This is a genomic window from Candidatus Electronema sp. PJ, from assembly GCF_048287395.1.
Classification (GTDB): domain Bacteria; phylum Desulfobacterota; class Desulfobulbia; order Desulfobulbales; family Desulfobulbaceae; genus Electronema.
Genome location: NZ_JBLWEO010000005.1, coordinates 1 through 56,182, shown reverse-complemented (window position 1 = coordinate 56,182; position 56,182 = coordinate 1). Strand labels below are relative to the sequence as shown.

At 52.6% G+C, this 56,182-nt stretch carries 56 protein-coding genes, 2 tRNA genes and 1 other RNA gene (1 of these 59 cut by a window edge); 37 read left to right on the top strand and 22 right to left on the bottom strand.

Features of this window, described 5'->3' with window-relative positions; translation table 11 throughout:
- Positions 1–389, top strand: the end of a protein-coding gene (locus tag ACNKIB_RS00700; RefSeq protein ID WP_417908615.1) for a S41 family peptidase. 898 nt of this gene lie to the left of the window's left edge; only the last 389 of its 1,287 coding nucleotides appear in the window; its start codon lies beyond the left edge, outside the window; its stop codon occupies positions 387–389.
- Here ACNKIB_RS00700 and xerA read toward each other — a convergent pair.
- From xerA to ACNKIB_RS00675, 5 genes are all read right to left on the bottom strand, one after another.
- On the bottom strand, positions 364–1,317 hold the full coding sequence (gene xerA / locus ACNKIB_RS00695; protein WP_417908614.1) for a site-specific tyrosine recombinase/integron integrase: 954 nt from the start codon (positions 1,315–1,317) through the stop codon (positions 364–366). The genes ACNKIB_RS00700 and xerA overlap by 26 nt on opposite strands.
- Positions 1,318–1,494: 177 nt before the next feature.
- On the bottom strand, positions 1,495–1,662 hold the full coding sequence (locus ACNKIB_RS00690; RefSeq protein ID WP_417908613.1) for a hypothetical protein: 168 nt from the start codon (positions 1,660–1,662) through the stop codon (positions 1,495–1,497).
- Positions 1,659–2,072: a hypothetical protein gene (locus ACNKIB_RS00685; protein WP_417908612.1), complete on the bottom strand. Its 414-nt coding sequence runs from the start codon at positions 2,070–2,072 to the stop codon at positions 1,659–1,661. The genes ACNKIB_RS00690 and ACNKIB_RS00685 overlap by 4 nt, the downstream gene beginning before the upstream one ends.
- Before the next feature lie 193 nt (positions 2,073–2,265).
- A complete protein-coding gene (locus ACNKIB_RS00680) occupies positions 2,266–3,627 on the bottom strand; it encodes a vWA domain-containing protein (protein WP_417908611.1) in 1,362 nt (453 codons plus the stop codon).
- 263 nt (positions 3,628–3,890) lie between these two features.
- Positions 3,891–4,223: a hypothetical protein gene (locus ACNKIB_RS00675; protein ID WP_417908610.1), complete on the bottom strand. Its 333-nt coding sequence runs from the start codon at positions 4,221–4,223 to the stop codon at positions 3,891–3,893.
- A gap of 289 nt (positions 4,224–4,512) precedes the next feature.
- On the opposite strand from ACNKIB_RS00675, the gene xseB reads away from it, so the two are divergent.
- The 5 genes from xseB to ACNKIB_RS00650 are packed head-to-tail and all read left to right on the top strand — an operon-like array spanning position 4,513 to position 9,763.
- The gene (gene xseB, locus ACNKIB_RS00670) at positions 4,513–4,779 is read left to right on the top strand and encodes an exodeoxyribonuclease VII small subunit (RefSeq protein WP_417908609.1); all 267 of its coding nucleotides are present in this window, start codon (positions 4,513–4,515) and stop codon (positions 4,777–4,779) included.
- 27 nt (positions 4,780–4,806) lie between these two features.
- Positions 4,807–6,717, top strand: coding sequence for a 1-deoxy-D-xylulose-5-phosphate synthase (dxs, locus tag ACNKIB_RS00665; protein WP_417908608.1), 1,911 nt, complete (start codon positions 4,807–4,809; stop codon positions 6,715–6,717).
- On the top strand, positions 6,714–7,934 hold the full coding sequence (locus ACNKIB_RS00660; protein WP_417908607.1) for a serine hydrolase domain-containing protein: 1,221 nt from the start codon (positions 6,714–6,716) through the stop codon (positions 7,932–7,934). Before dxs ends, ACNKIB_RS00660 begins: the two co-directional genes overlap by 4 nt.
- A gap of 21 nt (positions 7,935–7,955) precedes the next feature.
- Positions 7,956–8,750 carry a hypothetical protein gene (locus ACNKIB_RS00655; protein ID WP_417908606.1) on the top strand — a complete coding sequence of 265 codons (795 nt, stop codon included), beginning with the start codon at positions 7,956–7,958 and terminating at the stop codon, positions 8,748–8,750.
- Positions 8,751–8,755: 5 nt separating this feature from the next.
- Positions 8,756–9,763 carry an NAD-dependent epimerase/dehydratase family protein gene (locus tag ACNKIB_RS00650; RefSeq protein ID WP_417908605.1) on the top strand — a complete coding sequence of 336 codons (1,008 nt, stop codon included), beginning with the start codon at positions 8,756–8,758 and terminating at the stop codon, positions 9,761–9,763.
- Positions 9,764–9,883: 120 nt separating this feature from the next.
- Here ACNKIB_RS00650 and ACNKIB_RS00645 read toward each other — a convergent pair whose 3' ends face one another.
- Positions 9,884–10,060 carry a hypothetical protein gene (locus tag ACNKIB_RS00645; protein WP_417908604.1) on the bottom strand — a complete coding sequence of 59 codons (177 nt, stop codon included), beginning with the start codon at positions 10,058–10,060 and terminating at the stop codon, positions 9,884–9,886.
- Between the two features lie 108 nt (positions 10,061–10,168).
- Here ACNKIB_RS00645 and ACNKIB_RS00640 point away from each other — a divergent pair, with 108 nt between their 5' ends.
- From ACNKIB_RS00640 to ACNKIB_RS00595, 10 genes are all read left to right on the top strand, one after another.
- A complete protein-coding gene (locus tag ACNKIB_RS00640; RefSeq protein ID WP_417908603.1) occupies positions 10,169–11,335 on the top strand; it encodes a polysaccharide pyruvyl transferase family protein in 1,167 nt (388 codons plus the stop codon).
- 6 nt (positions 11,336–11,341) lie between these two features.
- The gene (locus ACNKIB_RS00635) at positions 11,342–12,076 is read left to right on the top strand and encodes a class I SAM-dependent methyltransferase (RefSeq protein ID WP_417908602.1); all 735 of its coding nucleotides are present in this window, start codon (positions 11,342–11,344) and stop codon (positions 12,074–12,076) included.
- The gene (locus tag ACNKIB_RS00630; protein ID WP_417908601.1) at positions 12,073–13,236 is read left to right on the top strand and encodes a glycosyltransferase; all 1,164 of its coding nucleotides are present in this window, start codon (positions 12,073–12,075) and stop codon (positions 13,234–13,236) included. Before ACNKIB_RS00635 ends, ACNKIB_RS00630 begins: the two co-directional genes overlap by 4 nt.
- Entirely contained in the window at positions 13,233–14,837 is a 1,605-nt protein-coding gene (locus ACNKIB_RS00625; RefSeq protein WP_417908600.1) for a glycerol-3-phosphate dehydrogenase/oxidase, read from the top strand. The genes ACNKIB_RS00630 and ACNKIB_RS00625 overlap by 4 nt, the downstream gene beginning before the upstream one ends.
- 17 nt (positions 14,838–14,854) lie before the next feature.
- Positions 14,855–15,874, top strand: a complete 1,020-nt coding sequence (locus tag ACNKIB_RS00620; protein WP_417908599.1) for a lysylphosphatidylglycerol synthase transmembrane domain-containing protein — start codon at positions 14,855–14,857, stop codon at positions 15,872–15,874.
- Positions 15,871–16,614: an acyltransferase gene (locus ACNKIB_RS00615; RefSeq protein ID WP_417908598.1), complete on the top strand. Its 744-nt coding sequence runs from the start codon at positions 15,871–15,873 to the stop codon at positions 16,612–16,614. The genes ACNKIB_RS00620 and ACNKIB_RS00615 overlap by 4 nt, the downstream gene beginning before the upstream one ends.
- A 3-nt stretch (positions 16,615–16,617) precedes the next feature.
- Complete coding sequence (locus ACNKIB_RS00610) at positions 16,618–17,943, top strand: Coenzyme F420 hydrogenase/dehydrogenase, beta subunit C-terminal domain (RefSeq protein ID WP_417908597.1); 1,326 nt, start codon at positions 16,618–16,620, stop codon at positions 17,941–17,943.
- A 35-nt stretch (positions 17,944–17,978) separates the two neighbouring features.
- Positions 17,979–19,094, top strand: coding sequence for an SGNH/GDSL hydrolase family protein (locus ACNKIB_RS00605; protein WP_417908596.1), 1,116 nt, complete (start codon positions 17,979–17,981; stop codon positions 19,092–19,094).
- Between the two features lie 64 nt (positions 19,095–19,158).
- Entirely contained in the window at positions 19,159–19,401 is a 243-nt protein-coding gene (locus tag ACNKIB_RS00600) for a hypothetical protein (protein ID WP_417908595.1), read from the top strand.
- A 387-nt stretch (positions 19,402–19,788) separates the two neighbouring features.
- Entirely contained in the window at positions 19,789–20,451 is a 663-nt protein-coding gene (locus ACNKIB_RS00595) for a phosphoribosylanthranilate isomerase (protein ID WP_417908594.1), read from the top strand.
- Here ACNKIB_RS00595 and ACNKIB_RS00590 read toward each other — a convergent pair.
- The 4 genes from ACNKIB_RS00590 to ACNKIB_RS00575 are packed head-to-tail and all read right to left on the bottom strand — an operon-like array spanning position 20,443 to position 25,137.
- Positions 20,443–20,754, bottom strand: coding sequence for a YbaB/EbfC family nucleoid-associated protein (locus tag ACNKIB_RS00590; RefSeq protein ID WP_417908593.1), 312 nt, complete (start codon positions 20,752–20,754; stop codon positions 20,443–20,445). The genes ACNKIB_RS00595 and ACNKIB_RS00590 overlap by 9 nt on opposite strands.
- 19 nt (positions 20,755–20,773) lie before the next feature.
- On the bottom strand, positions 20,774–22,543 hold the full coding sequence (gene dnaX, locus ACNKIB_RS00585) for a DNA polymerase III subunit gamma/tau (RefSeq protein WP_417908592.1): 1,770 nt from the start codon (positions 22,541–22,543) through the stop codon (positions 20,774–20,776).
- 15 nt (positions 22,544–22,558) lie between these two features.
- Entirely contained in the window at positions 22,559–23,035 is a 477-nt protein-coding gene (locus tag ACNKIB_RS00580; protein WP_417908591.1) for a Uma2 family endonuclease, read from the bottom strand.
- Positions 23,036–23,085: 50 nt separating this feature from the next.
- Positions 23,086–25,137: a tetratricopeptide repeat protein gene (locus tag ACNKIB_RS00575; RefSeq protein ID WP_417908590.1), complete on the bottom strand. Its 2,052-nt coding sequence runs from the start codon at positions 25,135–25,137 to the stop codon at positions 23,086–23,088.
- A 15-nt stretch (positions 25,138–25,152) separates the two neighbouring features.
- Between ACNKIB_RS00575 and ACNKIB_RS00570 the strand changes: the two genes are divergently transcribed.
- Complete coding sequence (locus ACNKIB_RS00570) at positions 25,153–25,398, top strand: hypothetical protein (RefSeq protein ID WP_417908589.1); 246 nt, start codon at positions 25,153–25,155, stop codon at positions 25,396–25,398.
- Between the two features lie 86 nt (positions 25,399–25,484).
- Here ACNKIB_RS00570 and ACNKIB_RS00565 read toward each other — a convergent pair whose 3' ends face one another.
- From ACNKIB_RS00565 to tadA, 6 genes are all read right to left on the bottom strand, one after another.
- The gene (locus tag ACNKIB_RS00565; protein ID WP_417908588.1) at positions 25,485–25,739 is read right to left on the bottom strand and encodes a Txe/YoeB family addiction module toxin; all 255 of its coding nucleotides are present in this window, start codon (positions 25,737–25,739) and stop codon (positions 25,485–25,487) included.
- Positions 25,736–25,993 carry a type II toxin-antitoxin system Phd/YefM family antitoxin gene (locus tag ACNKIB_RS00560; RefSeq protein ID WP_417908587.1) on the bottom strand — a complete coding sequence of 86 codons (258 nt, stop codon included), beginning with the start codon at positions 25,991–25,993 and terminating at the stop codon, positions 25,736–25,738. The genes ACNKIB_RS00565 and ACNKIB_RS00560 overlap by 4 nt, the downstream gene beginning before the upstream one ends.
- 58 nt (positions 25,994–26,051) lie before the next feature.
- Positions 26,052–26,657, bottom strand: coding sequence for a hypothetical protein (locus ACNKIB_RS00555; RefSeq protein ID WP_417908586.1), 606 nt, complete (start codon positions 26,655–26,657; stop codon positions 26,052–26,054).
- 59 nt (positions 26,658–26,716) lie between these two features.
- Positions 26,717–26,815, bottom strand: an RNA gene (ffs, locus tag ACNKIB_RS00550) — signal recognition particle sRNA small type.
- 26 nt (positions 26,816–26,841) lie between these two features.
- Positions 26,842–26,927, bottom strand: a tRNA-Ser gene (locus ACNKIB_RS00545).
- A 63-nt stretch (positions 26,928–26,990) separates the two neighbouring features.
- A complete protein-coding gene (gene tadA, locus ACNKIB_RS00540) occupies positions 26,991–27,527 on the bottom strand; it encodes a tRNA adenosine(34) deaminase TadA (protein ID WP_417908585.1) in 537 nt (178 codons plus the stop codon).
- A 117-nt stretch (positions 27,528–27,644) separates the two neighbouring features.
- On the opposite strand from tadA, the gene ACNKIB_RS00535 reads away from it, so the two are divergent.
- The 14 genes from ACNKIB_RS00535 (at position 27,645) to ACNKIB_RS00470 (ending at position 43,697) form a co-directional block, all read left to right on the top strand.
- The gene (locus ACNKIB_RS00535) at positions 27,645–28,730 is read left to right on the top strand and encodes a permease (protein ID WP_417908584.1); all 1,086 of its coding nucleotides are present in this window, start codon (positions 27,645–27,647) and stop codon (positions 28,728–28,730) included.
- A 394-nt stretch (positions 28,731–29,124) separates the two neighbouring features.
- Positions 29,125–31,935: an isoleucine--tRNA ligase gene (gene ileS, locus ACNKIB_RS00530; RefSeq protein WP_417908583.1), complete on the top strand. Its 2,811-nt coding sequence runs from the start codon at positions 29,125–29,127 to the stop codon at positions 31,933–31,935.
- A gap of 2 nt (positions 31,936–31,937) precedes the next feature.
- A complete protein-coding gene (gene lspA, locus ACNKIB_RS00525) occupies positions 31,938–32,432 on the top strand; it encodes a signal peptidase II (protein WP_417908582.1) in 495 nt (164 codons plus the stop codon).
- A 45-nt stretch (positions 32,433–32,477) separates the two neighbouring features.
- On the top strand, positions 32,478–32,795 hold the full coding sequence (locus ACNKIB_RS00520) for a pyrimidine/purine nucleoside phosphorylase (RefSeq protein WP_417908581.1): 318 nt from the start codon (positions 32,478–32,480) through the stop codon (positions 32,793–32,795).
- A gap of 55 nt (positions 32,796–32,850) precedes the next feature.
- A complete protein-coding gene (locus ACNKIB_RS00515; protein ID WP_417908580.1) occupies positions 32,851–33,318 on the top strand; it encodes a hypothetical protein in 468 nt (155 codons plus the stop codon).
- Positions 33,319–33,395: 77 nt separating this feature from the next.
- On the top strand, positions 33,396–36,077 hold the full coding sequence (locus ACNKIB_RS00510) for a GNAT family N-acetyltransferase (RefSeq protein WP_417908579.1): 2,682 nt from the start codon (positions 33,396–33,398) through the stop codon (positions 36,075–36,077).
- A 27-nt stretch (positions 36,078–36,104) separates the two neighbouring features.
- Positions 36,105–37,811, top strand: coding sequence for a DUF262 domain-containing protein (locus tag ACNKIB_RS00505; protein WP_417908578.1), 1,707 nt, complete (start codon positions 36,105–36,107; stop codon positions 37,809–37,811).
- A 102-nt stretch (positions 37,812–37,913) separates the two neighbouring features.
- Positions 37,914–38,411, top strand: coding sequence for a cupin domain-containing protein (locus ACNKIB_RS00500; protein WP_417908577.1), 498 nt, complete (start codon positions 37,914–37,916; stop codon positions 38,409–38,411).
- A 438-nt stretch (positions 38,412–38,849) separates the two neighbouring features.
- Positions 38,850–39,086 (top strand): DUF2892 domain-containing protein, encoded by a 237-nt coding sequence (locus ACNKIB_RS00495; protein ID WP_417908576.1) that lies wholly within the window; start codon positions 38,850–38,852, stop codon positions 39,084–39,086.
- A 54-nt stretch (positions 39,087–39,140) separates the two neighbouring features.
- Entirely contained in the window at positions 39,141–40,184 is a 1,044-nt protein-coding gene (gene thiE / locus ACNKIB_RS00490) for a thiamine phosphate synthase (protein ID WP_417908575.1), read from the top strand.
- Position 40,185: 1 nt separating this feature from the next.
- Positions 40,186–41,469, top strand: coding sequence for a phosphomethylpyrimidine synthase ThiC (gene thiC / locus ACNKIB_RS00485; protein ID WP_417908574.1), 1,284 nt, complete (start codon positions 40,186–40,188; stop codon positions 41,467–41,469).
- A 24-nt stretch (positions 41,470–41,493) separates the two neighbouring features.
- Positions 41,494–41,769 (top strand): PqqD family protein, encoded by a 276-nt coding sequence (locus ACNKIB_RS00480; protein ID WP_417908573.1) that lies wholly within the window; start codon positions 41,494–41,496, stop codon positions 41,767–41,769.
- On the top strand, positions 41,766–43,481 hold the full coding sequence (locus ACNKIB_RS00475; protein ID WP_417908572.1) for a nucleotidyltransferase family protein: 1,716 nt from the start codon (positions 41,766–41,768) through the stop codon (positions 43,479–43,481). Before ACNKIB_RS00480 ends, ACNKIB_RS00475 begins: the two co-directional genes overlap by 4 nt.
- Positions 43,482–43,620: 139 nt before the next feature.
- Positions 43,621–43,697: transfer RNA gene (locus tag ACNKIB_RS00470), tRNA-Arg, on the top strand.
- Positions 43,698–43,943: 246 nt separating this feature from the next.
- On the opposite strand, the gene ACNKIB_RS00465 is transcribed toward ACNKIB_RS00470, so the two are convergent.
- Entirely contained in the window at positions 43,944–44,408 is a 465-nt protein-coding gene (locus ACNKIB_RS00465) for a methylated-DNA--[protein]-cysteine S-methyltransferase (RefSeq protein WP_417908571.1), read from the bottom strand.
- Positions 44,409–44,474: 66 nt separating this feature from the next.
- On the opposite strand from ACNKIB_RS00465, the gene rsmG reads away from it, so the two are divergent.
- A complete protein-coding gene (gene rsmG, locus ACNKIB_RS00460; protein WP_417908570.1) occupies positions 44,475–45,128 on the top strand; it encodes a 16S rRNA (guanine(527)-N(7))-methyltransferase RsmG in 654 nt (217 codons plus the stop codon).
- A gap of 306 nt (positions 45,129–45,434) precedes the next feature.
- Here rsmG and ACNKIB_RS00455 read toward each other — a convergent pair whose 3' ends face one another.
- Positions 45,435–45,587, bottom strand: coding sequence for a hypothetical protein (locus tag ACNKIB_RS00455; RefSeq protein WP_417908569.1), 153 nt, complete (start codon positions 45,585–45,587; stop codon positions 45,435–45,437).
- A gap of 78 nt (positions 45,588–45,665) precedes the next feature.
- Here ACNKIB_RS00455 and leuB point away from each other — a divergent pair, with 78 nt between their 5' ends.
- From leuB to plsY, 5 genes are all read left to right on the top strand, one after another.
- Positions 45,666–46,742 (top strand): 3-isopropylmalate dehydrogenase, encoded by a 1,077-nt coding sequence (gene leuB / locus ACNKIB_RS00450; RefSeq protein WP_417908568.1) that lies wholly within the window; start codon positions 45,666–45,668, stop codon positions 46,740–46,742.
- A gap of 78 nt (positions 46,743–46,820) precedes the next feature.
- On the top strand, positions 46,821–47,756 hold the full coding sequence (locus ACNKIB_RS00445; protein WP_417908567.1) for a magnesium transporter CorA family protein: 936 nt from the start codon (positions 46,821–46,823) through the stop codon (positions 47,754–47,756).
- Between the two features lie 40 nt (positions 47,757–47,796).
- Entirely contained in the window at positions 47,797–48,717 is a 921-nt protein-coding gene (locus ACNKIB_RS00440; protein ID WP_417908566.1) for a ribose-phosphate diphosphokinase, read from the top strand.
- A 46-nt stretch (positions 48,718–48,763) separates the two neighbouring features.
- Positions 48,764–49,882, top strand: coding sequence for an aspartate-semialdehyde dehydrogenase (gene asd / locus ACNKIB_RS00435; protein WP_417908565.1), 1,119 nt, complete (start codon positions 48,764–48,766; stop codon positions 49,880–49,882).
- An 18-nt stretch (positions 49,883–49,900) separates the two neighbouring features.
- Positions 49,901–50,539 carry a glycerol-3-phosphate 1-O-acyltransferase PlsY gene (gene plsY, locus ACNKIB_RS00430; protein ID WP_417908564.1) on the top strand — a complete coding sequence of 213 codons (639 nt, stop codon included), beginning with the start codon at positions 49,901–49,903 and terminating at the stop codon, positions 50,537–50,539.
- Positions 50,540–50,751: 212 nt separating this feature from the next.
- On the opposite strand, the gene ACNKIB_RS00425 is transcribed toward plsY, so the two are convergent.
- From ACNKIB_RS00425 to ACNKIB_RS00410, 4 genes are all read right to left on the bottom strand, one after another.
- Positions 50,752–50,880 carry a hypothetical protein gene (locus ACNKIB_RS00425; protein WP_417908563.1) on the bottom strand — a complete coding sequence of 43 codons (129 nt, stop codon included), beginning with the start codon at positions 50,878–50,880 and terminating at the stop codon, positions 50,752–50,754.
- Between the two features lie 120 nt (positions 50,881–51,000).
- Entirely contained in the window at positions 51,001–52,653 is a 1,653-nt protein-coding gene (locus tag ACNKIB_RS00420; protein ID WP_417908562.1) for an ArnT family glycosyltransferase, read from the bottom strand.
- Positions 52,650–53,822: a vitamin K epoxide reductase family protein gene (locus ACNKIB_RS00415; RefSeq protein WP_417908561.1), complete on the bottom strand. Its 1,173-nt coding sequence runs from the start codon at positions 53,820–53,822 to the stop codon at positions 52,650–52,652. The genes ACNKIB_RS00420 and ACNKIB_RS00415 overlap by 4 nt, the downstream gene beginning before the upstream one ends.
- Complete coding sequence (locus ACNKIB_RS00410; RefSeq protein ID WP_417908560.1) at positions 53,812–56,007, bottom strand: tetratricopeptide repeat protein; 2,196 nt, start codon at positions 56,005–56,007, stop codon at positions 53,812–53,814. The genes ACNKIB_RS00415 and ACNKIB_RS00410 overlap by 11 nt, the downstream gene beginning before the upstream one ends.
- Positions 56,008–56,182: the final 175 nt, after the last annotated feature.

The following is a 56,182-nucleotide window of genomic DNA, read 5'->3' as shown; positions in this document are numbered from 1 at the left end:
GAGCACTCCAGGATCATCAACGGGCAACTTTGCTTGGCACCAAGACCTTTGGCAAAGGCTCGGTACAAACAGTCGTGCCACTGCCTGGCGGAGCTGGTCTGCGCCTGACCACAGCCCGTTATTACACACCCAGCGGCAAATCAATCCAGGAAACTGGCATTAGCCCGGACATTGTGGTGCCGTTTGAGGACAGCGAAGAAGAGATGAGCAGCGGGATGTTCTCTGGCCAGATCCGCGAGAAAGATCTGCTCCATCATTTTGAGAACCTGGAGCAGCAGGCAAAGGAGAAAAAGGCCAAGCAGAGCCAAGCCCAGGAGCTTGAGCAGCAATTGGCAGAGGACAATCAGCTCCGGGCAGCTCTGTTCATTCTTCAGCATCTCCCGCAGTGATGCGCTTGCCTGCCTTGGGATGCGCCTGGTCATAGACCTTGTTCAGGTGGGCCATGTCAAGATGGGTATATCTCTGGGTAGTGGAAAGACTCACATGGCCAAGCAGCTCTTGCACCATGCGCAAATCCATGCCCATTTCCAGCAAATGGGTGGCAAAGGAATGGCGAAGGGCGTGCGGCGTGACCTGCACGTTGATTCCCGCCCGTAAACCGTAATGCGCCACCATCCGTTCCACGCTGCGTACAGTTAACCGGGAGCCTCGGCTGTTGAGAAAAAGCGCATCCCGCTCTGGCTTGTCACCCCGGGTGATGCGGCTGGCAATGAGCTGGCTCCGTCCAAGAAACCACTGCTGTAAAGCCTCTTCTGCGGCCTTACCAAAAGGCGCAAGCCGCTCCTTATTGCCTTTGCCTCGGATTTTGATCATGCCAGCCGCGAAATCCAGATCAGCTACGTTCCCAGCCACCGCTTCTGAGACCCGCATCCCGGTTGCATAGATCAATTCCATGACTGCTCGGTCGCGCTGACCAAAGCTATCAGTGTTCTTCGGCTCTGCCAGTAAGCTGAACACCTCGTCCACAGTCAAAAATACCGGGATATGCTTGGCCAACTTTGGTCCGGCTAACCCGGCTAGGGGATCAACGGTCAGTAACTTCTGGCGGCGGCAGTGGAGAAAAAATGCCCGCAGGGAGGATATCTTTCGGGCCACAGACGCAGCGGAGTTGGCCAAATAAAGGGAGGCTACATATTTCTGCACATGCAGTGCGTTGATCTCGGCAATGGCTATTTCTCCGCCGAGCTTGCGAAAAAATTCCTCGACATCGCGGCTATAGCTCTCCACGGTGTGTGGTGAGTAGCCGCGTTCGATGCGCAGCCAGTCGATGAAGCTGTCTCTGTAGTTTGGGTTCATAATGGTGAAGACACAAGGCAAACCAAGTCGCTCCAACTCCTTTGCTAGTCGGCAACACTGCTTTACGGCTTACCCGCAAAGGAGTTCGGCTTGGCAAAACTCCTTTCTTGCCGACTCCAACTCCTTTCCTACTCGGCAAGACTCCTTTGTGGCTAAACAGGAAAGGAGTTTGGCCAAGCAAAACTCCTCTTCTGCCGACTAGAACTCCTTTCTTGCCGAGCAAAACTCCTCTGTAAACGACTTCCACTCGGCCTGCAACAGGTCAATAACGATTGCAAATTCCTGGCAATCGAGGCGGCAGAATGGCTCAGGCAGAAAGGGAAGGGGAGCAAGCTGCGAACCGTACCAAGCAACGTTTGCGCTCAAGCTGTTTCGGTGGGATACCAAATAGTGATGGTCGCGCAGCCGTTCTTACAGGCGGTGGCGGAAATTTTACTCCAGGCAGCTTGCGTGTCAGATAAGGCGTTCAACATTTCCACAATGCTCTGGTACATTTCCTCTTTATAGCGTTCCGTGTCTGAGGAATCAGCGATGGTATTGGCATCTCCTTTTCTCCAGCCTGAGATTTTACGGGCCGTTGGCACGGAGAGGAGCGCATCTGGATAGTAAACAACTGCTCTTGCCATGCCACCAATCACGTTGGTCATCGCTGTTTTCGCGTGTTCCGCCCTTGCTCCTAAGGATTCCAGCTTTGCCATCACCTTGTGTTCCAATTCTGAAATCCCGTCTCTTCCTGAATTTGCCGAGGCAAACGCTTCGTAGCTCCAAGTCGCCATTGTTCTGCTCCAATTACTTGCTGATAGGGTGAGTTGCGCTGTTCTACACAGTGGCTTACAGCATTTACTATAGTGGGATCAGCAGGGCTGGTCAATTTGAAACCCGCCAGAGCAGGCAGGAGAGAAGGGGAAAGCGAAAAAACTGCCTGGCCCTGGGCTGCTGCCGCAGTTTAGGGCCAGGCGCAAGGTACAATCAGCAGCCCTCAACGGCTTGGACGCGGTGTTTGACCTGTTTTTGCTCCAAGGACTTGGTCTTCGCTTCCATTGGTTTGCTAACTTTCTCGGCGTAAGAGTCCATTGCTGCCAGCTCATCCTTTACTTTGGCACTGGCAGGCGGCGCAACCGCCTCAATTTTCTTCTTCGCCTCGTTGAGAATAACTGTAGCACGGTGTTGATCGCCTTTATCTACGGCCAAAGCGGCTTCTTTCTTGGCCTGATTGGCTTCAAACACCGCAGCCCGCTCCAAAACCTCCTTGTTCTGGCGGCTGGCCGCGATTTTTTCGTCATCCGTGTAGGTCATACCGAGTTTATCCAAGAGCGAAAGCGCGGCCTTGCTGCCTGGTTCCAAATAACTGACACTGACTTGGGCGGCATTGTCGAACCGACCGAGGCTGCGCTGCTTAGGCAGAACGCGAATCTGCATTCGTCGCCGTTCTCCTGCCGCCAAATCGCCAAAACGGACTGTGATGTTGTTGCCATTCACCTCGTAGCTGTTGGCAAAGACCTGATCAACGACCAAATCGCTGCCCAAACTGATGTTGACCTTGATGTCAGCCGCCGCCAGCTGCTCGACGGATTTGAACTCCTTGCCCAAAATGGTGTTCATGCTTTCCGGGTGGTCGATAAAGTAGTACATACCTCGTCCAGTTTCCGCTAAAGCGGCGAGCAGGTCTTCGTTAAACTCCAAGCCTACGCCAAAGCTGCTCAGGGAGATGCCTAACTCGCTCTGGGCCAGGGTCAGCTGGGCAAGCTCCTGGTTTGAGGTGATGCCGATGTTGGCCAAGCCGTCAGAAAGCAGCAATACCCGGCTGATCACCGAGGGACTGGCGTGCCGTTGTACCTGCCGCCAGCCTTCTTGTAAGCCGTCACCGAGATTAGTGCCGCCAAAGGCTTCGAGCGAGTTGATCAAACCCTGCATGTGCTGGCCCTCTTCCACAGGCTGCGAGGGATACAGCACGCGCGCCTTGTTGCTATAGCTGATCAGGGCGAAGCGATCTTCGGGCCGCAGGCGGTCGAGCATGGCAATGGCAGCCTGCTTGACATATTCCAGCTTGCCCTGTTCTCCCATTGAGCCAGAGGTGTCGAGAACCAAGGCCAAATTAAGTGGTACACGAGGCCGCTGGCTGACGCTTTCCGGCGCAGTGACCAGTACCTCCAAATAACGCGCACCAGGGTGGCTGGTAGAGACGTATTCGTTGTCAAAGGCGACTTGGAGTTGGAGCGGCGCGGCCTGAACCGTGCCTGCCAGCTTGAGGACAAGGCAGACAGCCAAAGCCAGGAGCGGCAAGACAGCGGGCAGCCTGGGTGGGACAAAGGGAATGCGGCGGGTTTTCATGCAAGACCTCCTGAGCAGAATTGAGGGAAGAAAAAACTGCGGTGCAGCATCCGCACATTTAGCGCGGCTGGAGGAAAGTGCAAGTGAAAACAGCTGCGGGAGCTGAAAACGGAGGAATAGGGCGGTCAAACAGAAAATTTGAACTGCTGGCCAAACCGAAAAGAAAAAAGGCAACCCCTTCAGCTGCCTGAGAAATACTGCTGAATGGATTGCCTCGATTTTATCGATAAGCTGTAACGCTTCTGGCTGGTTAGCTGGTTATATTACCACAGTGGCGGTGCTCCAGGATTGAATGGCGGCGGTTGAACGATACTATCTTGGATATTCTTAATGATGACAGGGCGGACAACCGGCAGCATCTTCGCGGTCATCTGCGGTAGCAGAGGCTTCTGTATCTTCATCTTAGGCATATAGGCTCTTGCTGTCATCATACCAGGTATAAATGTGGTATTCCGGTACTGGTTAAACTTGGCAATTTGAGTTTGAACGCTAGGAACACTCATCGGATCAGTAGCAGCAGTTGCATGATCAGCAGTGCCCATAAATACCGATACCGCTATCAGCAAGACCAACTTGACAGACATTCGTTGTACCATTTTTCCTCTCCTTTTTTGCGTGTTATCTACGGCGTGTTACCATGAAACAACCCTAACCAAAGGGTAGCTGATTCAGCGCAGGTTGTAAAATAATTTTTACCACCCCTTGAGTTTTTTTTGCCCGCAGGCTACCACTGTCCCTAGGCCTGGCTGAATCTATTGCCCGGGCAAAGCGGCGAAATGGCCGGAACGTCTGAATCAGGAGTTGAAACCCAGCAGCATTCAGTTTAAAATGCAAATTTTTGCACAGAAGCTCTCTTTGCTTTTTATGAACGGGCCGAACGAAAAAATGACCAAAAAAAACTTTGAGCAGGCTCTGGCAAAGCTAGAGCAGATTGTAGCGGAGCTGGAGCAGGGCAATTTAGCCTTAGATATGGGCCTGAAAAAGTTTAACGAGGGCATTCAATTAGTCAGCTTCTGCGATAAGAAGCTTGACGAGGCCCGCAACCAGGTTGATCTGCTCCTGAAAAAAGAAGACGGCGGCTTGACAACGGTTCCGTTCGTAACTATCCAGACTGATGGAGAGATCTGTGTGCAGCCAGAGCGAGCCGAATAGCCCGCATCCCTTTTCCAAGGAGAGCGTATGTCGATGAGCCACAGTCCGGCAGAATGCGCCGCCAAACTCAGCCTACTGGAAACGATTGATTCCCCTGTTGACTTGCGCGGCCTTGACCTTGCCGAGCTGTCTCAGCTCGCCGGAGAAATCCGGGGCAAGATCATCAACACCGTGGCCGAGAATGGCGGCCATCTTGCGCCGAGTCTCGGCGTAGTTGAACTCACCCTAGCCCTGCATTACGTCTTTAACACGCCTACAGACAAACTCATCTGGGATGTGGGGCACCAGTGCTACGCGCACAAGTTGATCACTGGCCGCCGCAACAAGTTCCACACCCTGCGCCAGTATCAAGGCATCAGTGGCTTTCCCAAGCGAGCGGAAAGTGAATACGATACCATCGAAACCGGCCACAGTTCCACCTCCATTTCCTTCGGTCTTGGCCTAGCAGCCGCGAAAGACCTCCAGGGCGACGAAAGCAAAGTCATTGCGGTGATTGGTGACGGCTCTATGACTGGAGGTATCGCCTTTGAGGGCCTCAATCACGCCGGTGATTTGCACAAGAATCTGATCGTGATCCTCAACGACAACGAGATGTCGATCTCGGCTAATGTCGGTGCGCTCTCCAGCTTCCTGAGCCGGAAGATGACCTCGAAGACCATGCGCAGGCTCAAGGATCAGATTGAGGAAGGGTTGAAGCTCTGCTCAGTGGGCGAAAATATCCTCAGCGTTCTGCGCAAATCTGAGGAAAGCCTCAAGGTCTTCTTCACGCCAGGAATGCTCTTTGAAGCCTTCAAATTCGAGTATATCGGCCCCATTCCTGGGCATGACTTAGAAGCCCTGATTGAAACCCTGCAAAATGTCCGCGACAACAGCCACGGCCCGGTTTTAGTGCATGTTCTGACCACTAAGGGCAAGGGTTACGAGCCTGCGGAACAACATCCTGGCGATTACCACGGCCTCGGCCCCTTTTCCATTGCCGATGGCAAACCCTTGCCTGCCTCTGGGTCGCCTTCCTATACTGCTGTGTTCGGCAAAACCCTCTGCGCCCTTGGGGAAAACGACCGGCGCATTGCTGCGGTCACAGCAGCAATGCCCGCAGGTACCGGCTTGACGGAGTTCAGTAAGCGTTTTCCCGGTCGCTTCTTTGATGTAGGCATTGCTGAACAACATGCCGTCACCTTTGCTGCGGGACTGGCCTTGGCTGGCTTACGGCCAGTGGTGGCGGTCTATTCCAGTTTCATGCAACGCGCCTTGGATCAGGTTATCCATGATGTTTGCCTGCCCAATCTGCCGGTAACCTTCGCCCTTGACCGGGCCGGTGTGGTTGGCGATGATGGCCCCACCCATCACGGGGTGTTTGATATTTCCTTTCTCCGCTTTGTTCCCGGCCTAACCCTGCTGGCCCCCAAAGATGAGAACGAACTCCAGCATATGCTCTACACGGCGGTCAATCATGACGGCCCTTGTGTTATCCGCTACCCGCGTGGCAGCGGCGAGGGAGTGCCGCTGGATAAGGAACTTCAGCTTCTTCCCTTTGGTCACGGCGAACTGCTGCGCGAGGGCAAGGATATTCTCCTCCTGCCAGTGGGCAACCGGGTTTATCCGGCTTTGCAAGCAGCAGAAGGCCTAGCCCGACTGGGCATCGAGGCCGCAGTGATCAATCCCCGTTTCATCAAACCGCTTGATATCGAGCTGATTAAGACTTGGGCAGAACGTTGCAGCAGAGTGCTCACCGTGGAAGATAATGTCAAGCAAGGCGGTTTCGGCAGCACTGTACTGCAAATGCTGCATGAGTTACATCTGCTTATGCCGGTACGTATCCTTGGTTATGGCGACAAGTTTGTTGAGCAGGCCTCGCAGCAGACGCTCTGGAAGGATGCGGGGCTAGATGCTGCTGGGATCATTAGGGGCGCGCTGGAGTTGATGAAGCAGAGATGATTCTCATGCGTCTGCTCCGTTTACCCCTGTCAATCGTTTTGGTTGTTGCTCTACTCCTGTTTCTTCTCTCGTGCCGCCAAGAAGCCTCGCAGCTAGAGTATTTCCCGCCCTCCCGTGACCAAGGTGACTGGCGCAAGAACACCTCTAAGGACTTTGTTGAGTCATTGGGCCTGAATTATGAAGCTCTGCAACAGCTGGGCAAGATGAGCCTATCAGCACCGAACAGCGCAATTCCCGGTTATGACGATCATAACCACGCCTCAACTTTGGTGATCAAAAACGGCTGGATCGTCGGGGAATGGTATCTGCGGCCCGAGTCCAAGAGCTTTCAGCAGTATCTCTCCTCTAACGGCAAATCGTTTGCCTATGTTCTTTTCGGGGTGCTGATGCGGAAAGCCCGCCAAGGCGAGCTGCCAGTGAAGGAACTGACAGAAAACAGCAGGCTGTACGATCCGCTCTGGTTGACACATGGCTACCCGCTCTCAGACCCACGTAAGGCGGAAATCACCTTTGAGCAGGTGTTTCAGCATACGGCAGGCTTCATGCCGGAAGAGACGGCAGACAAAACACCGGTGGAGAAAGGTCGTTATCAGTGGAGCCACTACGGTGACTGGGTAGTGGGCCATGATCACAAATTTCTTGAAACTGGCAAGTTGTTTTACGATCCAGGAAAACCCGAACAATGGCCTGGCAGCGAGACGTGGGGACAGCACCAAGGCGCGTACAGTAGCATCGGCTTTGCCCATCTCGGCATTGCCTTCCGCCACATCTCCGGCCACAGTGCAGACAACGTCCTCTGGCATTGGCTGTTGGAGCCAATCGGCTTTGACAGCGTGTCTTATCACGCGCCGCCGGGAGGCGGCTATCATCGCTGGTGCACCGCCGGAGGTCTGCGGATGACCGCCAGAGACTACGCCCGCTTCTGCTGGCTGCTGCTGAAAAAAGGTCGCTGGAAGAATGAGCAACTCGTTGACGCGGAATGGCTTGAGCGGGTTTGGCGCAGCCCGAATTACCAGAATCTGCGTTCCAACATCGATGGTTGGTTGGGAGACGAGCTACCGACAGATACGCTGCGGATATTCGGCTCTGGCAGCAACTTTGCCTACATCATTCCATCATTAGAAATAATTGCTTTGCACTGTGGACGCACCAGTAACGAGATCGCAGGAAAAATGGAGCAGAAATTCAAGCAGCAATTACTACGGATACTTTTCTAATTCTGTTACCCGTGCTTCAATATGAACCTCATCGCTGATGCCCATCTGCATCTTTACTCTTGCTATAATCTTGATTGGGCCTTTTCCTATCTGCTGCACAAATTGAAAGCAGCAAATATGCAGGCCATTTTTGCAGGATTTCTAGCAGAACGTGTTGGCTGCAATTTTTACGCGCAGATGCAGACCGGAAACCTTGTTCTACATGATTTCAGACTAGAACACGCAGACCGCAGTCAACTTACCCTCAAGCGAAAAAGCGACGGGTGCCAGCTCACCTTACTGCCAGGCCGTCAGATCGTCGCGGCAGAAGGCATTGAAGTGCTTGCCCTCTGCACGGACGCGCTTTTCGCCGAAGGCATTCCCGCAGCAGAGCTTATCAAATTGATTAGGGAACAGAATGGCGTGCCAGTGTTGCCTTGGTCACCAGGCAAATGGTTCTTCCAACGCGGCAAGGTCATTGACGGCCTGCTGCGGCAGTTCACAGGCCAGGATTTCCTGCTCGGCGATGTCAGTCTGCGGCCCAAAGGCTGGTCATTGCCACTGCTCATGCGCAAGGCGCGGCGGTTTGGTTACAAGATTATCTATGGTTCTGATCCGCTACCTTTTAGCGGCGAGGAAGAAAAGTTCGGTATGTACGGCTCTCATATTATCTCTCCAGAAGAAGAATTAGCACCGGACGAAATGCTGGGTGCTCTGCTCGCAGGTAAGGCAGAAGCCGCCAGCTTTGGCCGCCGCTCCACTCCGCTTGAATTGTTCAGACGGCTACGCTATAATGCCGCTGCCCGCAGACAGCAGTCTGCTTTCTCCAACACGTGAACAAGATGGCACATGAGCAGTTTCGAGATGCCAAGGTGCTAATCACCGGGGCCACTGGTTTCACTGGCAGGCTTTTGACGCAAAAGCTGGCTGCCGCTGGAGCGCGGATCACTGCTATAGCCCGTCCCTCATCAAAAATTGGCGAGCTGGAGGGCTTAGATATCACTTGGTTTCGGGGTGATATTGCTGATCCTGAACTTATCAGCCGAGCTACCGCGGAAGTGGAGTACATTTTTCATTTAGCCACTGCCTTTCGGGCTGGAGAAGCTACTGAGGAGGATTGTCGTCGGATTCATCTCTATCCAACCCAGCTGATGGCTCAAGCAGTGCAAGGACGATCTGAGTTCAAACGTTTCGTTTGCACCTCTACTGTCGGAGTACATGGCCATATCCCAGGCGAAACCCCCGCAGATGAGCAGTATCGTTTCAGTCCAAGCGATTGCTATCAGCGTACTAAACTGGAACTGGAACAATGGCTTTTTGCCAGTAGCGGCTTTCCGTACACGATCATCCGGCCAAGTGCTATTCTCGGTCCTGGCGAGGAACGGATGTTGAAAATGTTCAAGATGATCAACAAGGGATTCATTTTAATGCTGGGCAAGGGCAAGGGCCTGTTTCAGCTGATTCATGTTGATGATCTAACCGAAGTGATGCTGCTGGCCGCCGTTTCGCCGCAGACGCAGAATGAAGCACTTATTGTCGCCAATGCCGAACCGCTCTCCATCATCGAAATGGGTCAGATCGTTGCTAAGGCACTAAATAGGAATGTGCGAGTTCTCCGCCTGCCGATTCAGCCTTTTTATCTTGCCGCCGATCTCTGTGAGGCAGTTTGTGTGCCGCTTGGTCTCCGCCCGCCGCTCTACCGCCGCCGGGTTTCCTTCTACGCAAAGGATCGGCAATTTTGCACGGCCAAGCTGCATCGGCTGCTGAACTACCGCTTCCGGCACAGCAACGAAAGTACGCTCACAGAAGTGGCGCAGTGGTATCTTGAACACGGCTGGCTGAAAAAATAACAGATACTCAACTCCGTAAAGGAAGAGTAGTATTCATTTGCCAAGGAATTTGGCTCGGCAGCAGAGGAGTTTGGCCAGGTTGCAAAGGAGTTCAACCGAGCAAGCAAGGAGTTTGGCCGACTACAACTCCTTTGCAAGTCGGCAAGATTCCTTTGCGGCTAAACAGAACTCCTTTGGTACTCGGCCAGACTCCTTTTCTGCCAAGTACAACTCCTTTGCAAGTCGGCAGAACTCCTTTCTGGCCGAGCCAAACTCCTTGGCAAGCGAGCCAGAAAGGAATTTTTTCAAGAGTTCCATGAAAAATACCAGAACAGGAGCAACAGGTTTGCTCTCTGCTTCAACCTGATTGTGGCAACATGGAATTTAGCCCTTCTTATTGATTTGTTGACGTAGGCAAGAGGTCGAATGAAAAGAATAACCGTACTGGGCAACAACTCAGGCCGCAATGCCGGAGACAACGCCATTCTCGGTAACCTGTTGCGTGACATTTCCGCCGAGCTGCCAGAGGCTGAATTCATTATCCCGACTACCAATACGCGATTCATCCAGGATCATTTCGGCCAATTCAACGTTAGGCCGACAGGTATGATGCCGTGGAACGGCTGCGTCAAGAATCTCGGCTGGCCTTTATACAAGGCCATGACCGATACCGACGTGGTGCTGATCTGTGACAACATCCTCTTTGACCGAAAATTCTACAACCCGCTGTTCAATTACCTTTTTTCCATCTCTCTCTTCGCGCCGCTCTGCAAAAAACGCGGCATTCCCCTTGTCCTATACAATGCCTCAGTAGGGCCGGTTGACACGCCTGTCGGCAAAAAGGCTCTGGCCAAGGTTCTGGATGCCACTGACTTGGCTGTCATTCGTGACCAGAACACCCAGGAGTTGTTTGAGAGGCTGGGTCTGAGTTGCCGGGAGCTGCACGTTCATGCTGACTGCGCCCTGAACACCACTGCCCCGCCGCTGGAACGGATGGAGAAAATCATCAAGCAGGAGCGGTTGTTTGTTAATCCAAAAGGCACCATCGGCTTTAATGTCAATTCGTACATTGATAATTGGAGTAAGGGCGGTTCTTTTACCAGAGAAGATTTCTGCGCTGCCATTGCCGGGGCAGCTGATCAAGTGATGGCCGAGTTGGGTGTGGATCTGATCTTTTTTATCACGCAGGTGATGGACACGAAGATTACCAAAGACTGCGTTGCTAGAATTGCCCAAAAAGAGCGGGTGAAAATCATCTCCAACGCCGATTACACCTATGAGGAGATTGCGGCTCTGCTCGGCAGGGTAGAGGTGCATTCTGGCCTGCGTACCCACAGCCTGATCTTCTGCGCGGCCATGCACACACCGATGATCGGGATTATTTCTTACCCGAAAAGTGCAGGTTTTCTCCGTACCGTGGGCCAGGGCGACTGGCTGCTCCCCTTTACCGAGCTTACTGCCGACAGTTTGGCCACGATGATCCGCAAAGCTTGGGATGCGCGGGCCGAAACCAAAAAGCAGCTGGAGCGATTTGTGCTTGCGGAAAAGGAAAAAGCCCGTTTGACCGCCTCTTTCCTGAAGCGGTATTTCTAACCCTATATGTCAACCGCCTTTCTTGAAACCGCCGACATCGAAACGGCTTCGGAGGATTACGCCAGTCGTTTTGCCGGGCCAGTTGGTGCGTATTTCCTTCAAACCCAGCTTGATCTCCTCCTGGACCTGCTGCCTGAGCTTCAACCAGGTGCAGCAGTGCTGGATGTAGGTGGCGGTCATGCCCAGCTTGCCGTGCCACTAGCGGAAAGAGGCTGCAAGGTCACAGTTACAGGCAGCGATGCGAGTTGTCGCCGCCGTCTGGCCCAGCAACTGCCAGACGAGATGTATTCCTACCAGACCTGTGACATGCTGCATCTGCCCTTTCCTGATTGTGCCTTTGACTTCGTTATTGCCTTCCGGTTAGTGCCACATGTGGAGCGATGGCCACAATTGCTGGCAGAACTAGCACGCGTCTCGGCTAAGGCGGTGATTATTGATTACCCTGATCTCCGCAGCGTCAATATCCTCAATTTTTTTTTCTTTCACCTGAAGAAAAAACTAGAGGGCAACACGAGAACTTTCGGCCTGTTCAGCCGGGCGCAGATTGTTGGCGAATTTGCGCAAAGCGGCATGGGCAAGCCGCAGTTCCGACCGGAATTTTTTCTGCCGATGGTACTGCATCGAAAGCTTGGCTCTGCGGCCTTATCCCGCTGGTTGGAAAGCTGCTGCCGCGCCTGCGGCCTGACCTGGCTTTTCGGCTCGCCGATCATTCTCCGGGTGGATAAAGTGGAGCAGCGATGAAACTGCTCCTCCTTGCGCCACAACCCTTCTTTCAGAATCGGGGTACGCCTATCGCTGTCCGTCTATTGGCAGAGACTTTGGGCAAAATGGACCACGAAGTGCATCTGCTGGTCTTTCATGAGGGCGAAGACCTCTGCATGGGCAATGTAACCGTACACCGAACAGCTGCTCTGCCCTTTCTCCGTGCTATTCCGCCGGGATTTTCCTGGCAGAAAATCTGCTGCGACCTTCTGATGACGGTAAAAGCAATTCAACTTCACCGACAGGTAGGCTTTGATCTGGTTCATGCGGTGGAAGAATCGGTCTTTATCGCCATGCTCCTGCGGCTGCTTTTCAAGGTACCGTATATTTATGACTTGGATTCATGGATGAGCGATCAGCTCCTGGCCAAGTTTACCTTTCTCCGTCCGTTCCGAGGCATTTTGGAATCCTTTGAAAAAGCGGCGGTGCAAGCCAGCATCGGCGTGGTGCCGGTCTGTCGGGCGATTGAAGACAACATCAGAAGTTTTAACCGCGAAAAGCCCCTGCTACGGCTAGAGGACATCAGCCTATTAGAGGAAGACAACGGTAGGCTACAGGAACCGCTGCGGGAAAAATTTGGTTGTCAGGGGCAAATCGTCATGTATGTCGGTAATCTGGAGCGGTATCAGGGTATGGCTCTGCTGCTCGAAGCCTTTGCTTTAGCTGATCCTGCGGCCTTGAATTGCAGCCTGATCGTCATTGGTGGGACCGAAAAAGACATCGACTATTACACCGATATGGCGCGACAGCTCAACCTAGCCAGACGAGTTTTCTTTATCGGCCCTCGTCCGGCTACTGATCTTGGTATGTACTTGAAGCAGGCAGATGTGCTTGTTTCTCCACGCACGGAAGGGGAAAACACGCCGATGAAGATTTATTCCTATATGGATTCCGGTAAACCAATTCTGGCCACCAAGATTGTCAGCCACACCCAGGTACTGGATGAAGATTGCGCCTTTCTCGCCGCGCCAGAACCTTCAGCCCTGGCAGCGGAGTTACAGCGCATCTTTTCTGATAGCAACGAAGCTGATCGGAGGGCAAAACAGGCCAAAGAGAAGGCTACGGAATACAGTCGTCCAGCCTATGAAAGAAAGATCATGAAGTTCTATCAATTGATGCAGCAGGCGATATCAGCATGAAGAGAAATCCAGAGCAGGTAACCGCTACCCATTACGATCTTATCGTCATCGGTGGTGGCATTAACGGCATTGCCACAGCCTATGAGGCAGCTACACGCGGCCTGAAGACTTGTCTGCTGGAAGCCTCTGACTTCATGAGCCAGACTTCATCCAACTCCCTGAAAATCATTCACGGCGGCTTTCGTTATCTCCAGCAGGCAAATCTGAAAAGGATCCGTGAATCGAATCGGGAACGACGCACCTTGCTCAAGATCGCGCCCCATTTGGTGCATCCGCTGCAATGTGTCCTGCCTACCGAATCCATCTGGAATCTGCGCAGCCTGCCTGGGCTGTTTGCTGCTAGTCTGATTAATGGGTTGATTTCCTTTGATCGCAGCAAAGGGCTGCCGCCAGATAAACGGATTCAGCTCGGCGGCATCATGTCCAAAAAAAAGCTAATCGAGCTGTTGGGCAAGGAGTTTGACCAGCCTTCTGTTACCGGCGCAGCCATCTGGCATGACGGCATGGCAATCAACTCCGAACGGCTTGGCCTTGCCTTCCTTCATGCAGGAACACGATACGGGCTAGACGCACTCAACTACTGCCCAGTCACTGGCTTTCAGCAAAAAAATGGCCAAATCAGCGGTGTTCAAGTGCGCGACGCAGTGTCTGGCAGCAGCTTTACCATCTCGGCGGATTTTGTCGTCAATGCTGCCGGAGCATGGATGGGCGGCCTGCTGAACCTGCTGCCAACCCTGCCCAAGCGGGACTTCCCACAGTGCCGGGTGATGAATCTTGTCACGAAAAGAACCCTTTTCCCTGGCAAACAGGCGGTTGGTCTGTTTGATCATGATCGGGCCTTCTTCTTTGTGCCGTGGCGCGGGTATTGGATGATCGGTACAGATGAGGCGGCATGGCAGGACGAGCCTGGGCAGTTACGGATCAGCGAGGAGGATATTGAGCGGTTTCTTGTGCGGATCAATAAGGTCTATCCGGGCCAGCCGTTGCGCCGGGAGGACATCTGTCATCTGCACAAGGGCTTTGTGCCTGGCCGCTTCAAGCCAGACGGCGACTTCAAGCTACTTGATCACCAGAAGGACGGCATTGACAACTTCATCTCCTTGCAGCCTGTCAAGTATACTACGGCCAGAGACATCGGCCAGAAGACAGTTGATTTCGTCCTAAGAAAGACTGGCAAGCCATTCCAGCCGTCGAGAACAGCAGAGATGCCGCTTGAAGGCGGGGAGCTGGAGAGCTTTGCTGTATTCTGTAAGCAGAATATGCAGGAGATCATCTCAGGTGCTGGCCTCAGCCAACAAGTAGCGCAGCACCTGTTCATAAATTACGGTTCCTCATATCAGAAGGTGCTGCATTATCCTGAGCTGCTGCGCTTAGTCCCAGGTTCGGAGGAAGTGCTGGTGGCGGAGATCGCCTATGCGGTTGAAGAGGAGATGGCTATCCGGCTCGACGATGTAGTGCGACGGCGCACTGATCTCGGCTCCGGGGAAAAACCGCAGCCAGAGACCCTTGCCTCTTGCGCTGCCCTGATGGGGAAGATGCTCGGTTGGAGCACAGAGCAGCAGGAGGCGGAAATCGCCCGCTGTAACGATTTCTACTTATGAGCGAATCCGTTACGCAAATGCCAACACCAGCACCGCAAGCAGGGAATAAGTCGCGTCTGTTCTTCATCTTCAAGATCGCTGCCAGCGTCCTGTTGCTTGTGTACGTCATCTGGACAAGTGGGCTGGACAGCGCAGAAGGGCGCGAAGAACTGCTGAACACCCTGCGCCATGTTGATCTGTTCTGGTTCACCTTTTCCGTGTTTATGGGGGTGGTGCTAACCGTGATCAGCTCGTGGAAATGGCAGGTGTTACTGCGCAGCAAGGGGATAGAGGTGAGCCTGGGTCGGTTGGTGCTGTTCTACTTTATCGGTCGCTTCTTCAACATGTTCCTGCCCAGCTCAATGGGCGGTGACGTGGTGCGGGTCTGGGAGTTGAGTCGTCATTCTGGCGAAAAATACGAAGCCATTGCCTCGGTGCTGGTGGAACGACTCTCTGGTATGGCGACCTTGGTCTTTGTTTCTGCTGCGGCTGTCCTGATAGAGCTGCATCGCTACAACCTGCCTTTCCTCACAGCAGGTGTTCTCTTCCTGGCGGTGATGAATGTGGTCATTTTTTGGCTGATCCTTGACCAACGTCTTTTACCCCTGTTCAACCACCTGGTTGGCAGCCGCTTTCGTCCCCTGGCTATTCTGTTAGCAAAACTGACTCGGATCCAGGATGCGGTGCGGGAATACAAAGACAACCGGATCGTTCTCGTGCAGGTCTTTGCTCTCTCCTGCCTGTTCTATTTCTTGGCGGTAGTCAATGTCTGGGGTACAGCCTTAGCCTTTTTCCCGGATGTGAGCTTTGCCTCCATGTTGATTGCCGTGCCTGCGATTATGCTTGTCATGAACCTGCCGGTCTCCATCGGGGGGATTGGCTTAATGGAAGCTGCCTTTGCTTTCTTCTTCCCTCTGTTTGGCTATACAACCGCCCTGGCCGTGTCAGTCGCCCTACTGATGCGCTTCAAGAACATTCTCTACGGGATTGCAGGCGGTTTCCTTCATCTCACCCGCCTGAGGGCAGAACCGATTAAAAACGGCGGCGCAGCCTCATGAGCGATCAGCCCAGCCAGTACCGCTTTCATGCGGTTATTGACGACCAGGGGCGGTCTGCTCTGGAGAAATATCAGGACACCGTTATCGGCCAGCGCAACCTGGCCGCCCTGCTTCGTTATGAGCTGTTCACCTTGCTGTTCGGCCCGTTGCCAGGCCTACTCGGTTACGGCCTGCGGCGGTTGTTCTATCCCGCCTTGTTTGGCCAGGTCGGAAAAAAGCCGGTCTTTGGCCATCATCTCACCTTGCGCGGCGGGCATCGGATCTTCATTGGCGATCAGGTTGTGCTTGACGACCATGTTTTTCTGAGCTTCCGGGGCGATGAGAACCAGAGCCTCCGCATTGGCAATAAAGTCTTGATTGGTCGTTTCAGCCAACTCAAGGTGCGCGGCGGTGAGATGGAGCTGGCGGATAACATCAGCAGCGGCCCGTTCTGTCATTTCGGCACTGCCTCCCACCTAAGTGTGGGCGAATATGCCATGTTCGGCGGCAACTGCTTCATCGGTGCCAATCAGCACAGCTTCAAGGACAGCAATCTGCCGATTGCCGAGCAGGGACTTTCCAGGCGTGGCGGGGTGGTGATTGGCCGCGATGTCTGGATCGGTGCCCATGCCATTGTCCATGATGGTGTGCAGATTGGTGACGGGGCGGTGATCGGCTCCAACGCGGTAGTCACCAAGGATGTCCCGCCTCTGGCGATTGCCGCCGGGGTTCCAGCCAAAATTATCGGTACACGAGGCTGACAGATGAAGAAAAGTTTTGCCCAACTCAGGGAAGCGGTCATTAAGCAGGAACTTTGCACGCGCTGCGGCATCTGCGTTGGTGTTTGTCCTGTAGGCGCACTCAGCTTAGATGAGCAGTGCTTTCCACAGTTGAGCGGTCGCTGCGCAGCCTGCGGCCTCTGCGCCGAATGCTGCCCTGGCGCAGACGTTGATCTGCCTGCCCTGGCCTTGGATTTGTCGGGCCAAGTCTATGACTGGCGCAATCTGACCGGCTATGTCGAAAACACCTATGTCGCCCATGCGCTCGACGAAAAGACCAGGGCAGCAGGCGCGAGCGGCGGCGTGGTCACAGCCCTGCTCCTTTACCTGCTGAAGAAAGGACAGATTGACGGGGCGGTGATCGTGGCACCTGAGCCAGGCGATCCCTGTCTCACCAGGGGCATTCTGGCAACTACGCCGGAGGAAATCCGCAATGCCGCCCAATCTAAATACTGCGTCACGCCGTCCATGGAGATGCTGCGTGAGGTGCGGGCGCGGCAGGGAAAATTCGCCGTGGTTGCCTTACCCTGCCAGATTCACGGCCTGCGCAAGCTGGCCAAGGCTGATCCAGCCCTGTTCAGCAAAATCGAGCTGATCTTGGGTTTATACTGCACCTGCACCATGAATCCCGAAGGCCATTTAGAGGCACTACAGGCCGCAGGTATCCGCAGGGAGGAGGTTGCCCGTTTTCATTTCCGAGGCCCTGGCTGGCCAGGTGGCATGTCGGCGGAAAAGAAAGACGGCAGCCTTGTGCTCCTGCACGCAGGCGAAGCCTTTCGCACCACGATCAACACCATGTTTCGGCTCTTTGGAGCCAAACGTTGCTTCCTCTGCGTGGACGGCCAGGCCGAATTGGCTGACCTCAGCTTTGGTGATTTCTGGGCCTGCGACTATACTGACGAGTTCAAGGAGCTGGAGCGCTGCACTCTGGTCTCGCAGCGCACGGCCAAGGGACTGCGGCTATTGCAGGAAGCGGAGCAAGAAGGCGTACTGGCTTTGCATCACCTGCCTGCGGATCGAGTTTCAAAACGAGGCATGTCGATGGTACGCGGCAAGCGGAGCCGGACAGCGGTTCATGTGGCCCTGCGGCGCAAAAAGGGCCTACCTCTGCCGGATTACCACATCACCATCCCGGAGCCAACGCAGGCAGATTGGAAAAAGAACCTCACCTATCTCCTGATCAATTTTTTTCGCGACCGCAAAAGCCGCTCTATCCTGCTCTGGTTGCTTTTCTCGCCCCGCATCGGCCTACTGCTGCACAAGCTGAATGCGCTGCGGCTGAGGATATCCGCTCGTTATCACAATAACTGACTAAGAAAAAAATACCTAGCAGCTTCGCAATTAATATGCATTGGATAAAGATCGGATTTGTCAACTTTGTTGTATTGCTTGTTTTAATTGCTGCTATAGAAGTGATGTGGCGTATTGTATGGACTGCGGAATCATGCCTGGAATCAAAATGCAATTCATATTATCTGACCAGAATAAAAATTCATGATGATAACATTGGACATTCTCGTCTCCTATTCAGATTTGATGACCAGTTAGGATTTGTTCCAAGAGAAGGATCCGATTATATCATTAATGATCACGACTGGTGCCGCAACGCACGAGTGACTATCGCTGACGATGGATATCGGTTGAATAATGTTGACATGTCATTTCCTATCGCAGATATACTTGCTGTTGGAGATTCATTCACATTTGGCGCGCAAGTATCAAATCATCAGACATGGCCGGCATGTCTTGAGAGAATGTTGCAACGTGGTGTTGATAACTATGGTATTTCAGGCTACGGAGCCGCACAGTCTCTTAAACGGGCTTCATTAAAAATAAAACAGAAAAATTACTCAGCTATTATCTTCTCGATATTAGTAGGAGATGATTTCAGTAGAGATCGGCTCAGTTACCGCTATGGATTCCCAAAGCCATCTTTAATAAAAGAGAATAATGAGATTAAATGGTCATCTGTTTCGGATCCAAACAAGCCTGGATCTGTATTTAATGCATCAAGATTCTTTCAGTCTTTTTTCTTTCTCTACAAAAGATCCTTGATGTTCTGTTATATCAGCAATAGCTTTCCAAGCTTTCGATCTTTTCTCCAAGGTTTGATAGAAGTGCATCCGAAAGCTGCTGAAGAAAAAGAAATCATTGAATGGACATTAAGGAAATTTTCCGAAATTAACATTCCGGTAAAAATACTACTTCTTCAATATTATGCGAAACTTAACGACTCAAATATGCTGGCAGAGAGAAAACTGATTCTGAAGATTGCACAGCGATTACCGATTAAAGTTATTGACACTTTCAATTACTTCAGAGGATACAGCCCAAAAAAAATATGGTTCTTCCGTGGCGGCCACCACACGCCTCTCGGCAATGAGATAGTTTGCAACTCTTTATTTGAAGGTGCTTTTAAGTCAAAACCTGCCGGTTACGGTGCGAGGACAGAGGCGAGGTAGTTAGGAACAGTCAAACTGTCCGGCTTCTCTGTCGTCCATCATAGAGCAAGAAGGCGCATTGGCTTTGCCTTACCTGCGTGCGGATCGGATTAGGTATCTGTCGATGGTACTCGGCAAGCGGAGCCAGACAGCGGTTCATGCGGCCTTTTGCGAAGCCGCCGCCGAAACCCAGCTCAAATTCTACTCGGTAGGCAAGCAGTTCGGCTTGGCCACAAAGGAGTTCTGCCGACTTGGAGAGGAGTTTGGTCAAGCAACAAAGAATTGCAAGCAGCTTTTGGACGTTGCAAAGGAGCATTTGCATGTCTGAATGCAGCATTCATACGTGTGAAAGCTCCTAGCGAACATCCGCCAGGAGCTTTTGCTCGTTGCTAAGCTGCTTGTAGACGTGTGAACGGAGCATTTGCATGTCTGAATACAGCATTCATACGTGTAAATACTCCTAGCGAACATCCGTCAGGAGCTTTTTCTCGTTGCCAAGCTGCTTGCAGACGTGTGAACGGAGCATTTACATGTCTCGATATAGCATTCACACGTCTAAATACTCCTAGCGAACATCCGTCAGGAGCTTTTGCTCGTTGCTAAGCTGCTTGCAGACGTGTGAATGGAGCATTTACATGTTTGAATATTCCCAATAGAGCTATGTTTGGTAGCCTATCTCCAAAATCCTTGTATCCTACTTCAGTTTGCAGAGCAGATGAACAAATGTCGGATTCGGATCAAGATGTGCGGGGTCACGCAGCTCGATGATGCGCTGGTTGCTGTCGAAGCGGGCGTGGATGCACTGGGCTTTATCTTTCACCCAAAAAGCCCGCGTTATGTTCAGCCAGAAAGTGCGCGACTGATCATTGAGCAACTGCCGCCTTTTGTGGATACTGTGGGGGTCTTTGTTGACCGTGAGTTGGCGGACGTGCAGGAGATCGTCCGTTTCTGCGGCTTAAATTATGCCCAACTGCATGGCAGGGAATCACCTGAGTACTGCGAACAGCTGCGCCTGGCAGCTGCGCCGTGTCAGATCATCAAAGCTCTGCGAGTCAGTAAGCAGCTTCTGGCAGAAAACGTGGCCCCTTACCACGCCCACGTGCGGGGCTTTCTCCTCGACACCTATCAGAAGGGCCAGGAAGGCGGCACGGGCACCTGTTTTGACTGGTCTTTGATTCCGCTCTTGCGGCTGCAACGGGAGTTTATGCTTGCGGGCGGCCTAGACATCTCTAATGTCCGAGCAGCCATCGAACAGGTACATCCTTACGGCCTGGATGTGAATTCCGGGGTCGAGATTTCCCCTGGCCGTAAGGATCATCAGCGTCTCCTGGCGTTCATTCAGGAGGTGCGCAAGTTGGAGGCCCGTGTTTTAGAATAAGCCGGGAACCTTAAGGCCGCCAGTTAGCTTGGTCATTTCGCTTCTCCCCAGTTCCCCAGCCTTGCGCGCCGCGTCACGAACTGCGGCGACAATCAAATCTTGCAGCATCTCCACCTCCTCAGGCTTGACGATAGTCTTGTCAATTGTCACGTCGAGCAGCTCGCCTTTGCCGTTCATTTGGGCAGAGACCATCCCAGCCCCAGCCGAGCCAACGACTGTTTTGCTGGCTAAATCTGCCTGCACAGTTCCCATCTTTTCCTGTAATTCTTTGGCCTGCTTCATCATCTCAGCAATGTTCATCATCTCATTCCTCTTGTGGAGATTATGCTTCTTCGCTGTCTTCGGTAGATCGCTCTACCTCTGCCAGTGCTTGCTTATATTGTGGCCCAACTCGGGGTTTACAGACCAGTCCGTGAAATATCTCTGCGGCCATAAGCACCAAAGGATCATTGGCTAATGCTTGTTCCTCCTTGCGCATTGCCTCTGCACCGCCGGATGCCGCTGACAGGCCGCAGGCTTTTGGTTCATCGAAAACAATGCGCAGGCTTTCTTGGAAAAAATCAGTAGCCAGAGCAGTCAACTCAGCCAGCTTTTCCTTGATTTTCAGAATGCTGCAATCCGCTGAGTCGTGATAGCTGAGAATCAACGTGTCGCCTTCCAGTTTGGCCGCAGCTACCCGTTCCAACGGCGCGGCCATCCACTGATGGCGTTTCCTAACCGCCTCAACAAAGTCTGGCCAGTCCTTACGAATGTCGCGCTCACCCGCTACAACCTTTTGGGAAGTCGGGGCAGGGCAGGGCGGCTGTTCTGCTGGATGCGGAATATCCTCCCCTGGCATTGGCGCAGGTGGCGGCTCCGGTGCTTTGGCTATACTGCTCTCAGGAACAGGGGTTACCGCTACAGTTTTTTTTTTCCAGTCAGGCAACGGCTCCGCTGTCTGGGGCAGAGCAACGCCAGCTAGTACGTCATCCAAGCGGCCCAGCAGCTCGGTCACTGGCACGACATCTTCCGCCTGCACCGCGCGGATGAAGGCCATCTCCACGGCAAAGCGGGGCCGCGACGACCACGCCGCCTTCTCCAAGCTGTCCATCAGCAGGTTGAAGAGCAGGAAAAGCGTTTGAGCCGAATGGCTGGCGGCGGTCTCTTGCAGCGTAGCCAGCTCATCCGCAGGCAGATCAAGGAGCTGGGCCGGGTCTTTGCTCACCGCGCAGACCACGAGACTGCGGAACCACGCCAGCAGCTCGTTGATGAAACGCTTGAGATCCATGCCGGAGCGGGTCACGGTCTCCAGCCGCTCCAAAGCGGCGGCGAGATCGTGGGTAAGCAGTGCTTTTGCTGTTCCGGCGATGACCTCGCCGCCGACCATGCCCAGCACTTCAGCGGCATCAGCAGCCGTGACCTGCTCACCGCAATACGAAAAGAGCTGGTCAAGCAGGCTGAGGCCATCGCGCACCGAGCCGCCAGCGGCCCGCACCACCATGTTCAGGGCGGCTGGCTCCATCGTGATGCCCTCGCTTTCCGCCAAGCGGGCGAAATGCGCGGCCAGCTCCTTGCTCGCCACCCTTTTCAGCTCATACCGCTGACAACGGGAGAGAATCGTCACCGGCACCTTGTGCAGCTCAGTCGTGGCGAACATGAAATACACGTGCGCTGGCGGCTCCTCCAAGGTCTTCAGCAGAGCGTTGAAGGCCTCGGTGGTCAGCATGTGCACTTCGTCAATGATGATGATCTTGAAGCGCGACATGACCGGCATGAAGCGAATATTCTCTTTCAGTTCGCGAATTTCCTGAATGCCCCGGTTGGATGCGCCGTCAATCTCATGCAGGTCAACCGAGCTGCCAGCGGCGATCTCCTTGCAGGAGCGGCAGGCGCAGCACGGTTCTGGCGGCTGGCCGCTTTCGCAGTTGAGAGCCTTGGCCATGATGCGGGCCAAGGTGGTCTTGCCCGTGCCGCGCACGCCGCTGAAAATCAGGGCGTGCGGCACCCGGTTGCGCAGCAGAGCGTTCTGGAGGGTGCGGACAATGTGCTGCTGGCCGACAACCTGGGCGAAATTCTGAGGCCGGGATTTGCGGGCAAGGACGAGGTAGGACAAAATAGTTCAGAAGAATTACAATTCAATATGCTTGGGAAAAGCTGGAACGCTATTGGAATGCATGATTTCTCCTGCGGCAGCAAAGAACTGCATCGTGCCAGTTTGATCACACATCCAGACCTCTTCTGCGCCGTGCATGAAATACAGTCGTCTCTTTTCCAGCATTTCTTCCGCCGTGTTTGCTGCTGACAGCACTTCCACGCAGATTTCTGGGGCAACGGAGCTTTCTGCCTGATGTTTGATCTGTCGCCACAGCGCATCAGAGCACCAGACTACATCAGCAACTTTGGTGCCTTTTTCTGTGGCGATGGCGAATTCAGGAAAGGCTTCTCCTGATTCCAAGAGCTGAGTCAGCAGCTTGATGATTTTTCCCTGAAAGGCGGAATGATACAAACGGACTGGACTCATTAGGATTTGCCCTCGTTCGTTAAGTTCAATTTTATACGGCAAATCATGCAAGCGCGGATCAGCGCAGACTTCCTGCCAGTTCATGTTTGTCTCCTCGTGATTTTTTATTCTTGATGACTTTTGCCGCTGTGTTATTACCCCCGCCGTGCTGCCCGCACCTGTTTCAATCCATCGCGGTACTTCTCCAAATCAGGATGGCCGATGTTCTCCGCAAGTCGAACGGCATAGGTAATATATTCTTCCGACTTGGCAAGGTTGCCTTGGTCTGCTGAACTAACTCCGAGATTCCAGATAGTTTCCATTTCTCTTGCTTTGTCACCAAGCTCTCGTGCTATCTCCAAGGCTTGCTCATAATATCCCAATGCTTTAGCCGCATCATTCTGGATACGGTATATGGCGGCGATGTTATTCAGTGTTGCGCTCTCCCCGATCCTATCGCCAACCGCTCGTCTGATAGGCAAGCATTGTTCATAGTGCTGCAAAGCTGTCGCATAGTCGCCTTGGTTCATATAAAGCAGACCAATATTATTTAATGTGGCACCTTCTCCGTCTCGGTCGCCAATTTCTCGCTGTATTATCAGGCTCTGCTGGTAATATTGCAGTGCCTGCTGTTCAAACTTTCCTTGTGCCCAGTAAACTGAACCAATGTTATTCAGGGTTGCACCTTCTCCCTCTCTGTCACCAAGTTCCCGCCGTATTGCCAAACTCTGTTCGTAGCAGGCTAATGCCTTCTGATACATCCCTATCTGATAGTAGATATCTCCTAAACTATTCAGGCACCAGCTTTCATCTTTGCGGTCGTCTGTCTGCCGGGCAGCAGTTAATCTCATGTTTACAGCAACCAGTTTATCTTCCCAATAGCCACGCCTGTCTAAGTAGATATAGAGTGTCTCGACTAAGGCTTTCACCTCTTTCAACAGCTTTCTCTCTAAACAACTCTCCAGCAGCCGCAGACAATGTGCCCGCTCTGTATCAAGGATAGCGTAGCCCTTCACGCCCGCCTCGCTCTGTGTCCGACAAAAGTTTATATAATAGGCAGCAAGCCGCATTATGCTTTCTTTACTCAGAGGCAACTCTGTGCGAGCGTAGGTATGAATCAGAGCGTGGCTGACTTGCCAACGTTCATCTTGCCTTTCCAGCAAACCATAATTGAGCAGCTCATTCAAACTTGTGCGGCATCGCCCTTCATAGCCATCGAGAATAGCGGCCACCGGTTCACGAGAAAATGGCGCAAAGGCCAATGTGCCTGCCATGCCCAAAGCAAGGCGGGCATCATCGCTCAACTGAGCCACGCTGCGTCGTAGCTGTAAAGCCGCATTTTCCTCTTGATGCATACCGATGCCCAGTTCTTTGAAAGGCTCCTTCTCCAGCCAGCGCAAGTAATCTGCCGCCTTCTCACCAGTCATTCTTAGATAACGACCAGCTATCCGCAGGGCCACCGGCCAGCCATCCAGTATCGCACAGATGCGGCGCACACTTTCCTCATCACCAATAATCCCGCTATCAGCCCGAAACATCTCTTCAGATGCTGAATATCCCAACGGCCTTAAAATCAGTGGAGGAGTCAGTGCATCGCTCTGTTTCCTGCTGGTGATCAATACTCCGCAGGTGCCGCGCAGTTTAAGAATGGCTGGCAGGTCATCGGCATTCTCTGTGCCATCCAATATGAGCAATGCCGTCTTGTCTGAAAGTGCTTGTTGTACCGTAGTCGGAAGGTCTACCTTCGCCTCGATCTGAAAGGCAGCACATATAGCTTGCAGAGCGGTCTCTACCTTCGGCTGATGATAGAAGCTGTGGAAGATGATGCCGTCTGGGAAGCGGGCTGATTCCAGCCGATGCACTGCCTGTGCAGCCAGCGCGCTCTTGCCCATGCCACCCGGCCCGCAGATGGCTACGACTTTGCCGGGATGCAGTCTGTCAAGCAACTCAGCAAGCTCCTGATCGCGACCGAAGAAGTGAGCGTCGAGGGCAGGAAGCTGTCGGGGAACAGGAGCTTGCTGTCCTTGCTCACCGGATGACGGCAAGCTGAGGCTAAGGGAGTAAGTGTTATTCTGCTGGCCAATAGAGTTCGTGCCCTGCCCGATATTCTGCGGCCCGCCCTTGCTGGCAAAGCTGTTGTTCTGTACATCCCCGCTGCCGGAGAAGGTGTTGCCATCGCCGCACAAATTTTGCTTGACGGTGCTCATGCTTGATTACTCTTCATGCTGTTTTTTCAAAGCCTGCTGCCATACATCTCCCGCCTCCTGAAGCAGCTTGAAAACGCTGTTCGTCAGCATGATCACATCCTCCTGATTTCCTCTATCCTCAGCCCGATACTAAAAATCAGCAGGCGTAAGTTTTCCTGCGCCCTCTGGATTCTTTCCTGCGGGCCTACGATTTTCCCCTGCAAGACCACGATTCCTTTCTTCCAGCACCTGCGATTAAAAATCAACAGCCTGCAACTCTAACGCAAGCCTCTGCGATAAAACATCAGCCTCGCGATTTCTTCCTGCAAGAACGAGAGATAAAGAAACATGCTCGCGCTGAATCTGCATTAGTAATGAAAACGGCAGGACAGCAGATGCAGCTCGTCACCTTCCGCTCTGTAAACCATACGGTGTTCGTGGTCGATGCGGCGGCTCCAGCATCCTGACAGCTCGAAGCGCAGCGGTTCAGGCTTGCCTACGCCTTCGCAGGGTGAACGCTGAATGTCGCGGATCAGCTCGTTGATCCGCTTGAGCTGCCTGCGGTCGTTCTGCTGCCACCAGCAGTAGTCTTCCCACGCCTGCGGATGAAAAATGATCTTCATTCTTCCTCGACCAGCTGGCGTTCTGTTCCTCCGCCTCTACGGAAGCTGTCAAGACTTTCCCGCAGACGCTGCGCCATCTTCGAGCTGCTTAACAAATACAGCGTCTCCTGAAGTGCTGAATAATCGTCATAGGAGAGAATGACTGTTTTTTCTCCGTCGCGCCGCACAACAATGACCGGCTCATGGGTGTCGCAAACCATGTCCATCACGCCTTTCAGATTGCTGCGGAGCTTGCTATATGAAACTGCGTTCATAAATTCCCCTCATTCTTTTCATCTTGACAGCGAATTGCAGATTTTAATAGATCACCTTTCACGCCTCCAGCCTGACCATCGCCACCAAAATACCGACAATCTTGCCCGGATTGACTATATGATATTCAGGCATATCAATATACGCCACCCCATTTTCATATTTCAAAAATTTCCATGTATTGCCCGTCGTCACCGCACCGTATATCTTTGGAAGAGGCCGTCCCTCCTGCGTATTGAACAGATGCGCCGCAAACATCTCGGCAATACACTGGCCCAATCCTCCGCCTATACATTCATTTTTCGCCTCCACAATCGCGATAACCGGCGCATTCAAATAATACTGCTCCGGCGACTTACTGATAACGAAATCACAAAAGCCATTCAGATCCTTCTGCTTGTCGATATCCAGATTCACCCCAGAAAAAAAGCTGATCTGCTCCTTCAACATCCGCCGCACTTCTAAGAGGATATTGGCAATAATCAGCTCGGAACGAATCTTCTCTGTGCCAACTGCCAAGGCCAAAGGAACATTGTATTTCAGCGTTGCCGACAAATATTCGCTGATGGCGATCTCCGGGATGGAAGCAAACAAGTCCTGATCTTCCACAACGTTGATGCCAAGCTGCTCTTTGATCTTCTTTAAGGTAAAATCGCTGTAAGGCATATTTGACTTGGAATAACAGGAGGTAGTCTTTATTGCGGGCTGAAAAAGAAATAAAAAAAGACAGCCGGGCACTCCTGCAACACATAAGACGGGTCGCTACCGCTGCTTCCTTCCGGATCTGACGGGGTTCACGATTTCTTATTGTGCAGGACCCGGCTGTCAAACTTGGGGTCGCTTATCAAATTGGCGGAGAGGGTGAGATTCGAACTCACGGTACTTGCGTACACACGCGTTCCAGGCGTGCACCTTAAGCCACTCGGTCACCTCTCCTGAGCTGTGAAAAGCAACAGTCGGGACTAAGCTGCTCTCACCTTCCGCAGCCGCCTTGTTACTTCACGGCGGTGCTGCACATCTATTTAAACCGAGTTCAGTCTTTTGACAAGCTAAAAGTGGCGATGCAGTGTTTTTTCCTCTCCGTTGCCGGAAGAACGCTCGCAGGATACTGCCGCATTCCTCAGCCCGCACCCCGCTGGTGATGCTGAAGCGATGGTTCAGGCAACCATCATTGCCGATGCGATAAACTGACTGAATACCCCCGCCCTTGGGATCCGCCGCTCCGAAGACAATCCGCTCCACCCTCGCGAGGAGCAGGGCCGTCGCACACATTGGGCAAGGCTCCAAGGTCACATAAAGCGTAGTGCCAGGCAGTCGGTAATTACCGACCTTCTCTGCTGCCGTGCGCAGTACCCGCATCTCGGCATGACCGGTGGGGTCGTTTGCCTGAATGCAGTTGTTACCTGCGCCAGCGAGCAGCCTGCCGTCTGCGCTGACCAGCACCGCACCCACCGGCACTTCGTCCAAGGCCGCAGCATAGGCGGCATATGCTAAGGCCTTGCTCATGAAGGCCGCATCCTGTTCTCGAGTTATCATGCGGGCATTGTAGCAGCCGCGTAGCCTGATTACAAAAAAATAGTTGGGCAGGAAGTTGCATTATCCGGTCAGTGTACGTATCGTTAGGCTTATTTCCCTTGATCAGCGAGGAACACGATGCAACCCATTCAGCTTGGCGGCTGCGGCTGCCCGAATAAGGACAGCGGTACAAACAACCCAGCAATGCGCAAAGGCCGGATGCTCCTGCTTGGCCTGGCTGGGCTGGCGGCCTGGTATCTGCTCTACAGTCTGCTCCTGCCGTTCTCGCATTTTTTTGCCTACACACTCTTGCGCTTGCAGCAAGGGAGTCAGCTGGGCGCGGCAGTGCAGTTCTTTGTCTATGACACACCCAAGGTCATGTTGCTGCTGACGCTGATCGTCTTTGTCGTCGGCATGATCCGCTCTTTCTTCACCAAGGAGCGCACCCGCAAGTATCTGGTTGGTCGAAACGAGACCATCGGCAATGTGCTGGCTGCCCTGCTGGGGATAGTCACGCCCTTCTGCTCCTGCTCGGCAGTGCCGCTCTTCATTGGCTTTGTCCAAGCCGGTGTACCGCTTGGCGTAACCTTCTCCTTCCTTATATCTGCACCCATGATCAACGAGGTGGCCCTAGTGCTCTTGTATGGCTTGGTTGGCTGGAAGGCGGCTGCACTCTATCTTGGCTCTGGCCTGCTGATCGCCATTCTCTCAGGCTGGATCATTGGTCGCCTCCACCTTGAGCACCTGATTGAAGACTGGGTGCAGGAGATGCGCTCGGTGCGCGAGCTGGTCATTGAGCGCAAGCTCACTTGGCCTGACCGAATCACCATGGGCAAAACCGCTGTCCGTGAGATCGTGGGCAAGGTCTGGCTGTACGTTATCGCCGGTATTGCCGTGGGCGCAGGCATTCATGGCTATGTACCCGAGGCGTTCATGGCCTCCATTATGGGCCGTGACCAGTGGTGGTCAGTGCCAGTGGCCGTGCTGATCGGCATTCCCATGTACTCGAATGCGGCTGGCATTGTCCCGGTGATGGAGGCCCTGCTGGGCAAAGGCGCAGCCTTGGGCACCGTGTTGGCCTTTATGATGAGTGTGATTGCCCTGTCGCTGCCAGAGATGGTGATCCTGCGCAAAGTGCTCAAGCCCAAGCTGATTGCTATCTTTGTCGCTGTGGTGGGAACAGGGATACTCTGTACTGGCTGGCTCTTTAACCTCCTGTTCTGAGGCAGCGTGTCTGCTAGGCTCCTCTGAAGAACTTTCCGAGGAGCCTATGAAGAAACGTCCGAGGTTCCTCGGAAGAAACGTCTGAGGTTCCTCGGAAGAAAACTCTGATATCTACGAGTGCACTTCTCATCAATGTGCAAGTGCAGTTTCAGTCCTTTAGATTGGACGAACTCCCAACAGAAACAGGTTTATTTTACAATGCTGCGCTATGTAGGTTTCGATCTCAATTCCCATCCCCTCCCTTCCGCAGGCCGTTTTCCCTTGCATCTTCCCCCTTTCCGGGTAAACTCTTTCAGTTGCGTCTCTACCTGCCTTGCCTGGACAGCGTTCCGCAGGTTACGGTAGCAGGTCTGAACAGTCGAACAATACTATATTCCTATCCGCGTGAACAAGAATGGATTACCGGGACACCCTGAACCTGCCTAAGACCGGGTTCAACATGAAGGCCAGCCTGACCCAGAAGGAACCCCAGTATCTCGAACGCTGGGACAAGGAGAAGCTGTACGAGAAGCTCCAACAGGCTGCGGCAGACCGACCCCTGTTTATTCTTCATGACGGCCCGCCTTATGCCAACGGCAACATCCATCTTGGCACAGCCTTCAACAAGGTGCTCAAGGACATCATCCTCAAATCGCGGCGCATGGCTGGGTTTAACGCGCCTTACGTGCCAGGCTGGGACTGCCACGGCCTGCCTATCGAGCATAATGTGGATAAGGAGCTGGGCGAGCGCAAAGAGGTGATCTCCACTCTGGAGAAGCGCGGTGCCTGCCGTCGCTATGCCGAGCAGTGGATTGCCGCTCAAAAGGCGCAGTTTCGGCGGCTGGGTGTGCTGGGCGACTGGGACAATCCCTATCTGACCATGAGCTACGGCTATGAGGCTGCCATTGCCCGCGAGTTCAACCGCTTTTTGCTCAACGGCGGGGTGGTGCGTTCAAAGAAGCCCGTCTATTGGTGCTCAAGCTGCCGCACCGCCTTAGCCGAGGCCGAGGTGGAATACTACAACCACAGCTCGCCGTCCATTTACGTCAAATTTCCCTTTGCCGACGACCTGAGCAGCGTGGTTCCTGAGCTGGCCGGGCAGGAGCGGAAGATATCTGTCCTGATCTGGACAACCACCCCGTGGACGCTGCCTGCTAACATGGCTGTAGCCTTTCACCCGGATTTTGTCTATGCAGCAGTAGCGGTGCGGGATGAAATATGGATCCTCGCCAAAGAGCTGGTGGAGAAATGTTTCACTGAGTTCGGCATTGCTGACTACAGCATCCTCTGCACCTTCTCTGGCAAAGGCTTGGAGGGCAAGAAATGCCGCCATCCTTTCTTTGAGCGCGACTCGCTGATCGTGCTGGCGGATTACGTCACCGCTGATTCCGGCACCGGCTGCGTGCATACCGCGCCCGGCCACGGCACGGACGACTACCTGACCGGCCTGCGCTACGGCTTGGAAGTGCTCTCGCCTTTGGACGACACAGGCCAGTACACGGGCGAAGCAGGCAAATACGCGGGCCGCCGCATCCCGATGGTCAACCGGGAGATCAACGACGACATGGCCGCCGCCGGGGTCTTGGTGAAAGAGAGCGAGATCGACCACTCCTACCCGCACTGCTGGCGTTGCAAAAAGCCGGTCATCTACCGAGCCACCAAGCAGTGGTTCATTTCGATGGAGCAGAATGGGCTGCGCCAAAAGGCATTGCAAGCGATCAAAGCAGTGCAATGGACACCGGCTTGGGGCGAGCAGCGCATTCAAGGCATGGTGGAGGGGCGGCCTGACTGGTGCTTGTCACGCCAGCGTTCGTGGGGCGTGCCGCTGACCGTGCTCACCTGCGCCAGCTGCGGCGAAATTCTCAAAGATGCGGCAGTCTGCGCCAAGATTGAGGAGCTGTTTGCCCAAGAGGGCGCGGATGCTTGGTTCCAGCATGAGGCGGCGGATTTCATCCCCGAAGACACACAGTGCGCCTGCGGCAGCAGCAAGTTTGAGAAGGAGCACGACATCCTCGATGTCTGGTTCGATTCCGGCGTGAGCCATGCGGCGGTCTTGGAGGCGCGGCCAGAGCTGCGCTCGCCAGCGGATTTGTACCTTGAAGGCAGCGACCAGCATCGCGGCTGGTTCCAGTCCTCGCTGCTGACTTCGGTCGGCACCCGTGAACGTGCGCCGTTCAAGGGTGTGCTGACGCACGGCTTTGTTGTGGACGGCAAGGGCAAGAAGATGTCAAAATCCTTGGGCAATGTCATTCTGCCGCAAGAGATGATCGACAAATTCGGAGCGGAAATCCTCCGCCTCTGGGTGGCCTGCGAGGATTACCGCGACGATGTCAAGGTTTCCGAGGAAATCCTGCGGCATGTCGCTGATGCCTATCGGAAGATTCGCAACACCGTCCGCTTCCTCCTCTCCAACCTTAGCGATTTCGACCCGGCCAAGGACAGCGTCGGGCCGGAGCAGCTGCGCGAGCTGGACCGCTGGGCTTTGGCCCGCTACGCCGAGCTGGTGCGCCGGACGGAAAAGGCGTATGAAAGCTACGAGTTCCACTCCATCTACCACAACCTGATCAATTTCTGCGGCATCACCATTTCCAGTCTCTACGCGGACATCCTCAAAGACCGGCTCTACTGCTCCGGCACCAATGCGCCGGGCCGCCGCGCCGCGCAGGCCGTGCTGCACCGCATTCTCGACGGCCTGCTCCGCCTGATGGCCCCGATACTCAGCGTCACCGCTGCCGAGGCGTGGGAGCATCTGCACGGCTTGGATGAGAACGCACCGATCGAGCAGTCGGTCTTCTTTGCTGCATTCCCCAAGGTGGATGACATCACCGCTGATGCTGATTTAGATGCTCGCTGGAGCCGTCTGCTGGCTCTGCGCGGCGAAATCACCAAAGTGCTGGAAGGTGCGCGTCGGGATAAGGTGATCGGCCTGTCTTTGGATGCGGAGGTGCTGCTGTTGGCTGAAGGTGAGCAGGCCGCATTCCTCAAGGGCAAGGAGGAGCTGCTGCGCGAGCTATGCATCGTCTCCAGCCTGAAAATCGCCAGCGGGCCAGACGAAGCCACCTTCACCGTTTCCGAGGAAATCACCGGACTGAAAATCGCGGTGCGCCCCGCGCCGGGCGGCAAATGCGAGCGCTGCTGGATGATCTCCCCCAGCGTCGGCCAAGACAGCGAGCATCCTGCCCTGTGCAGCCGCTGCGCCGCTGTTGTCCGCAACGTGGCAGGCTGATCATGATCCGGTTTCTGCTCATCATGCTGCTGGTCGTGATCAGCGACCAGCTGACCAAGCTCTGGATTGTCGAGAACTTCGCCCTGCACGACTCGCTGCCGGTCATCCCCGGCTTCTTCAACCTCGTGCTGGTGCATAACACCGGCGCGGCCTTCGGGATGCTCTCCAACATGCCGCTGCTCTGGCGGCAGGTCTTTTTCGTCGGTGTGGCCAGCACCGCGCTGATCGTAATGGTGCTCATGCAGTGCAAGCTGGGCCGCCAGCATCCGCTCTACGCGGTCAGCTTCGGCCTGATCAGCGGCGGCGCGGTCGGCAACGTGATTGACCGGCTGAAACAAGGCTCGGTGATTGATTTTCTCGATTTCCATATTAGCGGCTACCACTGGCCTGCCTTCAATGTGGCAGATTCCGGCATCACGGTCGGGGTGGGAATTTTTCTGCTCATCCAGTTTTTGGAGGACAGGGCAGCGAAGCGGGTAGAGTCTCGCAAGACGTAGTTTCATTTAATTGTCAATTCAGTTCTTATAGTTGGAGGAATTTTCATGTCTGAGTTCAACAACGTGACCGTCTTGAAAAAGGCGAACATCTACTTTGACGGCAAAGTGACCAGCCGCACGATAATCTTTGCTGATGGCTCCAAAAAGACCTTGGGCATTATGCTGCCCGGCGAATACGAGTTCAATACTGATGCCAAGGAGCTAATGGAGATACACTCCGGCGAGCTGGACGTGCTGCTGCCGCAGAACTCCAGCTGGCAGGCCGTCACAGGCGGCCAGGCGTTCGAGGTGCCTGCGAAGTCAAAATTCAAGATGCAGGTCAAGGCAGTGACGGATTACTACTGCTCGTTCTTGGCAGAGTGAACGATATGCGCAGGTTGTTACAGGCAACCTGCTTCAAACAGATTATGAGCACGTTATGATTAAACCAATCTGTTTTATTGCAGTATTTTTTGGAGCAAGCTGCTCCTACTGGGCAGATGCCGCCTGTGGAAAAGGCAGCAAAACAGTATTTCACTGCCTGACTGATAAAGGAAAAGCAATTGAATTGTGCGATTCTGGTCGCACTATGGACTATTCCTTTGGCACCCCCGGCAAAAAAACTGAAATAGCCCTTCGTGTGCCGAGGAATAAAGCAACTACATATCAATGGAAGGGGTATGGCCGAACTCATTGTTATTCTGTCGAGATACCAAATGGCAATACTACCTACAGCATCTTTTGGCATCTTGATACAGGACTGGTTGGAACAGAAGAGAATCCTGAGAGCGCAGGAGTTAACGTGGAGATAGAGAAAAAACACGTTGCGACTGTAAAATGCGCTGAAAACGATCTGAATATTATTCAGTATCTTGAGGGGATTGACCTTGAACCAACGGAAGAATAGCTGTTGTTCCTGTTACTCAATCACGTTGCCGCATATTTAATCCCGCACAACCTCTCCTCTCGAACAAGGAGCTTCTCATGGGCAAGCACTATCTCAACAAGCTGTTTGAACCGAAGTCTGTCGCAGTGTTTGGTGCCAGCGACCGCGAAGGGGCGGTGGGCAATCTGGTTTTCAGGAACATGATCGAGGGTGGCTTCAAGGGTGAGGTCTTTCCGATCAACCCGAAGCACGAAGAGGTGCAGGGCCACAAAGCCTACCCCGATCTGAAAAGCATCGGCCAGCCAGTCGATCTAGCTGTGATCACCACCCCAGCGGCAACCGTACCTAGCATTATAGAAGCCTGCGGAAAGCACGGCATCCGCTCGGCAGTGATCATCTCGGCAGGCTTCCGTGAGGTTGGCCCGCAGGGAATGAAACTAGAGCAGGCAGTTTTGGAAAACGCCCGCCGCTACGGGCTGCGCTTTGTCGGGCCAAACTGCCTTGGTCTGATGCGGCCTGACACCGGCCTCAACTGCACTTTTAACAAGGGCAATGCCAGTCCGGGCAATATCGCCTTAGTTTCGCAGTCCGGCGCACTCTGTACTGCCATCCTCGACTGGGCTGCGGCCAACAAAATCGGCTTTTCCGCCGTGGTTTCCACCGGTATTTCGGCAGATATCGACTTTGGCGACGTACTGGATTATCTCGTCAATGACCCAAAAACCAAGAGCATCCTCCTCTACATCGAAGGCATCCACAACGCACTCTCCTTCATGAGTGGTTTACGGGCTGCTGCCCGCTTTAAGCCAGTTATTGCCCTGAAAGTAGGTCGTCACGCCAGCGGTTCTAAAGCAGCCATGTCGCATACCGGGGCCTTGGTCGGAGCTGATGACGTGTTTGAAAGTGCTTTACGGCGAGCAGGCGTAGTGCGCGGCCTGCGCATCGCCAATCTCTTTTCTGCTGCCTCCACTCTAACCTTCCCGATCAAGGCCAGTGGCGAGCGGTTGGCAATTATTACCAATGGCGGCGGGCCTGGCGTGATGGCCACTGACCGAGCCGCTGATCTTGGCCTGCCCCTGGCCGAGTTGGCCAAAGATACACTGAAGCGGTTGAACGAGGTACTGCCTGCGACCTGGTCGCACGCCAATCCAGTTGATATTATCGGTGATGCCACCCCGGAACGCTACAGCCAGGCCGTGGCCATCTGCATGGAAGACCCCGGCGTGGACGGTCTGCTCGTCATTCTGACTCCTCAAGCCATGACTGATCCGGCTGGGGTCGCGGCCTCACTGGTTGCGCTCGGCAAAACCAAAGGTAAACCGCTCCTGACCTGCTGGATGGGCGAGATTCAAGTTGCTGAAGGCCGCCGTATTCTCCGTGATGCCAACATTCCCACCTTTAACACCCCGGAGACAGCGGTTGATGCCTTCTCGTATCTGGTCAATTACAGTCGTAACCAAAAGTTGTTGATGGAAACGCCGGAGCCGATGTCCTTAGACAAGGTACCAGATGTGGAAGGAGCGCGTCTGATTATCGAAAGCGTCTTAGCCGAAGGCCGAAAAGTCCTCAGCGAGGTAGAATCCAAGGCCGTCTTGCACGCCTTCCACATTCCCACAGCCAGTGCCAGCATTGTCCGCTCGCCCAACGAGACCCTTGTCCAAGCAGAAAGCATCGGCTTCCCAGTGGCTCTGAAAATCAACTCGCCGGACATCACCCACAAATCAGATGCAGGCGGAGTGCGCCTCGGTATCAGCAATGCCCAGGCCGCCCGCAGTGCCTACAACGAGATGTTGGCCGAGGTGCGTAGGAACCGGCCCGAAGCCCGGATTGATGGCGTGACTATCGAGCCGATGCTCCAGCGACCCAATGGCCGCGAACTGCTGATTGGCTTAGTCACAGACCCTGTCTTTGGGCCGGTAATCACCTTTGGCGCAGGCGGCATCGCCGTGGAGGTAATGGGCGACCGCGCCGTGACCCTCCCACCGCTTAATCGCAAGCTGGTGCAGGACTTAATCGGCAGGACAAGGATTTCCAAACTGCTTGGCGCATTCCGGCACATGCCCAAGGTTAATTTGGAGGCCTTAGAACAGGTGCTGCTGCGGGTCTCAGAGATTGCCTGCGAGCTGCCCTTGATCAAGGAATTGGATATCAACCCGCTGATTGTCGATGAAAACGGAGCAATGGCGGTTGATGCCCGTATCGTGGTGGATTATCACGTCCAGACCTCGGATCGCTACAGTCACATGGCCATTTATCCCTATCCATCGCATCTCGTGACCAAGCGGCAGTTACCCAACGGCACTGATATGGTGATTCGGCCCATTCGCCCGGAGGATGCAGAGCTGGAGCAGGAGTTTGTCCGCAATCTTTCTGACCAAGCAAAATACTTCCGCTTCATGCAGGCGATTGACGAACTCAGTCCACAGATGGTGGCCCGCTTTACCCAGATTGATTACAGCCGAGAAATGGCCTTGATCGCCGTGGTACAGAATACAGAAGGCAAGGAAACAGAAATCGGCGTAGCTCGCTACAGCATCAACCCAGATGGCAGAAGTTGCGAGTTTGCTATAGTGGTGGCTGACGAATGGCAACGGCAGGGCATTGCCCATTTACTCATGCAGCAGCTCATTGCCACGGCCCGCAATCACGGTCTCCAGATCATGGAAGGCGATGTACTGGCCAACAACTACGATATGCTCACCTTGGTGGAGAAACTCGGCTTTGTCATCAGCACCAGCGAGGACAGCGCGGATATTGAACATGTGGTGATGCGGTTATAAGGCGGTTGTTTTGTACGGCAAACCATCATGAATTTCAATACCAGCAACGCCACCTTCCGCCAACTCCTGGGCAACGGCCTCAGTTACAAGGTGCCGCCGTTCCAGCGTGATTATTCCTGGACTGAGGAGGAATGGGATGATCTTTGGCAGGATATGCTCGGCCTTTTTGAGCCAGATGGCGAGCCAGCCCATTATATGGGTTATCTCGTGCTGCAATCCCAGGACAACAAGCTGTTTACCATCATTGATGGCCAGCAGCGTTTGGCAACCCTCAGCGTGATGATCCTTGCCAGTCTCAGCCATCTGCAAGACCTGGAGCTTGCTGCCCTGGATGCAGACAACAACAAAAGACGCAGGAAGCAACTCCAGAACAGTTACATCGGTTATCTTGATCCAGTGAGCTTAGTGCCGCGCTCTAAACTGGAGCTGAATCGGCACAACAACCGTTTTTATCAAACCTATCTGGTTCCTTTAGCAAAACTGCCGCAAAGAAACTTAAATGCCTCTGAGCACCAGCTCAGAAAAGCCTTTATCTGGTTCAAAGAACGCGTTAAAAATCGCTGCGGAATGCGTGCTGACAGCGGCAGAGACTTAACCGCTTTAGTGGACAGCTTGGTGGACAAACTTTTCTTTACGGCCATCTATGTAACAGACGAGCTGAATGCCTTTAAAGTCTTTGAAACCCTCAACGCACGCGGGGTGCGGCTCTCGGCAACCGATCTGCTGAAGAACTATCTGTTCTCCATCATCAGTACGCAAGATACGCACGAAACCGAGTTGAATGCGCTGGAAGAGCGATGGGAGCGGATTGTCGAGTTACTGGGCAGCGAGAGCTTTCCTGAGTTCCTTCGGGTCTTTTGGAACAGCCGCAACCGACTAGCCCGCAAGCTGGACCTGTTCAAGACCATCCGCAAACGGATCAACTCGCGTGAGGCAGCCTTTGCACTCTTGCGGCATCTGGATCAGGCCGCTGCGGTGTATGCAGCACTCCGTGATCCGCAAGATAAGCTCTGGAATCACGAGGAACGAGACTACCTGAAGCAGCTTATCATGTTCAATGTCCGGCAGCCGCTGGCTGTGCTGCTGGCCTGTCATGATCGCTACTTTACAACAGAGCGGACAATCTTCACCCGCATCCTGCGGGCGGTGACTATTGTTTCTTTCCGCTACAATGTCATCTGTAATTTGCAAACCCATGACCAAGAGCGGCTTTACAACGAGATTGCGCGGAAGGTATCTGATAAAATCTATTCATCGCCGTTGGAATTTTTTGCCGCTCTGCGGGAAGTGTATCCTGATGACCAGCAGTTTAAAGCCGCTTTTGCCGAAAAAGAGTTCAAAACAACCAATAGCCGCAACAAAAAAGTCGTGCGTTATCTCCTTTTTGAAATTGAGCGGCAGCTATACCAGAATGATTTTGAGCTGGAAAGCGCACTTTACAGCGTAGAACACATCCTCCCTGAACATCCCTCCGAAGCCTGGTCGTTCATGGACGAAGCCAAGCAGGAGCAGATGATCTACCGGATTGGCAACATGACCCCGCTTGAGACAGGACGCAATAAAGAAGTAGGGAATGGCGAGTATGCTGCCAAACGATTGGCCTATCAGCAAAGTGCCTTCCAAATGACGCGAGCAGTTGCCGAACACTACGACCGCTGGGATGAGCTGAAAATTGAAGCCCGGCAAAAAAAGCTGGCTGATATCGCGGCTGGGATCTGGAGATTTGAGTTTTAATCGGGGCAGGCCTTCTACTGTAAACATCCTCCACAATCCAATGGATATCCCAACCAATCCGGCGCAAGGGGAATCGGCTGCACCGCATCCCTCCTGCACGCCATGACCGCCGCCGAAATCATCAGCCTGCTTGGACTGGAACCGCACCCGCTTGAAGGCGGCTATTTTCGCAGAACCTACGAATCCAGCCTGGAGATTGGCAACAGAAGGCTGCTTACTTCAATTTATTACCTGCTGACTAAGGACAGCCCGGTTGGTTTTCTGCATAGAAACCGGGCTGACATTCTTCATTACCACCATCTCGGCGCACCGATCAAATACATACTCATTGCCCCTGATGGCAAACTTGGAGAAAAAGTACTTGGCCCGGATTTGCAACAGGGACAAAGGCCGCAATTGTTGGTTCCTGGCGGTTATTGGAAGGCAGCGCAGCTTTGTGCCGGGGATTACGCCTTAATCAGCGAGGCTGTCTCGCCTGGTTTTGTCTATGCAGACAACGAAATCGCGACCGAAGACCTTGTGGGTCAGCATTTTCCTGAGTTGCGGGAGCTGCTCAAGGGTTATATCAAAAGAGATAAGCAAAAAAATCTTGCACCGTAGAGACAGACCCCTGTGCCTGCCCTTTGCTGCCTGCTTTCAACCCTCCGTTGCCAAGCAACAACCTTTTGCGGCTTGGCAACAACTCTTTCTTGCCGAACAAAAGAAGGTTCTGGCTCGGCCACAAAAGGTTCTTGCTTAACTCAAGAAGGTTGTTGCCGAGCAAGAACCTTTTGTGGCTAAACAACAACTCCTTATTAGTCGGCAACAGCTCTTTGTTGGTAAGCAAGAACCTTCTGTTACTCGGCAGCAACCTTCTTTTGTTAAGCCAACACCTTGTTTTGCTTGGCCAGACAAGGTGTTAAGTCAGCCCGCAACGACTGGTCAGAGGCAAAAAAAGCCGCAAGCTAACCTGCACGGCTTTCTGGCTGGTTGCAGGAAAGCAGCAAGTCGGCTAGACTTTCCTCAAACCAAGGTTCAACCTAAATTAGGAGGATAATCATGATTGTCACAGACTGGATCCATGCCATTGCCGGATTTTTCATTGTTGTAGGGCTGACATTGGGCTTTGATTGCGGGAGTAACCCGCTTTTTGTCCATCCATATTTTCTCTTGCTGCCCCTGTTTGTCGGCCTGAACCTGTTGCAATTCGGTTTCAGCAAATTCTGCCCGCTTGGTCTCTTGCTGAAAAAGCTAGGCGTGCCGGAAACACGCGAAAAGGGCAAATGTTGCGGCTGAGAAAACCTCGCAACCGCCTTATCTCCAGCAGTAACCTTAGCTGAATGGTGTATCATGAACGAATCCAGACTGCTTGATGCCAATATCAACCGCGCTGCTGAAGGCCTGCGGGTCTTAGAGGATATTGCCCGCTTTCATTTTGACAACCAAGAGCTGTCTGCGGCCCTGCGCAACCTGCGGCACACCGTGCGCGAGCTGTTTAAAGGCCGAGAAAACCTCCTGCTGGCTGCCCGCGATGCAGAAGAAGATGTTGGCAAAAACACCTCGCAGGAGCACAGCACGGCAGATCAGCGCAGTGGCCTACGCGACACGGTGTTGTCGAACTTCAAACGGGTGCAAGAGGCAGCCAGAAGCCTTGAGGAAGTCCTTAAAGCCCAAGGCGAATACCTTGCAGGCAAGCAAATCGAGCAATTGCGCTTTAGTGTGTATGAGCTGGAGTCCCGCTATCTGCCGCTCTTCAGTCGCATCTTACCCACAGGCATTTACGGCATTCTTGGCGAAAAGTTTTCCCTAGGCCGCAGCAACATCGAAGTGGCCAGGCAAATGGTGCAGGCGGGCGTGCCGATCATTCAGTACCGAGAAAAGCTGAAAGACAAGAGCATCAGGATGATCTACGAGGAATGCTCGATTATTCGCCGCATCACTCAGGATGCAGACGTGCTCTTCATTGTCAATGACCATGCTGACATTGCCTTGATGGTCGGCGCAGACGGCATTCATCAGGGCCAAGATGATTTGCCGGTCAGTACACTGCGTAAGATCGCCCCGAATATGCTGCTCGGCTGCTCTACGCATAACCCAGAGCAGGCTGCACAGGCGGTGCTCGACGGCGCAGATTATATCGGGGTTGGGCCAATCTTCAGCACCCAAACCAAAGAGGATGTCTGCGCCCCAGTGGGTCTGGATTATGTCGATTGGGTTGCCCGGAACATCCAGATTCCCTTTGTCGCTATCGGCGGCATTAAGCGGCACAACCTGACGCACGTCTTGGCCCGAGGCGTAAAGACGGTCTGCTTAGTCACAGAGATTATTGGTGCCGATGACATTGGCCAGCGGATTAGGGAAATTCAAGATATCATCAATTCTTCAGGAGAATAATATGGCAACAACCTATACAACCCAGATGGACGCAGCCCGGAAAGGCATTCTCACCCCGCAGATGCAAGAAGTATTGGCGAATGAGGTCATTTCCGAGCAGTTGTTGCTGGCCCGCATCGCCCAAGGCCGAATTGTCATCCCAGCTAACCGCAACCATCACAATCTGAAGGCGATTGGGGTTGGTGAGGGCTTGAAAACCAAGATTAACGTCAACCTTGGCGTGTCTAAAGATGTCTGTTCCTTTGATGGCGAGATGAATAAGGCGAAGTTGGCCCTGGCATTTAAGGCTGATGCGGTGATGGATCTGAGTGTATCGGGCGATACCGAAGGGTTCAGGAAGCGTTTGGTCGCTGAGGTGCCGGTGATGATCGGTACCGTGCCGATTTACGACACCCTCACTCGCACTGGCAAGCCGACTGAGCAGATTACCATCGAAGATTGGTTTGAAACCGTGCGAATCCACGCGGAAAACGGCATTGATTTCATCACCATCCACGCTGGTTTGAACCAAAAATGCGCGCAAAGCCTGCGGCTCAACAAACGGCTCTGCGGGATAGTCAGTCGCGGGGGAGCTATTCTCTTTGAGTGGATGGCCAAAACCGGCCAGGAGAATCCTTTTTACGAGTATTTTGACCGCCTACTCGACATCTGCGAGCAATATGATGTGTGCATCAGCCTGGGTGACGGTTTGCGGCCTGGTGCGATCAAAGATTCCACGGATGCACCGCAGATTGAGGAGCTAATCACCCTGGGCGAGTTGACTAAGCGGGCTTGGGCGCACAATGTGCAGGTCATGATCGAGGGGCCAGGCCATGTGCCCCTGCATGAGGTCGAGATGAATATGAAGCTACAAAAGAAGCTCTGCCATCATGCCCCGTTCTACGTGCTTGGGCCGTTGGTAACGGACATTGCACCCGGTTATGACCACATTACCTCGGCCATTGGTGGAGCACTGGCCGCTATGCACGGCGCAGATTTCCTTTGCTATGTCACTCCAGCCGAGCATCTCCGCCTGCCCTCGGTTGATGACGTGAAAGAAGGCATCATTGCCTCCCGGATCGCCGCTCATGCCGGTGATTTAGCCAAGGGCATTCCCGGCGCAGCCGAACTCGACTTTGCCATGAGCAAAGCCAGAGGCACTTTAGACTGGGAAGGCCAGTTTGCCTGCGCTCTTGACCCAGACAAAGCGCGGGCCTACCGGGAATCATCCCAGCCCTCGGACAAAGGAGTTTGTACCATGTGCGGTGACTTCTGTTCGATGAAGCGTTTAAGTGGCTTGTTGTAAGGACACGACATTCAGCAGGCAGCTATGGACAACACGCAACGATTTACCCTAAATCAGGACTACAAGGTTGAGCAGTTTGAGGATGAGATTCTGCTCTATGCCGTGACCACAGGCAAAGGGGTGTATCTCAATGAGACTGCCTGCTTGGTCTGGGAGATGTGCGGCAAAGGTCTGGCTGTTGGAGAGATGATTGCTCTGGTGACAGAGGCGTATCCTGAGCAGCAGGCAGTCATTCCCAAGGATATTAGCACGGCCATCCAGATGCTGCTGGCCAATGGCATCGTCTATCCTGCGCCGTGAAGATTCTGCGGTCTGCCAGTCTGGTTGAAATCCAGCAGCATGAGCAGCTTTGCCAGGCCAGCGTCCTGCTTGGCAGCCACGGTCTGGAGGCAGCAGAGACCTTCAAGCTCTACAAGGCCGTACTTGAGCCAGCAGATGGGGATAAACTGTATTTGCTCAACTGCGGCTTTGTGCAAGCTACCCATCAACACAGTGGTAAACTCCAAGACATTGTCAAAGAACGACTCCCGCCGCAGACCTGGCAGCGGGTAGTCTCTTGCCGCCAGTCTCCACCCGATCTAGCCCTGATTCTCGCCTGTGTCGATGCCGCTCAAGGGCCGTGGGTGCTCCTTGATGGCAATCACCGGGCCATTGCCCAGCAGCTCCAGCAGGGCACCTTGCAGGGGGTGCCGGTTTATCTCTGTGCGCACCCGAAGATTGCCACCTGGTCCTACACGCCTCTCCTTTTTCAGCAGGCAGCAAAGCACCTGGTTCTCTTGCCGCAAGTAGAGCACCAACCAGGCCAGGCTTTGCAAATCCTTCAACTCTGCGCCCGCATTGAGCCACATCCTGCACAGCAAGCGCGTCTCCTGGCTAACTGCGCGGCCTTTGCTGCTTGGGATGCCCTGCTGCTCCTGGCTGAGGCGCACGGGATGGCCCCGCTTCTCCAACGGCATTTGGCGGCAGCTGGCATCAATTTACCAGACCAAGCACGCCGCACGCTCCGCCTGCTCTGCCTGCGGCATCGCCAAGCAGAGCTAGTCTTACTGAAAACCCTGGCTCAGATCCTTACCATCCTGGAACAAGCAGGCATTCCAGCCCTGGTGCTCAAAGGTGCAGCCCTTTGTCAGACCCTTTATCCAGAGTCCGGCTTGCGGCCCATGCGTGACATCGACCTGCTCCTGCCTGCTAAGGACGCTTTTCCCGCACACGCCCTACTGCAACAGCATGGCTTTGTTGATCCAGCCCTGCCAATCCCAGAAGATCATCCGCATCTGGCCTCGCTCCATCAAACTGTTGAGGGTCTCCAGGTTTGCTTGGAACTGCACCGCGATCTCTTTCCGCATTGCCCGCCTTATTACCAACATTTCGAGTTTGCCGAATTATACCAAAGAGCCGTGCCCTTTGTGGTCAACGGGGTGACCGCCTTCACACTGGCCAACGAGGACATGCTCTGGCATCTCTATCAGCATGGCTTCCATGCCCCGCTCCCTTATGAACCTGGCAAGCTGGTTTCAGTCGCTGACATCATTGGTCTGGTTGAAGCCAATGTACAGACCCTTGATTGGCAGAAGATAGCTGACCACTATCCGCAGTTACTTACCGCCTTGCCTCTCCTACACTATCTGACTCCGTGGAATGAGGTCGTGCAGCAGCAACTGCGCAGCAAAGAGCAGCCGATTCCAACTGGTGTTGGCCAGCATTTCAAGGGTTGGCCGCAGAAAAAACTGGCCACCCAAAAGGGTAAAAACATCCTCAATCTCTTGCGAGAAACCTTTTGGCCGCCTACCTGGTGGTTGTGGCTGTATTACACGCCTTCCGGCTTCTTCGCCCGCATTTCTTGCCGAGTCATCCAGCATCCTCGCCATGTTTTTTGGTGGGTAAAGCTCTATTGGCATATCTTCCTCAAAGCACAGCTTCCTGAAGGCGAAGCAGAGCATGGCCTCGCTGTACTGAAACACAGCCGGACGCTGCTTAGGGCGATGTTGAGCAAGATTCGCACCTCTGCGTAAGCGCGCAGACTCCTAACGATGTGCTAAGGATAGCATTACTAGTCTTAGTTTTAGGCCGGGCAGCAACTGGGCCTTCTCTGTTTTTTTGTGAAAAAGGACTTGTGCAAACTTTAGAGTTCTGCTAAATACTATGCGCACAGCACCTGTAGCTCATCTGGATAGAGCATCGGACTACGAATCCGGGGGTAGCAGGTTCAAATCCTGCCAGGTGCACCAAGAAAATTCAGGGAGTTAATGCGTGTTCCGCAAAGACTCCCTTTTTTCGTTTCCCAGTATCCTGCCCTCATTTTTTTGCTCCTGCGAGCAAAAAAATCCTCTGCCAAAAATCATGTGCACTAACTCTGTGGCGTAGGGTCTGAAGATGCGTTGTATTTGTAAAACCCGGGCAAGCAGGAGAAGTCGCCCGCCTTCCTTTCTGCGAGCAAGTTCAAGCAAAGACGGCAACGGTTTTTCCTGTAGGTTTCAATTCCTCTCCAAGTCGAGGAGGAATTGTTTGATTTCTAGCCCGCCAGAAAAGCCGGTGAGTCGCCCAGAACAGCCGACAACCCGGTGACAGGGAATGACAATGGGCAGGGGATTTTTGCCAGCTGCGCCGCCTACGGCTCTGGCCTTGTTGGGGTGCCCAAGTGCTTGGGCAATTGCGCCGTAGGTTAGGGTGGCACCGTAAGGAATCTGCCGGATCACGGCCCAAACCGCTTGCTGAAACGAGGTTCCCTGCGGCGATAAAGGCAGCTCAAAGCACTGGCGTTGGCCAGCGAAATACTCAGCGAGTTGTGCCTTAGCGCGACAGAGCAAAGGGTGGTCTGCTGGGGCGGCATCGGCAACCGGCAGCTTGCTTTCGACAGGAAAGGCGATTCGATATAAGGCCAAGTCATCAGCAAAGAGCCGCAACTGGCCGACTGGGCTGTTAAAGATTGTGCAACGCATGTGGCTCACCAGAAAAACTGTTCAAAAGCAGACGCACAGACATTTCTCCATCTCTTACCCTGAACCATGCGCAATCGCAACCAACTTCTCATCGGTTTGGCACAGCTTGGTCTCAATCTCCCGGCCTGTTCTGTCGATAAACTCCTGCTGTACTGCGACGAGCTGCAAAAATGGAACAAGAAGATCAATCTGCTGGCCCGTGACACGCCAGTAGAGGAAATAATTGAAAAACATTTTCTCGATTCGCTGACCCTCTTGCCGCTCTTGACTCGACCTGGCAGCGTAGGCGCAAGCCTGCTCGATGTGGGCAGCGGCGCAGGCTTGCCTGGTTTGGTGGTGGCGGTGGCTTTGCCGGACTTACAAGTCACCTTGTTGGAACCAAGACAGAAGCGCACCGCGTTTCTCCGCCATATTGTCCGCACTTTAGCCCTGACCAACGTCCTGGTGCGGGAAGAGCGGCTCGAACCAGGCGAAAAATTGGCCACTGAATTCACCTTTATCACCAGCCGCGCCGTTGCTGCGCCAGATATTTTGCTGCCGATGCTGGCGCAGGCGGTTGGTCCAGCAACGCGGGTCATTTTGATGCAAGCGGCAGACGACCGGCAATTCCTGGCAAGCTGCCCAAACTGGGAATTTGTTGAAAGCTATCAGTGCCAACTACCCTTTTCTGGCCATCCCCGCGCCTTGACTGTGGTACGAAAACAGCCGCAGTCTGCTTGATTGCCTGGAAAGGTTGGCAGCTTCTTTTTTCTCTGGTAAGATAGGCACTCGATCTCTTGTAGAAGTCAACAAGAAGGGGTAAGTTCAGAGGTACAGCCAGCAGCGCACCTTTTCTGCCTACTTGGCGAGGAATTTGGCTTGACAGGAAAGGAGTTGTACTCGGTAGAAGAGGAGTTTGGCTCGGCCAGAAAGGAGTTGAAGTCGGCAAGAAAGGAGTTTTGCTTGGCCAAACTCCTTTCCTAGTGAGCCGCAAAGAAGTCTTGCCGACTTGTAAAGGAGTTATAGTCGGCCAAACTCCTTTGCGGCTTAACAGAACTCCTTTGCTACTCGGCCAGACTCCTTTCCTGCCGAGTACAACTCCTTTGCAAGTCGGCAGAACTCCTCTGTTGCCGAGCCAAACTCCTTGGCAAACGAGTAAGAAAAGAAGGCAATTTTGCTGAACTCGTTGATTTCTGCCAACGATTTATGAGGATTTAAAGGCGCAGCGAATCAGCGGCGCAGTATTTCCAGAGAAATTTACTTGATAGAGACTGTCAGATGACGAACAAGATAGCATTGCTGGCTGGAGACGGCATCGGCCCAGAAGTAATGGCAGAAGCAGTGCGGGTGCTCGACGCAGCCCAGCAAAAGTTTGGCTTTAGCCTGGAATATCATTATGCCGATGTGGGTGGCATTGCCATTGATAACCACGGCCAGGCCTTGCCGCCCTCTACCTTGCAGCTTTGCGAGGCCAGCGAGGCGATCCTCTTTGGTTCAGTCGGTGGGCCGAAATGGGAAAAGCTGCCGCCAGCCCAACAACCGGAACGGGCGGCTCTGCTGCCGCTGAGAAAACACTTTGATCTCTTCTGCAACCTGCGGCCAGCCAAGGTTTTCAAAGCACTGGCCGCTGCCTGCCCACTTAGGGCGGACATTGCCGGCGAAGGTTTTGATGTGCTCGTGGTGCGCGAGCTGACTTCAGATATTTATTTCGGTCAGCCCAAAGGTCGTGAAGGCAGCGGGCCAGATGAATTTGCCTATGACACCATGCTCTACAAGCGTTCGGAGATTGAGCGCATCACCCGGATGGCTTTTGAGGCTGCCCGGGGCCGTCGAAAAAAGGTGACTTCGGTTGATAAGGCAAACGTCCTGACCACCATGGTCTTGTGGCGCGAAGTAGTGACGCAAATTGCCGCTGAATACCCTGACGTGGAACTCAAACATATTTATGTCGATAATGCGGCCATGCAGTTGGTCCGTTGGCCGCAACAATTTGACGTAATGCTCTGTGGTAACATGTTTGGCGACATCATTTCCGACGAAGCAGCCATGCTCACTGGGTCTATTGGGATGTTGGCTTCAGCCAGTTTGAATAGCAGCAGCTTTGGTCTCTTTGAACCGGCAGGTGGATCTGCTCCAGACATAGCTGGCAAGGGGATTGCCAACCCGATTGCCCAGATTCTTTCAGCAGCAATGATGTTGCGCTACAGTCTCAAGCAGCCTGCGGCGGCAGAGGCGATGGAAAAGGCAGTGGCAAAGGTACTGGAGCAGGGCATTATGACTGCGGACATTGCCACGCCGGGTTGCAAAAAGGTTGGCACCAAGGAAATGGGCGAGGCAATCGCTATGGCTCTGTAAGAATTCGGCGCAGGGGAAAGACATCTCCCTGCGCCGGTGTTGAGCAGGAAGCAGTAATTTCGAGAAAGGCGGCGGTAAATGATTCAGGTCTTCAAGTGGTCAGAAAACAGATATGTTCAGATAGACAAGTTTGAGAAGAACTGCTGGATTAACATGATCAGTCCAGATAGGCAGGAGCTGGAAAGATTATCGCAAGAGATTCTCATCCCTGCTGATTTTTTGACTGACCCTTTGGACATGGATGAAAGGGCACGCATCGAGACTGAAGAAGGCGTGCTCTTGATTGTGCTGAGAATACCTGATTACGATGAAAAAAATTCGGAAGTCCCGTTCATCACCACCCCTGCTGGCATCATTTTAACCAAAGATGGCTCGATCATCACGATCTGTTCTTCTGATATCACCGATCTTCTTGAGCTTTATGTCGGTAAAGGGAAGTATATAGTCACTGGCAACCGAAGCGGATTTGTTCTGAGAATCTTTTTACGGACTGCCTTGCTGTATTTAAAGTTCTTGAAAGAGATTAACAGGAGAACAGCGGAGATAGAAAAAGAGTTACAGAAATCATTGCAAAACGAAGAGTTAATTAAACTGCTTAACTTGGAGAAAAGCCTGGTTTTTTTTACCACCTCACTGCGGTCAAACGAGTTAATGATGGAGCGATTGCTCAAAACTAAAACTCTTGAGTTGACTGCCGAGGATGAAGACATGCTGGAAGATGTCATCATCGATAATAAACAGGCTATCGAGATGGCAAATATTTATAGCAACATCCTGAGCGGCATGATGGATGCGTTTGCCTCGGTTATTAACAATAATATAAATTATGTTATGAAGATTTTAACTTCAATAACCATACTGCTCACTATCCCGATGGTGATTTCCAGTATTTATGGAATGAATATTAAAATTCCATTCCAGCATTCTCCTTATGCTTTTTTGATTGTAATAGGAATTTCGTCTGCGCTGTCACTGTCTGGCATTCTTTTCTTTATTAAAAAAAGATGGTTCTGAGAAAAATGCCAAGGATCCTTTTGCTTGCAGGTAAGCTGCGATGACCAGACGCGAAAACATTCTCCTGCTGGCCACCTGCGACTCTGTGCCGCTGGCAGACAAAGTGGCTTCAGAACTCAAAATTGAATGCACGCCGATGGTGCGCAAGCAATTTTCCGACGGTGAAATCTATCACGCCTTTCCCCGCGACGTGTCTGGCGTGGATATGGTTATTATTTCCGCCACCCACACCGACAGCGCACTCCAGGAACTGTTGGACTTGATCGCAGGCGGTCTTTATTGGAATGCCCGCAGTGTTAATGTGGTGATTCCCTATCTTGGCTATTCGACGATGGAGCGGGCCAAGCCGGAATCCGGCGAGATTCCCAAGGGCGTAACCCGTACCCGGCAGATATTCCGCAATCGGCCTAAGTATGTGGCCTTTGTTGATCTCCATTCCGAGGCGGTGTTGCACGCGCATTCCGGTGAAATCAAGACCAGACATCTATGGACAGAGGAACTGGCCGCAAAGAAAATCCGGGAAATGAATCTCAGCGATTATGTGCTGGTTTCCCCAGACTATGGCTTTAGCAAGCGGGTAGCGCGAGTGGCAGGTATCCTCGGTTGTCCGCACACAGCGGCTAATAAAGATCGTTACGATGTCGATAAAACCATTGTCGGCCAACTCTCCAGCGCAGTCAAGGGCAAGACCGCCATCATCTGCGACGACATGATCCGTACTGGCGGCTCCATGCTCCAAACCGCTGACCGCTGCTATGAAGCAGGCGCGACCGATGTCCTCTGCATGGCCACGCATTTGGTGCTGTCAGGTAATGCCCACGAGAAGTTTCGGAAACGAGGTATCCGCCGGATCATCGGCGCAGATACTTATCCTGGAACAAAAACAGATGACTTGTTAGAAGTGTACTCAGTAGCTCCAATTATTGCCAAGGAACTGATTCATTATCTACGGATCGTGTAAACACGACTTGTCCATGAGAACAACATAAAATATCTCCCAAAATATCATGAAAAAAACAGGTATCATTGGTTGGCGAGGCATGGTTGGTTCCGTGCTTATGGAGCGAATGCGGACGGAGAACGACTTTGACCGGTTTGAGCCGCTGTTCTTTTCCACCTCTCAGGCCGGGCAAGCCGGGCCGGAAATCAATGGCAAAACTTTCGAGCTGTTGGATGCCTTTGACATGAGCCTGCTCAAGGGTCTGGACATCATCCTCTCCTGTCAGGGCGGCGATTACACAAAAGAAATTTATCCTAAACTGCGTGAAGCAGGCTGGCAGGGCTATTGGATTGATGCCGCTTCCACTCTGCGTTTGGAAAAAGATGCCATCATCGTCCTTGACCCGGTTAACCGAGCAGTTATCGACAAAGGTTTAGCCGATGGAATCAAAAACTACATCGGTGGCAACTGCACAGTTTCTCTGATGCTGATGGCTCTGGGTGGGCTTTTCGAGAAAAACTGGGTGGAGTGGATCAGCTCGCAGACGTATCAGGCTGCTTCTGGGGCTGGTGCCAAGAATATGCTGGAATTAGTCAACCAGATGCGGTTGATCGGCGAGAATTGCCAGAATCTGCTTGATGATGCGGCCAATATTTTGGAGATCGACCGCAATGTGAGCTACACCCTCCGCAGCCCGCGCTTTCTGACCCAGCATTTCGGCGCACCGCTGGCAGCCAGCCTGATTCCTTGGATTGACCGAGCGATGGAGAACGGCCAGACTCGCGAAGAGTGGAAGGGTATCGCTGAAACCAATAAAATACTGGGCCGAGACGAGAACAATCGCATTCCAGTGGATGGCTGTTGCGTTCGGGTTGGGGCGATGCGCTGCCATAGTCAGGCCCTGACAGTGAAACTGAATCAGGACATCCCGCTGGCCGAGATTGAGGAAGCCATCACGAAGCATAACCAATGGGTGCGCTTCGTGCCGAACAACAAGGAGGACACCTTACGCGAGCTGACTCCGGCCAGTGTCTCCGGTACGCTAACAGTCCCAATCGGTCGGATGCGGAAAATGAACCTCGGCCCGCAGTATCTGAGCGCGTTTACCGTTGGCGACCAACTCCTTTGGGGTGCGGCAGAGCCAGTACGACGGATGCTGAACATCCTCTTAGAATATCTTGGTTAAACCCGGACGCAGCTGGTCATGAACAGCCTGCATTTTCTTCTGCCTGCGGCAGCCTACATGATCGGCTCGATCCCTTTTGGCCTTTTGCTCTCACGGGGCAGTGGTATCGACATCCGCCAACACGGTAGTGGCAACATAGGTGCTACTAATGTCTCTCGGTTGGTGGGTAAGAAGGTCGGTTTTCTCACGCTGCTCTTGGACGCAGTTAAAGGCTGGTTGCCGATGTTTGCCGCTGGGCTACTTCTCAGCGATGATTCCAGCCGCAGTTTGATTACAGCTCTCTGCGGCGCAGCTGCTGTGACCGGCCACATGTTTTCGATCTTTCTCCGCTTCAAAGGCGGTAAAGGTGTGGCCACCGCCCTAGGAATATTTCTCTATATCGCCCCTAAAGCCTTGCTGGTCAGTTTGGCGGTCTTCATCGCTGTGACCGCCCCGACCGGCTTTGTCTCTCTCGGCTCGCTTCTCGGTTCAGCGGCCATGCCGTTGAGCCTCTATTTTTTTGCCGAGCCGCTGTGGAAATTCTGGCTGGCTGTCTTCGTAGGGATGATGATCTGGATCAAGCATTACCAGAACATCAGACGGCTGCTGAACGGCACGGAGAAGCGATTCAGGGAGAAGGAAAAAATTATCTCCTCTCAAAATAGACCTCTTGCCTAAGCCATTTCAGCATTCGCCAAGAAGCGGAGAGGGCAGTCGAGGAAATTTCAGTAAGTTGCTGGAGTTGCAGAATGGAAGAGGTTTGAGCAGCGCAAGGAGCGCGGTAAGAGCGCAATGCTCTGCTTTGGCAAAACACACCATTTCTGCTCGGTTGCCAAGGAGTTGTACTCGGCCAAACTCCTTTGTGTAACCGAGTACAACTCCTTTCCGGCTTACCAAAACTCCTTTCTTAGTCGGCCAAACTTCTCTCCAAGTCGACAGAACTCCTTTTTTGCCGAGTAAGATTTCTTTCTTAGTCGGCAAAACTTCTCTCCAAGTCGGCAGAACTCCTTTGCGGCCAAGCAGAACTGCTTGCCTACCGAGTATAATTCGAGGTAAGCTGCATAGGGAAATTTGCGAAGTGCCCTGGCAACCCCTTGTTCAGGGCATTTTTTGGCAAGGGACTGGTCTCATATCTCCTCTCAAAATGAGGCTTGATATAAAGTGTAGTCAAGATGCGAGGCCAGCGGCAGGAGATGCTGCTGCTCCATTTCTACCCAACGTTGCTGCGTGCTGACTTCTTCGTTTTGTAGCCATTGATAGAGTAAATCCCTCCTGATCAGCAAATAACTGGTGTTTCTTTCTGCCAGATTCTGTCCTATCTTCTCCGCAGTCATTTCTGGCCGCCGCAGCCAAGCCAGCAGACCTTTAGAATTGCCATACTGATCAAACCAATGCTCTCTGTTTATATAATATCCTCGCCAGCCCATGAAAATGCAGAGGATTTTAGCTGACTCCGGCAATTTACTGTTGATATGCTGAAGAAGCGGATATTCAGGAATCTGCCGAGCTAAATATTCATCTCTGCTCAACCTCCCGCTGATGTAACTGAGTGGATCTACTTTCTGAAACTGCTGATACATATAGCTGCCGTTCCAGGCCAGCATCAGCGCAGCGGGAATCAGCCAGACGGCCAAGGCAAGGCTGCGTTTTCCAGCCAGCAGTTCCAGCCGGTGCAGGCCCTGCATGGATAAAATCACCAGAAACGGCACCATTGGCACGAGGTAGCGGATGCGCAACACCCCGGTGTTGAAGGCAAAGAGAAAATAAAGTAGGCAAAAAGCGGCCATTGCTGTTTGCTCAAGGCGCACTTGTCTCTCTGATTGTCTTATGCGGAGCAAAGCAAGAAGGGGTAACAGCAGGAGAAACGGGTTCAGGCGGCCATCAAAATAACGAGGATCGTCATCCTGGCCTTCAAAAAAAATCCGCACTGGCAACAGAAGCAGCTGCCAGATGTTTTCGCCGTACAGCACATGCCGTGTGGCAAACACGCCGCGCACTCTGCCGCCTTGCAGTTTAGCCTCCTCAGAGCTGGTCTCCGCCTGCTCCGCTGTTGTCGGCGCGGCGGCGCGGTTGAAGAAGCCGTTGTAGAGCGGATAAACCGGATTGCCTGTCCAGACAGCGTTCCTGATCAGCCAAGGTGAAGCCGCCAGTAAAGCGGCAAAGCAGAACAGCACCGCCGCCTTCACTGCCGGAAGCGCTGCACCTTGCCTTTCGTCCTGACTGCGGATGAAGAGTACCGGTACCATAACCGTCAGGATGAACAGTACCAGTAGCCCGTTATATTTGGTCCCAATGCCCAGCCCACAGCAGATGCCTGCCAGTAGCAGGTTGTACCGCTGTTCGATCTCTATCCAGCGGAAGAGCAGGAGTACGGCGGCGGTGCTGAAAAAGACAAGGCCAAGATCAACATAGACCGTGACCGAGAGCTTGGCGATGACTGGAATGCTGAGGAAAAAGACCGCGCCCAGCCAAGCGTAGATGCCGGGCTGTCGTTTTTTCAGATGGAGAAAGAGCAGCAGGGTCGTGGCCAAGGCAAAGGCCATGTGGATGTATTTCGGCAGAATGTCGCTACCAAGCCATAACGCCCCTATATAGAGCAGGTCGAGATTCATGGGGTAATACGAAAATACCAACTCAGGAATTTCGTAGATGCTGCCGTGCTGGAGGTAGAGCTTGGGAATTTGGAGATGGTGAATCAGACCGTCGCGGTCAAAAGGTGGGGTACAGGCAAGCAGTGCAAGGCAAAAAACAATGATGCTGAGAACTACCGGTACAAAGAGCTGCTTTCTCATTTCCCCGGCAGCTCAGTAACCTTTTTGAGAATCTCCGCTGGAATCTGTCCTTGATAGACTTTTCCATTTATGATAAAGGCTGGAGTACCGACAATTTTGTTTTTCAGGCCGGTCCATATATCTGCTTGAAGCTGCTTTAGGACAACTGGTGAATACATATCCTTTTTAAGCTGTTCAGCATCTAATCCTGCTTTTTTGGCAAACTTACTGATGTTAAATTCTTTTATGCCATTCCTGATGACATAATATAGAGAATCATTAACGAACCAAAATTTGTCTTGCTGCATTGATGCAATAGCCAGCAAGGCCAACGTGCCGGAACCGGTATGAAAGGGCTTTTTAACCAGTACCGTGTTGAAGTTTTCGTCCATGGGGTAATGATGATGGACTAGGCGGAGCGCATCAGGATGCCTGGCAACAAGCTGCCGCAGCACAAAGTGCATCTTGCTGCACTGAAAACATTGATAGTCTGTGAATTCATTAATTACCATTACCGGATGTTCCGCGCCTATCCAAGGATGGCCTTCTTCAGTTACTCCAGAATGCACATCAGTTGAGAATTCGGGGTATTCATAAATCCAATAGGCTGGAAGAAATATCTTCAGACAGATAAATGCGGCAAGGAGGCAGGACAGGGCAGAAAGAATATATCTATCTTTGCTCAAAAAGAATAGAGCATTCCGTATCCCTACAGAAAAAGAATGGTTATTGAAACGTCTTCGGATGATCCAGATCAAGAAAAGAAGCGTGAAACTGACGGCATAGGTCAACAAGCACATGATGCAGTAGGCTTGTATTTCCACTGCACTGACATAACCGAAATACACATCAGCAGCAGAGCAGATTAGGGCAAGCCCAAACAGCAGTTCCCATAGCCCCCTGCGTTCTGGGCTGTTAATTTGTTGAGCAGGCAAGGCAAGAATAAAAAAGAGTGCATATACGAAGGTGCCCCAAAGAGCGAGGGGAAGCCCAAACAGCACAGACCAGGAACTCTGCGAGACCGTGTCGCAATTGATAGCCTTAGAAATGGCGCAAAAGCTACTGTAGCCGATATCTGTATAGTTCCGATAATGGGACAGAGCAAGATAGGCTGAAGCGGCAACTCCAATAGCGGCAAGAAGAAGTATTGGAATGGTATAAGCTAGATAAGGTAATCGTTTATATTGCATTGTTTTCCTCGGGTCGCAATTCTTTATTGCGAAGCTGTGGAGCTAATCCCCCTTCGCTGCGACGTGGCAGAGGATCACTTGCTTCTCTTTGGCGTGCAATCCAGTCTGCTGCATACTGTCGGAGCAGGGGATAGTTGATGGCTTTAGAAGGAATGTTCGGTGCTTGCTCATAGAGAATCGCGATCAACTCAGGCCAAGTTATTCTTGAAAGGATAGCCTGCATTGCCTGATCCGCCTCGGCCTGCTTGCCTTTCAGCAGACTTATCTCTATAACACAGAGTGAGCTTGGGACAACCGGTACGCCCAGCATATCCGCTAAGTGTATATAGAAGGAAGATTTATCCATAAATCCCATCCGGGCGTAGATAAGGGCAAAGTTGAGCAGTGTCTTGCGGTATTCCTCGGTCTTCATATCAGAATGAGCAAAAACTCGCTGTAGAACCGCCGCCCCTTCTTCAACGCGATTCAGAGCAATAAGCATCTCGCCATGTTGCTGGAGATAACCTCCATTTTCAGACCTTGCCTCAACCAGTTCTGCCGTAATTTGTACAGCCTGTTCCTTTTGTTTGGTACGCCATAGTATCCAAGCCTTCTCCGCCAGTATCGGGGCGTTATAGTTTCCATACGGCTTGTCCTTTGATGCGGCAAGAGCCTTATCGTACAGCTCCAGAGTTTTTCTATAATTTTCGGTCAAGGTCATGATATGAGCCATAGCATTATAGGCCCAGACCCTACTCTTCCAAGGTGTGGCAGCGTATTTATCCAGAGAAAGGAAATTCAGTTCAAAGGATTTCTGTAGGTTATTTACTGACTGATAATATTGTCCGAGATTGATATACGGGCCAGCACTTTGCGGAGCCTTCGCCCAGGCATCTGCCCATAGACTTTGTTCGGTCTGCCATACTTTATTTCTTGCGAAGGTACCTAGCACGAGGGAAAGAACCAGAAAACTGGTTACAGCTGAAAGCAGGACATAGATAATCCTGTTACCATGTTGATATTTTTTAATAAGGGTACCTAAGGCTGCTGCTGCTGGAAGAAAGAGAAATAGCGAGGGAAGGTAATTACGGTGCTCAAAGATCAATTCGAGACTGAGAATAGTCGACTCTACACTATGATTAAGGAGGAAAAAGAGTATGCTGAATGAAAGTAGCGGGTAACGTCGATGATAAACAAACGGCAGGACAATAAGCAGGGCGATACTGATGATTGAAAACAGAGTAGTAATAGGGGTGACAAGCGAGGTGGATAATTGAATATCATGAATCAGAGAGAGACGGAAAGGGGCCGGGTAGAAAAGCAGACTGAGATAAAAGAATAAAATACGAGATTGTGTCAATACTCGCTGAGTCATAGTAAAGCTTCGATCATTATAAGACAAGAATATGCTATGAATAACGCCTGGCCCTTTCAAAAATATTATACACCATGTAATAACTAATACTACTGACAGGATGAGTATAAAATTTTGCCTGGTAGCATTAATTTTCCTCCTAAAAAAAAATAGCTCGATCAAAACAATAGAAGCAGGAAAAAAAAGAGCATTCTCTTTAGAACCTAATGCTAGTAAAAATACTACAAACGAAGCACTGTAATATACAGCTTGCCTATTTCTATCAAGATAATATTGTATTCTTCCTGCAAGATAACACCATATACCGATAATGGTAAATAGGGTTGCTAGAGATGCCATTCGTTGCACAATATATGTTACCGCTTGGGTCTGTATCGGATTGAGTGCCCAGAAGAGAGCAGTAAGAGTGGCGATTAACTTGCTGTTTTTGCAATATACAGCTCCAATCTTTGGAGAAACGAGAAGCAGCAAGCATGATTTATAAAGGAAAATGGTTGTCAAAAAATGAATGCAAAAATTTATCAGGTGATAACCAAAAACTCTGTCCTGATGAAAGAACCAGTTCAGGGCAAAACTTAAATTGCTGACAGGACGAAGCAGTGTTCCTTCCTTTTCTGGATAGGCAAAAAAAGTTTTTTTGATCGATTTTATTGTTAAATCGGTCAAATGAAGAGGTGTATTATCTAAAATATTAGGAAGATCATCAAAGTGCCATTCAGCCTGAAACGAAGAGGAGTAAGCGGTGAATAACAGGAAAAAAAAGAGCGAATAAAGTGTAACCTGCCTTTTCGGGAAAGAAATTGTATGTCGTTGGAATTGGTCTTTATTCATAAACTTCTTTTCTGTATTGGACTGGAGAATATAATGAACCTATCCCACTAATAATTGTACCCACATAAAACAAACAGCCAGACAGAGAAAAGAATCAAAGCAGCAGGGCTGCCTTTCCCAGCGGACAACCAGACGGCGGAATTTTCTTTGCATCCATGAAAAAGTCCGTTCAACT

What these genes read in the sequence shown, in the direction of transcription:
- lspA (WP_417908582.1), top strand. Translation starts at nt 31,938, where the DNA reads ATGATCCGGTTTCTGCTCATCATGCTGCTGGTCGTGATCAGCGACCAG.
- ACNKIB_RS00575 (WP_417908590.1), bottom strand. Translation starts at nt 25,137, where the DNA reads ATGAGCACCGTCAAGCAAAATTTGTGCGGCGATGGCAACACCTTCTCC.
- ACNKIB_RS00655 (WP_417908606.1), top strand. Translation starts at nt 7,956, where the DNA reads ATGAACCTCATCGCTGATGCCCATCTGCATCTTTACTCTTGCTATAAT.
- ACNKIB_RS00590 (WP_417908593.1), bottom strand. Translation starts at nt 20,754, where the DNA reads ATGATGAACATTGCTGAGATGATGAAGCAGGCCAAAGAATTACAGGAA.
- ACNKIB_RS00535 (WP_417908584.1), top strand. Translation starts at nt 27,645, where the DNA reads ATGCAACCCATTCAGCTTGGCGGCTGCGGCTGCCCGAATAAGGACAGC.
- ACNKIB_RS00645 (WP_417908604.1), bottom strand. Translation starts at nt 10,060, where the DNA reads ATGGAACTCTTGAAAAAATTCCTTTCTGGCTCGCTTGCCAAGGAGTTT.
- ACNKIB_RS00625 (WP_417908600.1), top strand. Translation starts at nt 13,233, where the DNA reads ATGAAGAGAAATCCAGAGCAGGTAACCGCTACCCATTACGATCTTATC.
- ACNKIB_RS00640 (WP_417908603.1), top strand. Translation starts at nt 10,169, where the DNA reads ATGAAAAGAATAACCGTACTGGGCAACAACTCAGGCCGCAATGCCGGA.
- thiC (WP_417908574.1), top strand. Translation starts at nt 40,186, where the DNA reads ATGGCAACAACCTATACAACCCAGATGGACGCAGCCCGGAAAGGCATT.
- plsY (WP_417908564.1), top strand. Translation starts at nt 49,901, where the DNA reads ATGAACAGCCTGCATTTTCTTCTGCCTGCGGCAGCCTACATGATCGGC.
- ileS (WP_417908583.1), top strand. Translation starts at nt 29,125, where the DNA reads ATGGATTACCGGGACACCCTGAACCTGCCTAAGACCGGGTTCAACATG.
- ACNKIB_RS00595 (WP_417908594.1), top strand. Translation starts at nt 19,789, where the DNA reads ATGAACAAATGTCGGATTCGGATCAAGATGTGCGGGGTCACGCAGCTC.
- ACNKIB_RS00555 (WP_417908586.1), bottom strand. Translation starts at nt 26,657, where the DNA reads ATGCCTTACAGCGATTTTACCTTAAAGAAGATCAAAGAGCAGCTTGGC.
- ACNKIB_RS00440 (WP_417908566.1), top strand. Translation starts at nt 47,797, where the DNA reads ATGACCAGACGCGAAAACATTCTCCTGCTGGCCACCTGCGACTCTGTG.
- ACNKIB_RS00560 (WP_417908587.1), bottom strand. Translation starts at nt 25,993, where the DNA reads ATGAACGCAGTTTCATATAGCAAGCTCCGCAGCAATCTGAAAGGCGTG.
- ACNKIB_RS00505 (WP_417908578.1), top strand. Translation starts at nt 36,105, where the DNA reads ATGAATTTCAATACCAGCAACGCCACCTTCCGCCAACTCCTGGGCAAC.
- ACNKIB_RS00610 (WP_417908597.1), top strand. Translation starts at nt 16,618, where the DNA reads ATGAAGAAAAGTTTTGCCCAACTCAGGGAAGCGGTCATTAAGCAGGAA.
- ACNKIB_RS00660 (WP_417908607.1), top strand. Translation starts at nt 6,714, where the DNA reads ATGATTCTCATGCGTCTGCTCCGTTTACCCCTGTCAATCGTTTTGGTT.
- ACNKIB_RS00520 (WP_417908581.1), top strand. Translation starts at nt 32,478, where the DNA reads ATGTCTGAGTTCAACAACGTGACCGTCTTGAAAAAGGCGAACATCTAC.
- ACNKIB_RS00445 (WP_417908567.1), top strand. Translation starts at nt 46,821, where the DNA reads ATGATTCAGGTCTTCAAGTGGTCAGAAAACAGATATGTTCAGATAGAC.
- ACNKIB_RS00480 (WP_417908573.1), top strand. Translation starts at nt 41,494, where the DNA reads ATGGACAACACGCAACGATTTACCCTAAATCAGGACTACAAGGTTGAG.
- ACNKIB_RS00500 (WP_417908577.1), top strand. Translation starts at nt 37,914, where the DNA reads ATGACCGCCGCCGAAATCATCAGCCTGCTTGGACTGGAACCGCACCCG.
- ACNKIB_RS00605 (WP_417908596.1), top strand. Translation starts at nt 17,979, where the DNA reads ATGCATTGGATAAAGATCGGATTTGTCAACTTTGTTGTATTGCTTGTT.
- ACNKIB_RS00685 (WP_417908612.1), bottom strand. Translation starts at nt 2,072, where the DNA reads ATGGCGACTTGGAGCTACGAAGCGTTTGCCTCGGCAAATTCAGGAAGA.
- ACNKIB_RS00510 (WP_417908579.1), top strand. Translation starts at nt 33,396, where the DNA reads ATGGGCAAGCACTATCTCAACAAGCTGTTTGAACCGAAGTCTGTCGCA.
- ACNKIB_RS00675 (WP_417908610.1), bottom strand. Translation starts at nt 4,223, where the DNA reads ATGGTACAACGAATGTCTGTCAAGTTGGTCTTGCTGATAGCGGTATCG.
- ACNKIB_RS00515 (WP_417908580.1), top strand. Translation starts at nt 32,851, where the DNA reads ATGATTAAACCAATCTGTTTTATTGCAGTATTTTTTGGAGCAAGCTGC.
- ACNKIB_RS00465 (WP_417908571.1), bottom strand. Translation starts at nt 44,408, where the DNA reads ATGCGTTGCACAATCTTTAACAGCCCAGTCGGCCAGTTGCGGCTCTTT.
- rsmG (WP_417908570.1), top strand. Translation starts at nt 44,475, where the DNA reads ATGCGCAATCGCAACCAACTTCTCATCGGTTTGGCACAGCTTGGTCTC.
- dxs (WP_417908608.1), top strand. Translation starts at nt 4,807, where the DNA reads ATGTCGATGAGCCACAGTCCGGCAGAATGCGCCGCCAAACTCAGCCTA.
- asd (WP_417908565.1), top strand. Translation starts at nt 48,764, where the DNA reads ATGAAAAAAACAGGTATCATTGGTTGGCGAGGCATGGTTGGTTCCGTG.
- xseB (WP_417908609.1), top strand. Translation starts at nt 4,513, where the DNA reads ATGACCAAAAAAAACTTTGAGCAGGCTCTGGCAAAGCTAGAGCAGATT.
- ACNKIB_RS00570 (WP_417908589.1), top strand. Translation starts at nt 25,153, where the DNA reads ATGCTGTTTTTTCAAAGCCTGCTGCCATACATCTCCCGCCTCCTGAAG.
- ACNKIB_RS00495 (WP_417908576.1), top strand. Translation starts at nt 38,850, where the DNA reads ATGATTGTCACAGACTGGATCCATGCCATTGCCGGATTTTTCATTGTT.
- ACNKIB_RS00410 (WP_417908560.1), bottom strand. Translation starts at nt 56,007, where the DNA reads ATGAATAAAGACCAATTCCAACGACATACAATTTCTTTCCCGAAAAGG.
- ACNKIB_RS00420 (WP_417908562.1), bottom strand. Translation starts at nt 52,653, where the DNA reads ATGAGAAAGCAGCTCTTTGTACCGGTAGTTCTCAGCATCATTGTTTTT.
- thiE (WP_417908575.1), top strand. Translation starts at nt 39,141, where the DNA reads ATGAACGAATCCAGACTGCTTGATGCCAATATCAACCGCGCTGCTGAA.
- ACNKIB_RS00635 (WP_417908602.1), top strand. Translation starts at nt 11,342, where the DNA reads ATGTCAACCGCCTTTCTTGAAACCGCCGACATCGAAACGGCTTCGGAG.
- ACNKIB_RS00415 (WP_417908561.1), bottom strand. Translation starts at nt 53,822, where the DNA reads ATGCAATATAAACGATTACCTTATCTAGCTTATACCATTCCAATACTT.
- ACNKIB_RS00620 (WP_417908599.1), top strand. Translation starts at nt 14,855, where the DNA reads ATGCCAACACCAGCACCGCAAGCAGGGAATAAGTCGCGTCTGTTCTTC.
- ACNKIB_RS00580 (WP_417908591.1), bottom strand. Translation starts at nt 23,035, where the DNA reads ATGAACTGGCAGGAAGTCTGCGCTGATCCGCGCTTGCATGATTTGCCG.
- ACNKIB_RS00680 (WP_417908611.1), bottom strand. Translation starts at nt 3,627, where the DNA reads ATGAAAACCCGCCGCATTCCCTTTGTCCCACCCAGGCTGCCCGCTGTC.
- ACNKIB_RS00650 (WP_417908605.1), top strand. Translation starts at nt 8,756, where the DNA reads ATGGCACATGAGCAGTTTCGAGATGCCAAGGTGCTAATCACCGGGGCC.
- ACNKIB_RS00630 (WP_417908601.1), top strand. Translation starts at nt 12,073, where the DNA reads ATGAAACTGCTCCTCCTTGCGCCACAACCCTTCTTTCAGAATCGGGGT.
- leuB (WP_417908568.1), top strand. Translation starts at nt 45,666, where the DNA reads ATGACGAACAAGATAGCATTGCTGGCTGGAGACGGCATCGGCCCAGAA.
- tadA (WP_417908585.1), bottom strand. Translation starts at nt 27,527, where the DNA reads ATGATAACTCGAGAACAGGATGCGGCCTTCATGAGCAAGGCCTTAGCA.
- ACNKIB_RS00565 (WP_417908588.1), bottom strand. Translation starts at nt 25,739, where the DNA reads ATGAAGATCATTTTTCATCCGCAGGCGTGGGAAGACTACTGCTGGTGG.
- ACNKIB_RS00615 (WP_417908598.1), top strand. Translation starts at nt 15,871, where the DNA reads ATGAGCGATCAGCCCAGCCAGTACCGCTTTCATGCGGTTATTGACGAC.